We start from the raw sequence: 56,523 nt of genomic DNA, 5'->3' as shown, positions 1-56,523 counted from the left end.
GCGCTGGAGCTGGGCAAGGATGCCCTGCTGCTGGGGCAACCGCTGGATGGGGCCATTCATGTGATCCAGTCCGGGGCACTGCCCGCCGGGCGCGTGCTGACAGCGTTGGAACAACTCAAGACGACCCGGGTGCCCGTTCTGGGGGCCGTGCTGACCCAAGTGGCCGAGCGCCAGCTGGAAGGGGGCGAGAATCTGAGGCTCTGTGGTGCCCCCAGCCAGGGAGCATTATGAAACTGCTGCGCAGCATCACAACCATAGGCGGCGCTTCCGTGCTTTCCCAGCTGATCGGCGCCCTGTCGGTCTGGTATCTCTCCCACAAGTTCGACATGGCTGCGGTGGGCCTCTATGCCCTGAGTTACAGCGTGGTGCTGATTGGGGCCCAGATCGCCACCTTTGCCTCCCAACTGCTCATTCCCAAGCTGGACGAGGCCGAACTGCCTGCCAACCTGATGTTCACGCTGCTGCAGGTCTGCTTGATCCCCATCCCCTATGTGCTGGGGATAGTCTGCTTTTTTGCGCTGCCGCTGTGGCCCCTTTATCTGCTGACGGTGACGCACGGACTGATCCTGATAGCCGAGAACCTGGCGCTGCGGGCGGGTCATTACCAGCGCCTCGGCTTGCAGCGGATCTGTGCCTCTGCCGTGGTATTGCTCAGTCTGTTGTTGGCGCCAGACATGAGCCGCTTCTATCAGGCATGGGCGCTGTTGTTGCTGCTGGTGATCGGCGGCTGGCTCGGGAGCGCCTTTGACTGGCGCAATATATGGCGGGCCGCGCTGACCCCGCGCCAGCTGGTGCGTTTCTTTTCCCGGCACCGGGCCCATCTGGCCGGGGTGGGCAGCGCCGAGGTGCTGGCCATGGTCACGGCCAACCTGCCGACCCTGCTCATCAACTTCTGGTTTTCACCGCTGGTGGCCGGCTATTTTGCGGTGGTCAACCGCTTCTGTCTGGCGCCCGTGATCATAGTCGGTAACGCCATACGTCATGCCATCTTCTCCCGATGGTCGGACGATTTTCGCCAGCACCGTTTCAACGGACAGGAGTTTCGCAAGGTGAAACTCCTTCTGCTGGCGATGGGCAGTGCGGCAACGCTGGGCATTCTCATCTGCTATCCGCTGGTGATGCGCTGGTGCTTCAATGAGGAGTGGATCGCCTCCATCGACACCTCCCGTTACATGCTGCCCTATGTGTTCACCGCCGTGGCGGTCTGCCCGTTGACCGTGATCGAGCTGGTGTTTGGCTCGCCTGGCTACTTCCTGCGGATCCAGCTTGAACAACTGCTGGTGGTGTTGATCGCCTTCGTGCTGCTGCCCTGGCTGCAACAGGATTATGGCCTCTGTGTGCTGGTGTTCTCCCTGCTGACGGCGCTGCGCTATGGCTTCGTTTATCGGCGGGTAAACCGCCGGGCTGCCGAGTTGCAAGGGCGAATGGAGCCGGCCTCGTGAACAGCGCGCTCATCATGCAGGCCAACCTGCTGCTGTCGCTGGTCATTTGCGGCCTGGCGCAGTATGCCACCGGCATTACCGCCTTCCTCTGGCTGCCATTCCTGCTGGCGATCACCACCCTGTTGCTGCTGCCGCTGCAGACTCGCTATGGCCCGCTGCGGCTGGATTATCAGGAGAAAGTGCTGCTGTCGCTTTATTGCGGGCTGCTGCTGCTGGCTCTGCTCGGTACCCTGCTGCAACAAGGGGCCATGGTCACCCTCATTGGCTTCAAGAACGAGCTGGCGCTCTCTCTGCTGCTGCCCTGCCTGTTGCTCGGTTTCTGTCGCGAGTCGCAGATATATCGCATCATGCGGCTGGTGGACTGGGTCTTCTATCTGCAACTGCCAGTGGTGCTGTTCCAGGTGCTGGTCATAGTGCCGCAACGGGTTGCCCTGCACGGCGAGTTTGAGAAGTGGGATTCGGTGGTCGGCACCTTCGGTGGCGATCCCATGGGGGGCGGCAATACGGGGGCGCTCGGCTTTTTCTGCCTGCTGGTGATGCTGGTCAAGCTCTCCGAATTTCGCCACGGCCTCCTCTCCCTGCGCTCGGTCGTGCTCCACATTCTGCTGGCTTTCGCTATCTGCGTGCTGGGGGAGGTGAAGTTCATCATCCTGCTGTCGCCATTGCTGCTGGCCTGGGTCTGGCTTTCGCCCAGCTATGTCAGGGGCATGCAGAATTATGACATCAAGCGGCTGTTGCTCATTGTTCTGGCCATGGGGGGGCTGGTTGTCATCGCCATGCTCCTGCTGTCGGCATCCTATTCGTCGGCATTCGAGGGGGCTGAGCCGCAGGGGCCGCTCGATCTGTTCATCGACTCCCTCGGTTATGTGTTCGATCCCAACCATATCAATCCGGAAACCGGTGAGCTGGGGCGGGTCACCACCCTCTTCTTCTGGGCCAGCAACGGCGATCACCATGGCCTGAGCAATCTGCTGTTTGGCTATGGTCTCAACACCACCAATCACGGCAGCACCATGCCGGGGTTTCTCAACCCCCTGTTCAACGTGCTGCTGGACTCCACCTCGCTCAGCGTCTTGCTGTGGGAAATCGGCTTGGTGGGGGCTGCGCTGTTCATCGGTCTGGTGGGGTTGCTGCTCTGGTGTTGTCGTCCCCGCCCCCTGTTCGTTCGGGACCGCCTGAGCAAGGCGGATGTGCGGCTGCTCAGCTACCAGCCTGCCTTCATCGCCTTTGGCATCGGCTGCCTGCTCAGCTTGCCCTACAGCCAGCTGCTGATGCTGATCCCCGTGCTGCAGTTCATCTTCTATTTCGTGTTGGGGTCTGCCCTGGTGATCCGTTCATCGGTCCGGCAGGCCAGCTGTTCAAGTGAGGCATCATGAAGCCACAGCCATTCATTTCCGTCATCATCAAGACCTATAACGAGGCGGCAAGGATTGCCGGCACCATAGGCAGTATTCGGGCTGCTCTCGGCGATTATCCCCACAAGATCATAGTGGCGGACAGCCTGTCGACCGATGCGACCCAGACCATTGCCTGCGGGTTGGGGGTGACTGTGGTCAGCCTGACGAACCCGGCCGATCGCTGCTGCGGGGTGGGACCCCAGCTGGGTTATCTCTTCAGCGAGGGGGAGTATCTGCTGCTACTCGATGGTGACATGGCGCTGGAACCTGAATTCACGCCGGCGGCCATCGCCTACCTGCAGGCACATGCCGACTGTGGCGGGGTGGCGGGGCGAGCCGAGATGGATGAGGCCCAAAGCTACGAGTTCAAGTCACGCAAGCAGCGCATCCACAAGATCTATCCGCTCGGCCCCTCCCGCTGGTTGTGCGGTGGCGGCCTGTTCCGGCGCTGCGCCATCGAGCAGATCGGCTATCTTACCAATCGCAATCTGCATGGTTACGAAGAGGCCGAGCTCGGCATCCGGCTGCGTCAGGCGGGTTACCGCCTGGAACGGCTGAATGTGCCCTTCTTCTTTCACCGATCCCACACCCTGGACTCCCTGGCGCTTATCCGGTATCGCTGGCGCATGGGCTATCTGTTTGCCAGTGGCGAGCTGGTGCGCTCGGCCTGGCGCCAGCCCTATTGGCGTGAGGCGTTGACCGTGATCCGCTCCGAACTGCTGTTCGGGCTCTATCTGCTTGTGCTGCTGATCAGCCTGCTGTGCTGGGGTGGTGGTGCGTCTGGCTGGCTGCCCCTGCTTGCGCTGCTCCCCCTGCTCGGTTTTATCACGCTCAAGACCGCCAGGAACCGCTCCCTCGGCGATGCCCTGCGCAGCGTCATGAATCTCTCCATCTATGCGGCCGGGCTGGGGCGTGGCCTGCTGCTGCCCCAGCAGCCTCCCCGCCAGGCCCCCGCCCATCGCCTCATTCAGGAGTAATCACAGTGAAGGTTTTGTTTGCCAACAAGTTTTTTTTCATGAAGGGCGGTGCCGAGACGGTTTTCTTTCAGGAGCGGGAGATGGTGCGTCAGGCGGGTCACCAGGTGATCGAGTTTGCCATGCAGCACCCGGACAACCTGCCCTCGTGCCAGAGCGACTATTTCCCGACCAAGGTCGACTATCACGATCGCCACGGGTTGCTGGATCGATTGAAGATTGCCGCTCGCTTCATTCACCACCAGGAAGCCTGTGAACGGCTGGCCGCCCTGATCCGGGCCGAGCGGCCCGACATAGTCCACTTTCACAATATCTACCATCAGCTCACCCCGAGCATCATACGGGTGGCCAAAGAACTTGGCTGCAAGACTGTGCTGACGGCTCACGACTACAAGGTGGCCTGCCCAAACTACAGCATGCTGGTGAAGGGGGCAGCCTTCGATCTCAAGCGGATCGAGGGTTCCTGGCTCAAGCTGTTTCGCCACCAGTGGCAGGAGGGATCCTGGGGCAAGAGCCTGCTGCTCTCCGCCGAGGCGGCCTGGCAGCAGTGGCGCGGCAACTATGAGTGTGTCGATGCTTTCGTCGCGCCGAGCGCCTTCATGGGGCAGATGATCCGCACTCGGCTACCCCGGGCTCGCATCGAAGTGATCCTCAATGGTGTCGATGTGGAACAGAGCCGCGAGAGTGGGGAGGATCAGGGCTACTTCCTGTTCCTCGGTCGATTGATGACGGAGAAGGGGGTCGAGACCCTGACACGTGCCCACCAGCAGCTGCAGCACAGGGCCGGGCTCAAGATCGTCGGTGATGGGCCCCTGTTCGAACACCTCAGGAGCCATTACCCCGATGCCGAGCTGTTGGGATTCAAGCAGGGGGAGGCCTTGCTCGATCTGCTGCGCCACGCCAGGGCCGTGGTGGTGCCATCGGAATGGTACGAGAACTGCTCCATGTCGGTGCTGGAGGCCATGGCCTATGGCAAACCGGTGATCGGCGCTCGCATTGGCGGCATTCCGGAGCAGATCCGCGATGGCCAGGATGGCTTGCTGTTCGAGCCCGGCAATGCCGATGCGCTGGCCCACTGCATGGATCGGCTGACGGCCGATCCGGCGCTGACGGTGCAGATGGGACAATCGGCTCGCCAGCGGTTGATCGCGCACTACTCCCTCGCCAGCCATCAAAACGCCCTGCTGGCGCTCTATCAGTCATTGCTGGAGGGGCAATAACATGGGCTTCTGGCATGAGCTGAGGGCCGAACTGGCCCTCAATCCGAGCAAGACGGCCCGGCTGTTTCTGCTCAGTTACCGCCTGGGGCAGAGCTACTATCAGGACCGCAACCTGGCCTACCTGCCGAGCCTGCTGTTGCTCAAGGGATTCAAGCTGGTGTGCGGGCTGGATATCTCCCCCAGAGCCAGGATCGACTGGGGTCTGCGGCTCTATCATCCCCAGAATATCGTCATCAACGACGCGGTACGCATGGGGCGTGACTGTACCCTGCGTCACAACTGCACCCTGGGCAACAAGCCGGATCGACACAGCGGCCAGGCAGGTTCCCCCGTCATCGGCGACGGGGTCGAGTTTGGCACCGGCGTCATCGTCATCGGTGCCATCACCATAGGCGACCATGCCAGAGTTGGAGCGGGCGCCGTCGTTACCCGCGCCGTGCCGGCCCGGGCCGTGGCCGCAGGCAACCCCGCCAGAATCATTCGAGAAGACCATGAAGCAGACTAGTGTGACCGTACTCGGTACCCGAGGCATACCCCATGTGCTGGGTGGGGTCGAGACCCATTGCCAGGCACTCTACCCCGAACTGCATCGCCAGTTCGGGCTGGCCGCGACCGTGCTGGCGCGTGCCCCCTATGTGGAATACGACAAGGGGGAATTTGAAGGTGTGGCGCTCAAGGCATTGCCTGCCCCCAGGAGGCGATCGCTGGAGGCCATCCTTCACTCTCTGCTCGCGGCCTTTTACTGCCGCAGTCAGCCCTGCGATCTGGTGCATGTTCACGCCATCGGCCCCGGCCTGGTCGTGCCGCTGCTACGGCTGCTCGGCAAGAAGGTGGTGTTCACCCACCATGGTCCGGATTATGACCGGCAGAAGTGGGGGCGACTGGCCAAGTGGGTGTTGCGGCTCGGCGAACGCTGGGCGGTGCGTTATGCCAACGAGGTGATCGTCATCTCGGAAGTGATCAACGACGCGATCCGCCGCGAATACGATCGCCAGGATGCCCATCTGATCTACAACGGGGTGAGGCCGGCCGAGCTGCCGGGCCCGGAGGCGATCGGCATGACCCTTGGTCATTTCGGACTGGCGCCCGGCGGCTATCTGGTGGCGGTTGGCCGCTTTGTGGAAGAGAAGGGGTTGCACGATCTCATTGCCGCCTATCGCCAGCTGGATACCGAGCTGGTGCTGGTGCTGGTGGGTGATGCCGATCACCCGACCCCTTACAGCGAACGCCTGAAGGTGCTGGCAGACGAGACCCCGGGGGTGATCAGAACCGGTTTTCTCAGCGGAAATGCGCTGGTGAGCGTCTTCTCCCAGGCCGCCCTGTTTGTCATGCCCTCCTACCATGAGGGCTTGCCCATTGCCCTGCTGGAGGCCATGTCCTTCTCCCTGCCGGTGGTGGTGAGCGACATTCCGGCCAACCTGGCGGTCAAACTGCCGGCATCAGCCTATTTCTCCACCGGCGATGTGGCGGCGCTGGCGCAACGGCTGCGGGCACGGCTGACGCTGGGACCGGTGGACTACAGCGAGTATCTCAGGCTGTATGATTGGCCGCGGATTGCCGGTCAGACCATGGCGGTGTATCGCAAGGCGCTGGCTAAGGCAGAAGGAGCCAAAGGTGAATAAGCAGCAGGAACGACATGGCGTCATGGATCGCTTCTACCGGGCCCTGGCGCCCGAGGTGGCCCAGAGCCTGAGCGAGACCCAGCGCTGCGGGATCGAGCAGGCGTTGCGGGTGATGAGCAACGGCAAGTCTCATGCCATCAACGTCAACAGCGCGTTCGGGCTCGGCAACTGGCGCTGCTATCTGGTGGTGCTGGTGGGCAGGGATCGTCGCCGCTCGCAGCGAGAGAGTGGTCTGCGCTTTCAGCTCAAGGTGCTGCTGACCACCCTGTTGCTGCTGACTGGGCTCTGCGGCACAGTGTTGCTGCTCTATCTCATCAAGTCCGCCCTTGGCATCGACATCTTCAAGGACTTCTCGTTCGGGATATGGGACCTGTTCAAGCAGAGTCTGTCGTGATGAAACAGGCTCCCGAGGGAGCCTGCTTGTTCACTGGATGTCGAGCTCGGTCAGCCGATACCAGCCGTTATCCTCTCGCCCGGCGATCCCCAGCTGCAAGGCGGGTTGCTTGTCTCGGCCGATGAAGGCCAGCTCCAGATAGTAGCGGCCAGCAGCTATCCTGCCTGGCAGTGTCAGACTGTCCAGCGTGGTGAAGCCGTGGCCCGGGATCCAGCGCGTCATGTCGTTGCGCGTCACCAGCATGGCGCCGACCTGGCCCTCGTCATTGACCAGTCGGTAGGCCAGTGGCCAGTTCTGGTAGGCCGGCGCCACCCCCTCGTTGTGCCAGTTGCCATTCAGGGTCAGGGTTGTTCCCGGCTGTAGCGGTCCCTTCAGCACCAGCTGATCCAGGACGATGCGATAGCCCATCTTGCGCAGTGCATTGTCGACTATGGCTCGGTACTGGGCCGGGACCGGATCCGATTTCAGGTTGATGGTGGAGACGTGCTGGGCCAGTGCCCAGTCAAACGTCGCCTGCACATCCTCCTGGCTGTATTGCTGCTGGTTTGGCCACTCGCTTAGCTTGCCGCACACCTCGAAACTGACCGGTGCCCGCTGCCAGCTGGTGTCAAAACCGGGGACATGGGCCCGGGCACTGGCCAGCCGCTCGGGGTAGGCATCACGCATGTGGCTCCAGCTTTGGGAGAAGTGATGCCAGTCGCCAAGGCAGTCCGCTCGCCAGCCGGCGCCTTTGCCCACCGCGTATTCGAACATGGGAAGGTGATTGATCAGCATCAGCCTGGGGGTCTTGGCAAAGGCCGCCATCTGCAGATCCACATACTGCTTGAGCAGGGCGCTGGAGTAGCGTTGCTCCAGCGTCGGGCCCGGGAAATTGCTCATGTGCCATTCGCCCCATGAACCTATCATGCCGATGTCGATATGACTCAGGGCCGGGTTGCCATCGTAACGAGCCCCCAGCGCCTGAAACAGCCGCTTGCTCCGTTCGATGAACAGGGGGTCGCCATAGTCGGGCACGAAGGTCTGGTGATCATTGACCCACTCCCCCCGGATCCCCTTGTCGATGAGCCAGCCCGGGATCTTGCTGCCCGAGAAGGGTTCATCCAGCGTCATGACCCTGAGTGCCACCATCTGCCTGGGCGTCTCGTGCTGTGCCTGCGCGATCGCGGCATCGATCAGGGCAAAGTTGTATTGGCCCTCTGCGGGCTCCAGCTCGCTCCAGTAGAAACGAAAGTAGTCGACCGTGGTGGTGGGGTGCTGCTCCAGGGACAGGGTCTGGCCCCAGCTGTCGTGGAACTCCTCGAGCCCGACTCCCGGGTTGTTCAGCAGGTCATTGACCGGCTCCGGATTCAGGGTGAGCGTGCCTGCCAGAGCGCCGTGAGCCCATAGCAAACCCGAGTAGAGCAGGAGCCTGCCCTGATGCATCTTCATCTTGTTGCCTATGCGTGTGGGGTATTGAGTACATGCTAAGTAATTCTCCGGTAAAGACCCAGTCGGTTCGAGGGATTTTAAAAAGAACCAACTGGGGCTTATGTCACGTTAGTCAGGCTTTGACGGAAGGCTGAGCCGACAGGCATGGAGCAGGCTCTCCATGGTGGCCGTCGTGTCTTACCTGGCTGAGGTCTCAGACTGGCTGCCCATCACCCGATACCAGTCCAGCTTGCGGGTCAGCACCATGACCAGCGTCAGGATGGCGAACAGCAGCAGGGCGCCGAGCAGCAGAGCTATCTCCTCGGCCTGCAGCAAACCGAACAGGATGGCGTAGACCAGCCCGAGCAGGGCCGCGAAGCCGAGCCCCTGTCTGGGGCCGCCCAGCACATGGCTGAGGTAGAAGCCGTTGAGGGCCACGCTGGCCAGGGTGGCAATCAGATAGGCCCAGGCAAAGCCGAGGTGTTCGGTCAGGGCCAGCAGCACCAGATAGAAGATGGCCAGCCCCATGCCCACCAGCGCGTACTGGATCGGGTGCACCCGCAGCCCCTTGAGCAGCTCGAACATGAAGAAGCTGAGGAAGGTGAGGCCGATGAACAGCAGCGCATACTTGGCGGCCCGCTCGTTCTGCTGGTAGTGATCCACCGGCTGCACCAGGCTGACGCTGAAGGCAGGCAGATCGCCGCTGGCACCCTTCATCATCCGGTTGAAACGGCTCTCCATGTCGGTGGCAAACCAGCTGCTCTGCCAGCTGGCCTCGAAACCACTGCTGGTAAGGGTGCGGCTGCCCGGCAGAAAGTCACCGATGAAGTTGGGGTGGGGCCAGTTGCTGGCGAGGTTGAGCCTGCTGTCCTGGCCGAGCGGCACCACTTCCAGCTGGTTCATCCCCTGCAGATCCAGCTCGATGTGAAAGGCGCCGTCTGCTCCCGGCAGGGTGGCAAGCGGTGCATGGATACCGGCCAGCCCGTCACCCAGCAGGGCGCCGGGAGCAAACGGGATGCGTTGTTCCCCCAGTTGCAGCTCAGGCACCCGGTTGATGCCGCGGGCATCGGACAGCACCAGGCTCAGATAGGGTTTGCCCGCCACCAGGGCGGGATCGGCGCCATCGACGGTCAGATCCGGTTCGCCGCTGATCAGGGTCTTACCGTTCAGTTCGGCAGGCAGTCGCCCGGAGAGGGAGAGCCGGGTGTGATAGACCTGGGCCTGGTAGATACCGAGCTTGCGCGGGGTCACCTCCATGCTGGCCTGCACATCCAGCTGTTCTGGCAGCAGGTAGCGGTAGAGCTGCAGTTTGCGCTCGAAGCGCTTGCCATCCTGCTCCACCGTGACTGTGCGGGTATAAGGCTGCACCACGACTGGCCCCAGCAGTCGCTGCGGGCCGCTGCTGCTGGCCATGATGCTGTGGATGGCCTGGTTGCGATAGGCCTGGCGCTCCCGGTTCAGCTCCATGATGGATTGCACCGGCACCATCAGCAGCAGGCTGAGCAACAGCAGCAGAAAGATCTTGTGGCTGAATATCTGTTTGACCATGACACGTCTCCTTGTTGATGGCGCCGAGTGTGACGGTCGTGGGTGAAGGGGAGATGGGGCTGTGTGAAGCGGGGGTGAAGGGGGATAAAAAAACCGGCGCCTGGCGCCGGTCTGGGTATCACAGGGTTTTCAGTTTGGCCGGCAGGGCGGCCAGCACCTCTTCCTTGGCCTTGAGCGAGGCGAACTGTTTGCCGGGTTTCTGCACCACGGTATGGACGAAGATGAGCTGTTTGCCCGGCTTGCTGGCCCAGCCGACGAACCAGCCGATCTGCTGCTCCCGGTTGAGGCTGCCATCCAGCTTCTTCGGGTAGCCCATGCCGGTCTTGCCGTGGATCTGCCAGCCGTCGCTCTCGCTCACCTTGAGGATGTTGGCGGTGTACTGCAGGGTTTGCGCCGACACCGGCAGCTTGCCGCTCACCATCTTGCCGAGGAAGCGGGCCTGCTCCTGTGGACTGATGGCAAGGCTGGAACTGAGCCAGGCCTGGGTCAGACCGTCGTGCTTGCCAGGATTGCCGGAGAGATCCCGGTTGCCGTAGTCAAAACGGTCGACGTACTGCTGGAAGCGCTCCATCCCCAGCCATTCGGTGATCTGCTGGGAGAACCAGACCACCGAGTAGGTTTCCCAGCGGCGCGGGGTGGTTGTTTCCCGCCAGGCGGGCAGCCAGTCGTCGTAACCCGGCTTGAAAGGCAGTGCCGGGTGCTCTTCGTCCACCAGAAAGCCGCTGTCGTAGCCCATCAGCGCCAGCGGGATCTTGAAGGTGGACGCGGGTGGCAGCTGGCTTGAACAATCCCCTTCGCTGGAGAGGGCCTGGCCGTTGCCGTCGGCATAGAGAAAGCAGCCGGTGGCGGCGCTGGCCGGCAGCGAGAACAGCAGGCCTGCGCCGAGCAGGCCGGATAACAGAAGGCGGGACATGGGGTCTCCTTGAGCACATAGAGTTCGCTGGGAAAACATCAGCATAGCGCCGCTTTATGTGGCCAGTGTGAAGTGTCAGCCCGCCGGTAACCAGAGCTCGGCCAGTACCCCGCCGTCAGGCTGGTTGGCGAGGGTCAGCCGGCCACCGTGCTGGCGGGCCACCTCGGTGGCGAAGCTGAGCCCGAGGCCGCTGCTCTTGCCCTTGTCGGGTCTGGGCAGCGAATAGAAGCGCTCGAAGATACGCGGCAGGGCGTAGTCCGGAATGCCGGGCCCCTGATCCCGCACCCGGAAGCAGTAGCCTCCCTCCTCCATGGCCCCGCTCAGTGCCAGGGTGCCGCCGATGGGAGAGAAGTCGAGGGCGTTGTCCAGCAGGTTGCCGAGGGCCTGCTCCACCAGCAGCGAGTCCCACTTCTGTTTCTGGGCCTCGCCGAGTTCGGCCACCAGCGTCACCTGACGGCGCTGGGCCAGGATCTGGCGGGCATCGAGTACCCGTCTGCCCAGCCTGGCCGGCTCGACGGCCTGCCTGTCCAGCCCCTGCCCCGACTCCAGTTTGGCCAGCTGCAGCATCCGTTCGATCAGCTGCTGCATGCGGGCCGTCTCCAGATTGATGTTGCCGATAAAACGGGTAGCCACCTCGGGTGGCGGCGCCTCGGCCAGGATCTCCCCTGCCCCGCGAATGGCGGCCAGCGGGCTCTTGAGTTCGTGGGTCAGGCTGTGCACATAGGCTTCGATGTAGGCCTTGCCGTCCAGCTGGCGACGCATGGTTTCCAGGGAGCGGCCGAGCCGATCCAGTTCCGGGCTGTAGAGGCGCGGCAGGCTGGCGGGCTGACCCTGGCTGACCGCATCGGCGTAGTGCACCAGCTTGCCGATGGCGCGGTTGAGCCACCATACCAGCAGGGCGCCGATCAACAGCGAGATGAACAGCAGCAGCGCCGCCCCCTGCAACAGCTGGTGTTCGCTGCGCTCTATCATGGGCAGCAGGGTACGGTTGGGCTTGGCGACGGTGAGGGAGCCGAGGATATCGTCCCCCTCCCGCAGCGGTGCGGCCACGTGCATCACCGAACTGGCGGGATCGTCGGGGTCGCTGCGGGTGCTGCGGGCGCCGTATTCGCCGCGCAGGGTGCGATAGACATCGTTCCAGCGCGAGTAGTCCTTTCCCAGATCCACCCCGTCCGAGTCGTACACCACCTTGCCCCAGCGATCGACCACATAGATGCGGTACTCCGCCTGCTGTTTGAGGTGGCCGTCGATCAGGGCGTTGATGGGGCTCTGGTTGAGGCGGGCGAAGGCGCTGGCCAGCCGGCCATCCGCCATCTTGCCTTCCTGCAGGTCATCCAGCGCCAGCGGTGCCAGCATCTGGGCCATGTCCACCAAGGTATCTTCGGTGGCGCTGCGCACCCCGGGTTTGATCTCCTCGACGAAGATCTCCAGCACGAACCAGGCGGCCAGCGCGAAAATCAGCACCAGCCCGCACAGCAGTTGCAGCCCGATCCTCATGGCGTCCTCCGGCCGGTGTCAGGCCATCCTCTGTTCATGCCAGCTCCAGGCTGTAGCCGAGCCCGCGATGGGTCAGGATCAGGTTGGCGTGGGGATCCCGCTCCCGCAGCTTGGCGCGGATGGTCTTGATGTGGGTGTCCACGGTGCGATCCAGACTCTCCTCCGCCCCGCTCCACACCAGATCCATCAGCTGCTGGCGGGAGTAGACCCGGCCCGGCGCCTGCATCAGGGTCTTGAGCAGCAGGTATTCGTAACGGGTGAGCGCCAGCGGCTGGCCGTGAAAGCTGATGCGGGCCCGCTCCTCGTCCAGCGCCAGCAACTGGCTCGGTGGGGGCGTGGTTGGCTGGCTGCGGCGCAGGATGACCCGTACCCGGGCGCACACCTCCCGTGGCGAGAAGGGCTTGGCCACATAGTCGTCGGCCCCGATCTCCAGTCCGATCAGCCGGTCTATCTCCTCGCTGCGGGCGGTGAGAAACATCAGCGGGGTATCGCACAGTGCCCGCACCTGTTTGCACAATTCGAAACCGCTGATGTCCGGCAGCCCCACATCCAGGATCAGAAAGTCGGGGCGCGTCTGTTCCAGTCGCGCCAGCAGCGGTTGGCCGAGGGAAAACCACTCCACCTCGAAACCGTCGGTTTGCAGCGCGTAAATCAGGGTGTCGGCGATGCTGGCTTCATCTTCCACCAGCCAGATGGTTCGTTTTTGCATGGCATCCTCGTCGCAAATCAGCTGCCCCATTCTGGCATCGAACCAAATCGGATCCTATTTGCCGTTTGATTTTTTCAAAAAAGGTATTAATATTTCGCCATTCTTTCGAATCGAAACTTAAAGATGACCAAACGTAATACTCAGCAGCGCCGTCACACCATAGTGAGCCTGGTGCAGGAGCAGGGTGAAGTGAGCGTCGATGCCCTGGCCAAACACTTCGCCACCTCCGAAGTGACCATCCGCAAAGATCTGGCGGTGCTGGAGACCGGTGGCCTGCTGCTGCGCCGTTACGGCGGTGCCGTTCCCCTGCCCTCCGAGATGGTGGTGGAGAGCAATCCCGAGCAAGTTTCGAAACGAAAGCTGGCGATTGCCCGTGCGGCTGCCGAACGGATCCGTGATCACAATCGCGTCATCATCGACAGCGGCAGCACCACCAGCGCCATGATCCCCATGCTGGGCAACAAGCGCGGCCTCATCGTGATGACCAACTCCCTCAACGTGGCCGGCGCCCTGCGCGAGCTGGAGAACGAACCCACCCTGCTGATGACCGGTGGCACCTGGGATCCCCACTCCGAATCCTTCCAGGGGCAGGTGGCGGAGCAGGTGCTGCGCTCCTATGACTTCGACCAGCTGTTCATCGGCGCCGATGGCATCGATCCTGAACGCGGTACCACTACCTTCAACGAGCTGGTGGGCCTCTCCCGGGTCATGGCCGAAGTGTCGCGGGAGGTCATCGTCATGGTGGAGTCGGAGAAGATCGGCCGCAAGATCCCCAATCTCGAACTGCCCTGGTCCGGCATCCATACCCTGGTGACTGACGAGGGGCTGGCCAGTGCGGCCAGAGAACAGATCCAGGCCAGGGGGATCCAGCTGATTTGCGCCCCCGTGGCCGTTTGACCTGAACAAACCATTATCCAACCGAATTAACGTCTTACGTCTCAAGGAGAAGTGTATGTGTGGCATCGTCGGGGCCGTCGCCCAACGTGATGTGGCTGAAATCCTGGTAGAGGGCCTGCGCCGTCTGGAATACCGTGGCTACGATTCGGCCGGTGTCGCCGTGTTCAGCGCCAACCAGCCGCTGCAGCGGGTGCGTCGGCTGGGCAAGGTGGCCGAGCTGGCCAAGGCGCTGGAAGAGCAGTCCGTCCACGGTGGGACCGGCATTGCCCACACCCGTTGGGCTACCCATGGCGAGCCGTCCGAGCGCAACGCTCACCCCCACGTCTCCGAGCATATCGTGGTGGTGCACAACGGCATCATCGAAAACCACGAAGAGCTGCGTGAAGAGCTCAAGGCACTGGGCTATGTGTTCAGCTCCGACACCGACACCGAGGTGATCGCCCACCTGGTGCACCACGAACTGAAATCCGCCCCCAACCTGCTGGCGGCCATGCAGGTCGCGGTGAAGCAGCTGCGCGGCGCCTACGGCACCGTCGTGATGGACAGCCGTGACGACAGCCGCGTGGTGGTGGCCCGCTCCGGCTCCCCGCTGGTGATCGGTCGCGGTATCGGCGAGAACTTCATCGCCTCCGACCAGATGGCACTGCTGCCGGTGACCCGTCGCTTCATCTTCCTGGAAGAGGGTGACGTGGCCGAAGTGACCCGCCGCGACGTGCACATCTTCGATACCCACGGCGAGGCCGTGGTGCGCGAGGAGCTGGAGTCCGAGCTCTCCCACGATGCCGGTGACAAGGGTGAATACCGTCACTACATGCTGAAAGAGATCTACGAGCAGCCCAAGGCCATCACCAATACCCTGGAAGGTCGGCTGGGTTCGGATCACGTGGTGGTCGAGTCGTTCGGCAACGGCGCCCGCGCCATCTTCGACAAGGTCGAGCACGTCCAGATCGTCGCCTGCGGCACCTCCTACAACTCCGGCATGGTGGCTCGCTACTGGTTTGAAGAGATCGCCGGCGTCTCCTGCGACGTGGAGATCGCCTCCGAATTCCGCTACCGCAAGTCGGTGGTACGTCCCAACAGCCTGCTGGTGACCCTCTCCCAGAGCGGCGAGACCGCCGACACTCTGGCCGCCCTGCGACTGGCCAAGGAGTCCGGCTACATGAGCTCGCTGGCCATCTGCAACGTGCCGGGTTCCTCCCTGGTGCGTGAATCGGATCTGGCCTTTATGACCCGGGCCGGTGCCGAGATCGGGGTGGCCTCCACCAAGGCGTTCACCACTCAGCTGGCCGGTCTGCTGATGCTGGTAGCCTCGGTCGGTCACTGCCGCGGTAACCTGAGTGCCGCCGCCGAGGCCGAGCTGGTCAAGGCGCTGCAAGCCCTGCCGCTGCGCATCAAGGAGAGCCTGGCGCTGGCCAAGGATATCGAAGCCCTGGCCGAAGAGTTTGCCGACAAGCACCACAGCCTGTTCCTAGGCCGTGGCAGCCAGTACCCCATCGCCATGGAAGGGGCGCTGAAGCTCAAAGAGATCTCCTACATCCACGCCGAGGCCTATGCCGCCGGTGAGCTCAAGCACGGCCCGCTGGCGCTGATCGATGCCGAGATGCCCATCATCGTCGTGGCGCCGAACAACGATCTGCTGGAGAAGCTCAAGTCCAACGTGGAAGAGGTGCGTGCCCGTGGCGGTATCCTCTACGTGTTCGCCGATGCCGATGCCGGCTTCAAGAGCGACGAGACCATGCGGGTGATGAGCCTGAACCACGTGGAAGAGATGATCGCGCCGATCGTCTATACCGTGCCGTTGCAGCTGCTCTCCTACCACGTTGCCCTCATCAAGGGCACCGACGTGGATCAGCCGCGCAACCTGGCGAAATCCGTGACCGTGGAATAAGCCGTCGCCGGAAATGAAAAAGAGCTGTATGAGAGCAATAAAGATTCATACCAAGTAATAAAGTATCATATCAAGTAATAAAGTTGCATACCTTAGCCGCCCTAGCTAAGCTCAATCTATGAGCAATAGCGGGGCGGCTTTGTTATGGTGGGAAGAAAAAACGTTAACACGGAGTTACAGAGTCAGAAGTGGCTGCGTGAGGGCCGAGGAGGTGGTCATGGTTCCGACTACAAGCCATGGTTAACCGTCAGGGATTTACCATCTGAAGGTCGCTCGCACCGCGTTTTTGGTCATAATTCTCAACGCACCCACCACTTACTGTCGGATTTGGAACTGGCTGTATTCCTGTTATTGGAATGGAATATTTCGACTGTAGATATTCGCGAGCAATTCCCTCTTCGTTTGGAGGATACCAAGGCTCTTGCGCTGGAGTCCGAGATCGATCACCCTGCCGTTCGCGGTGTTCTGCAGGTTATGAGCTCAGACTTTCTCGTCAACACCTCTAACGCTAACCGGCCAAAATTTGCACTGCAAGCCAAGTACGCAGAGACACTGAGTAATGCGAGAACCATTGAGAAATTGGAGCTGGAACGCCGCTATTGGTTACAAAAAGGAGTGCCTTGGTGGTTGATCACAGAGAAGGACATTCCGAATGTGGTTACAAAAAACATCAGTTGGCTTTATCCGGCACAACGGGACGAGATAGCGGTTGATGTGCTGATAGAGCGCGCAGGGTTTTATCAGTACCACTTTCAGAGTGCGCCGGAGAGAAGCGTGATTGATGTAGCTAAACAGCTGGATACTGCTTATCATCAGCCGATGGGGCAATCCCTGCTGGAGATTAGGCAGCTACTGGCTCAACGCTGTTTTCTGTTCGACATATTGACGCCAATAACCAAGTTAAAAGCCGGTGATCTGCAACTGGAGAACATTGAGGCTATTTCGGAGGCGTTACATGTTTCAAATCAATGAGGTTATCAGCGTTGATGGTGTTGCCTACCGGATCTTGGCTGAGTTGCCGGATGAAATTATCTTGATAGCCTTGGACAATGAGTCTGCTTTCCCTTCGGTGGTTTCTCGTCAGGAATTGTTGGATGCCATCGATAACGAAGTGTTACAACGGATCGAAGATCCCTATGCCAGGCTTTATTACGCCAAACCGGATGATGGAACTAAGGCTAGGGAATTACGGGATAAAAATTATCAGCTTATTCAACCACTGATATCCAACCCAGAATGTATGTTCCCCCGCGCAAGAAATAGGGCTGTAAATCATATCATTGCAACACATGGATCAACCAAACAGACACTTTATCGGCTTATCCGCCGTTATTGGCAACGTGGGCAAACTCCCAATGCTCTTCTTCCTGACTATGAGAACTCCGGTGCTAAGGGAAAAAAGAGATTGTCAAAGGGCGGAAAGCTTGGTCGCCCCAGACAGACTGGCTCAGGAGTCGGCGCTGTTATTGATGAACAGATAGAGAGACTCTTTCGTAGAGCAATTGAAAAGCACTATCTTATAAAAAATGGTAAATCATTTATTGAGACTCATAACCGTTTCAAAGGGATGTATCATAACTATTATCCTGACGTTGCAGAGTCGGAGATCCCATCTATTTGGCAGATGAAGCACTTCTTCAAACGCGATTACTCTCAAGTTGAAAAACTAAAACAAAGGGTCAGCAAGATTAATTACAATAAGGATGTCAGGCCGTTGCAGGCAACAGCGAACACGCATGTTCTCGGTCCAGGCTCCCGGTTTGAGATTGATGCGACTATCGCTGATATCTACTTGGTTTCAGATAGTGATCGTAAAAATATAGTTGGCCGGCCAATAGTTTATATGGTCATTGATGTGTTTAGTCGAATGGTCGCTGGCTTTTATATAGGCTTTGAGAATCCTTCCTATGTGGCAGCTATGCAAGCCTTAGCGATTGCCATGACCGACAAGGTGAAATTATGTCAGCAACTCGATATTGATATTGACGAGTCTGATTGGCCTGTCATGGGCATCCCAGATGCTATATTGGCTGACCGTGGTGAATTGCTGGGGTGTCAGATCGAATCGTTAGAGCAGAGTTTTTCTGTTCGGATAGAAAATGCACCACCTTTTCGTGGTGATTGTAAAGGGATAGTTGAGCGTTTTTTCAGAACCATACAGGCGGTTTTCAAACCATTTGCTCCAGGTGTTGTATCTGATAATACGGTAAAAAAACGGGGAGGAAGTGATTACCGATTGGATGCGATGCTCAATATACACGAATTTACATCGATCATTCTGTCGGCCATCTTATTTCACAATCGATATCATGTGTTGGAAACCTATGATCGCGACATCGATATGCCTGCCGATTTGCCTATAACGCCATTATCGTTATGGAATTGGGGATTGCAGAATAGGTCAGGGCGGTTACGGACGGTTCCTGAAAATGCCCTGCAGGTTAGTTTGCTACCTCGAACGAAGGCTACCCTCTCCCCTCTGGGGCTCTGCGTATTTGGCGTGTATTACACTTGCCAAGAAATACTACAAATGGGGTGGTTGCACAGGGGCAAGAATGTTTCCAGGCCTGAATCATTAGAGGTTGCCTATGACCCAGCTGTTGCAGATGTTATCTATCTGCTGCCACAGCAAAACAGTGCGGAATATTGGACCTGTGGATTGACCGAGCGCTCTCGAGAGTTCCGTGGCTGTTCTTTCTGGGATGTCTGGTTGATTACGAGACAGCAAAAGGTTGTTGTGGCAGAGAGCAAGCTAGTTGCTGATCGTGAGAAGCGAAGAGTCGATGAGTTGATTAACTCAAAAATACGGCAAGCGGAAGCCCAAGTTCAAGCCGAAGATGCCCCAGTAGTGTCAGATCGCCAACGCATTGCAGGCATCAGGGGTAATCGAGCCAAGGAGAAGGACAAAGAGAGAAAACGCGCCAAATCTGTTGCGACATCTGAGCCATCAAGTGAGCCAGCAACTGTGGTACCGTTATCTAAAGGTGCGGATGACTATAAGTATCCGGATTATATCGACGAACTCTTCAAGGACGACTAGATGGTATTACCAGCTAACATGGCCAAGGCCGTCTACAACGACCCTGGCATTGAACAGTATCGTGGCAACCCCTTGATCGAGGCATTGCCACCTATCATGACTACTCAGCAGATAAAACAGGGGTTGAGCGGCGCCATCAAGTTTGATCCCAAGGATATCTATGTCGATGGCCCTTGGCGTGTTCATGTGATATCCCAGTTGCTGGATGACTTTTTTCAGCCGATAAGCCGTCATTTACAACTGGAATCAAAGTTATCCATCATGATCCGGCAGGGGTATGTTGGACGCAACCTGAGCGATGGATCTTTGAATGTGCAACTGCAAAATGGTTATGAGCGGGTTATGTCTGGTGAGTTGGATGTTTTTCGGTTCGAGCAGGTTAAATCGACAGCCCGTAGCCTGTCGTTGATTGGGTGCTCTGGGTCAGGAAAAAGTAGCACCATCAACCGGATCTTGGCAACTTATCCTCAAGTGCTCTACCACGAGCAATACAATTTTACCCAGATTGTCTACTTGAAGCTGGATTGCCCTCATGACGGCTCATTAAAAAGCCTGTGTCATCACTTTTTCAGGGCTATTGATGCCGTACTGCATACGGACTATGAACGCAAATATGCGCTTAAACGCCACAGTGTTGAGACCCTGATGGCATTGATGAGCCAAATCGCTAATGTCCACGCGATTGGCGTGCTGGTCATTGATGAGATTCAGCACCTGAGTATGAGCCGTTCCGGTGGCGTGGAGAAGATGCTAAATTTCTTCGTGACATTGGTAAATGTGATCGGCTTGCCTGTTGTCATGGTGGGGACCCCCAAGGCCAGACCCATCTTTGAGATGGACTTGAGATCGGCAAGGCGTGGAGCCGGTTTTGGCGCATTGCTTTGGGAGCCTATGCAGGCTACCAAGCCTAGCGTGGATCCTGCCACCAACCAGCCCAGGCCTACAGAGTGGATGGCCTTCACCGATAAGCTGTGGCAATACCAGTGGCTACAACAACGGGATGAAAATTTGTCCGATGAGGTTCGGGATTGCTGGTTCGAGCTGTCCCAAGGGGTGCTGGACATAGTGGTAAAACTCTTTGTTCTGGCCCAGTTGAGAGCTATTGCCACCCGCATCGAACGGATCACTCCACAGCTGTTGCGGCAGGTTTATGAGGATGAACTCAAACCGGTACACGCCATGTTGGCCGCGTTACGCTCCAAAGATCCTGAGTTAATCGCCAGATATTCGGATCTGAGCATCCCGGATATAGACAAAAAGATCCTAGTTCTCAGCACCAAGATTGATGAAGCCAGAGTTGCTCTGGATTCTCATCATAACCGATATGGTGGCAATGAGCAGGCCATCCGCTTGCATAACCTGCTCGTTGGCATGGATTGCCATTCTGAGCTGATTGTGCCGTTAATTGATCGCGCCTTCAGTACATATCCGGATCTGTCCGTCAGAGAGCTGATGCCTATCGTTCTTGATTGGTACAACTCGGACTCAAAGCCACAAGATAACGCAAAACCCAGGCCCGCTCGTCTCAAGCCAAAAGAGTGGCACACGCTGCACACCGACGATCTGCGTTTCCAGTTTTCCCAATGTGGCAAGGACAACCCTCACTATCCTGCATTCAAGAAAGCCGGGGTCACCTTCGATGTGGATACCTGGCTGAGAAGGATGGGCTAGCCATGTTGAACTTTCCGGTTCCTTATCCAGATGAGCTGATTTACAGCTTGGTGGCCAGAGCCGGAATACATTTGGGACTAACCAGCCCAAAGCAGTTGTTGGATGAGGTTTTTGCCAACCGGCATGTCATTGCAACGGTTGATCTCCCTAATCATCTGGCACCTTTGGCTCGGTTATTGCCGGATAGTATGGGCCTTGATGTTGAACGACTTGCCTATATGCATACGCTATTTCCTGTCTATGCCCCTTTTACACCAGAGGATCGCCGGAAGTTCTGCCTTGAGAAGATGGCAGGAGAATCTCAAGGAGCAATTCACCTTATCCTCGGGATAGTGGCATCCAGAGTTAAACAGTCGCTTTCATTACGCTATTGCCCGCAATGCCTGCAAAATCAGCGTTTTCATCAAGGTGAATACTACTGGCTGCGCTCATGGCAAGTGATAGGGGCTGATTGTTGCTTGTTTCATGGCACCCTAGCCGAGGCTAATCTTGAGCGGCATGCTTATCATCGCCATGAGTTTATTGCTCCCAATCCCTTGTTGTGCCCACCTGTGCCCCAGTCTGCCGGACGCGATCACGTCATCCGGGTTACTCGTCAAGTAAATGCACTGTTGCAACGTCAGGCTAAAACATCACCGTCCTTTTCCCAGTGGAGTTCATTTTACAACCAGCTAGCGAGCATGTCCGGGTGTGCCAAGGTGAAGCAGGTAAAACAGGGCGATATTCATGAGCGTGTATTATCCCGTTGGCCGGCTGATTGGTTAGTGCAACAAGGATTGGCTATTCATAACGAATCAGGTTGTTGGCTGCAGGCTATCTTCCGTAAGCACCGAAAATCCTTCAGCTATCTGGAACATATCGTTGCCCTGGATAGCCTGTTGCCTGAGTCTTGGAACATAGCGACGGTGCTGGACGAAGTGCAGAGTATTCCAACAGGAATTTACGGTCTCCATCCTGTTCCTCAGGAGGAAAAGAGCGACCAGTTGGTAGAATATCGAGCTAGCTGGCAGCAGTTGCTGGAATGTCATGGTGTTAAGCTGGCCCGCCTCTCTCATCAGGCGTTATATGCCTGGTTGTATCGGCATGATCGACGCTGGCTTCTGGAGTTTAACCGGCAACACTATCAAAGTCGTGCCAGAGAAAATCACCGGGTCGATTGGCCAAAGAGGGATCGTGTGACTTGCCGTCAGTTACTCAAGATCCTGAGTGAACAGACGTGGCGTCTTGACTCCCCTCGGCTATCGATGCGCTGGTATCTGTCGAGGTTGCCTACCGGCGCCATGGTGGAGAAAAAATTGAGCAAAATGCCGCTTACGCGCTTGTTTTTTAAACGATATTGTGAAGATATTACGGACTACCAAGTGCGTCGCTTGGCTTTTGCCTCTGGATTGTTAGTACAAAAAGAAGGCACCTTGCGACGATGGCGACTTTTGCGTGTAGCCGGCTTAAGCGATGAGCGGTTAACCTCGATGTCAGAACGGCTGTTAAGTGATGTTTTGGAGGACTAATGCAGGATATCCGCTTTGACAAGGTGTCTGATGATACAACAATCTTGGCAATCGGCTCGCTGTTCAGGCGGATTGATAATTCCCAGTGGGGCGTCAATCTTGATCTGGTGCCCAAAGCGGAAGCTGGGTCACTACGGGTGTCAAATATCCCCGTCTTGGCTCGCAAACGTGTGTTGAATCCGACCCAAGAGCACAGGCCTGCTGGTTTTCGTCTCTCTTTAACTATCGACAGCACTGAGACTTGGCAAAGAAAGAGGTTGGGAGATTACCCGGTTTCCTCTGCCATTCGCGCAATGGACAAACGCCAACACTGCTTTTGTTTTCTTGCAAATGACATACAGATATATCTTCCCCAGTTGGAGCTCGCTCGTGTACTTTTCTTGCACGACGGTTATCTATCTCGCTCAGCACTTGAGCCTGATTATCTGAAAAGTGAGTTTTCGATTGAACACGTCAGCGCCGAGGTTGTCCGGGTGAATGTATTGCCTTCCTCCAGCTACCCGCTCAAGTCTCTAGATGACTTCGAGTCGCGACGTTTGTTGAGCTGGATTTTGATCGATCCTGATGCCCGTGCTTCTTACGAAAGCATAGGCCGCAGTCAAAAGCTGAATGGCTATGAGAAGGGAGGATATCGGCAATGGGAGTTTGAGTTTACTCCTCCACCTTTACCATCGGTCTCTTTTGAAATCCGAGGGCGATTCGATAAAGAAGCCAAAAGCATGCTGGTTTACGAGGTGGCCAGTCTGCGAAATATACAGGCAGATATCCCAAGTGAAGTGGAATTTTTCCATCCCAAGTTGCGGGAGTATGTGCGAGGTGAAGGGGACGGTGCAGTACGCTTGGTCGCTGAACGCCCACCAATTCACTCGGTGCATGATGGGGCGGATGCCAATGCGGATACCACGCCTGTTTTATTGCGGGCTCCATCTGTCGTGTTTGAGTTTTCTAAGGCATTCAATACGCGTAAGGTAGCCGAGAAGAAGCAAGAAGGTGCCAATGGCAAGGCCGATGATGAGGTGGGCTCCCAAGCATCAGAGGATGTCAGCACTGAAGAGTCAGTTGCAGGAGGGATTCTGCCCAGCGCAGAGTGGACAGCTGAATCGGACGAAACCGATGATCTGCATCTCTACGCCAATAAGTTTGATTGCTTTCAATCGATGCTGGATGAGTTGGTGGCGGCCCATGGTTGCGTGATTAGATCCAAGCAACTGCGCAAGCTACCTAAGCTCTACCGTTGTAATCGCCACCTGCTTCTGGATGGCAATCCCAGATGCTTGGCCGTCGTTGAGGTTGAGTCGCACAATCGCATCTTTCATATCCTCGAAGTCGATACCTCCGATGGGATTTGCTCCCTCTCAACCCTGCTATTAAGGCTGACGTCGCAGCAGGGGTGGCAGGAGCAGCTTAAGTTATTGGAAGAAGAGTTAACCCAGAAATCATTGCATTGGCCAAGTAAGCGGCTGAAAGCGCTTTGTGGCAAGGATGGTTATTCCGGCATCCCTCATCCACAGACCAAATCTGTGGATAAGGGCAAGCTGCCTGAGAAGTCGATAGAGCACTGGGCGACAAGGTTTCATAGTTGGATGACGTCAATCTAAACCTATAGAAAGAGCTCACAACAAGATGATCTATGTCTACATTTGAGACCTGAATATCTTGATGTTGTACAAATTTCGGCACACCATGTCATCAATTTGATTATATTTATGGTGCCGTATGAGATACACAGCTAAACCTTCTTCTCTCTTGGTCGGAGCGCATGGTTAGCTCGCCCTCTCAGCGTGTCGAGGATTTGAGCCTTGCCCTGTGCTTGCTATCTGCTCTGGGCTTCGGCGATTGGGTGAACGGCGTTGCGAATCGCCCACCGCGCTAAGCAACCCCAAGATGAATGTGCTTGCCCCGATCTGCCGTGCAATCCACGCCAAAAAACCAGTTGCCATTCGCTACCACTCGATGAGCGGGGGTGAGTCCGAACGGATCATCGTGCCCTTCGTCCTGGTAGACACCGGCTTACGGTGGCATATCCGAGCCTTTGATCGGAAGAGCAGCGAGTTCCGCGACTTCGTAGTCACACGCATAGAAGCGCCAACCTTGCTCGGCGAAAGAACCCAAGGCCAACGAGAGCCAGGTCAACGACATTCAGTGGACGCGTATGGTCGAGCTGGAACTCGTTCCCCATCCACGTCTGGCTCGACCCGAGATCATCCGGATGGACTATGGGATGAATGATGGCTCAATCCGGATGCGCGTACGCGCGGCGGTGGCGGGCTATATGTTGCTGCGCTGGAGCGTGGACTGCTCGCCCGATCACAGCCTCAAAGAAGAACAGTTCCGCTTGTGGCTCAGCGAACCGCTGGCGCTGTACGGAGTAGAGAATGCGAAGCTCGCTCCGGGGTATCAAGCCCCATTAGCGAAGGTATCACCCAAAGGATAAGAACAAGATGGCACACAACGTCACCAGCAAGAACGGCAACGGTGGGAACCTCGGCTTCGAGGCTGAACTTTTCAATGTTGCGTCGATCAAAGGTGGCGACTAATGAACAACGAACGCTATCCGCTGGAATTGGCTATTTCAGTTCAGGACTTTACGGCGTCAGGCTGGAAGGATGCGATTGCCCAAGCTACCCGCGAAGGATATTCGTCGATGTGGCAGGCACTGTCGGCTGCTGCGCGCAGTACCATTGAGCAAGGGCGAATTGAACACGGCAAGGTCTTATGGCTGCTTGCAGATGCCTGTTCTATGATGCTTTCACCGTCGAGCCCGAATGAACCCTTTAAGCCTTTTGCTGTTTTCCATGACCGCCGGTCGGTCATCCCGGATGACATGCCTGATTCCGACATTCTGTTCTTTGCCGCGATCGTCGATCTGGTGAACGACGACTGGCTGAAGGCGCGACTCAGCGATTTGGTCTGGTTGAAGGGCAAGCCTCGTAACACTTCATTCGCTCTAAAGGCCATCGACGCCTACCGCTGCCTTCCACTAGACACAGATACCTGGATACATGGAGGGCGTGACTGTTGGCCACGTGCCATCAGTCTGGCGCGGATGCTCAAAAGTGGTGCTGGAGATAGGCTCCAGCAAATGGAGGCGTCAATTGTCACTGCTTTTAACGCAGCGACCCGGGACGACGGTTTCCTTGGGCTTTGGCTTGCCGACCTTCTGAAGTCGAATGGTTTGGGGCGGGCGAACCGAGCCGATGTGGCAAGGAAGCTAGAAGTTTTGGCCCGCGAATTTGATTGTGAAGGTGATCTGCATAGGGCGCGGGAGTATTTTTCTGTTGCTACCGAATGGCATAAGGCCATTCCTGACGAGGTCAAAGCGGCAGAAATGACGGTGGCGGTCGCCGAAGGTTGGGTAAAAGAAGCCGTTGCACGCTCCACATCGGAAAGCCTGAGTCACATGGTGGCCGCGAGCTTTTACGAGAATGCCATCCAGACGTACCGAACGGTTCCCAGAGCCGAGCGCTCTACGCATCAGGTTGATGAGCGAATTGCCGAGTTGCGAGCCCACTTGAACGATTCTGGAGAGAGAGCTCTGGGAGAGATGAGACTCATTCAAACGTCCGGTGTCGATATCACCCAGCTCGTCGAAAACGCGAGGAAGTCCGTCACCGGAAAATCTGCACAACATGCATTGCTCGCATTTGCGAATCTGCATCGTGGTGTCAACGCAGAAGAACTGCGCAATAGAGCGCAGGAAAGAATGCGTCAGTATCCCTTGCAATCACTGTTTTCTGCGACCGTGATGAGTCGTGATGGGCGGGTCATTGCCAAGCGCCCTGCGATGAGCCTTGGCGGAGAAGAACTGACGGCAGACGACGAAATTGCGATCCGCGCTGAGATGATCCGTGACTACGGCATCCTGGTTAGTATTGTGGTGCAAGGCGACATCTGGCCAGCCTTGGAAGTGCTTTTGCTTGAACATCGGTTGCGGGAGGCCGATTTCATCGAATTGGCCCGCCACTCACCCATCGTGCCCAAAGAGCGGGCTGGTCTTTTCGGTAAGGCACTGTTTGCCGGTTACGAGCGTGATTTCGTTACAGCGCTGCATTTGCTGATTCCGCAGATCGAGCACTTGGTGCGCGAGCATCTCAAGCAGGCAGGAGCCAAGACCACGAACCTCGACAAAGATGGTATCCAGAACGAAAACGGAATGAGCACATTGCTGGACTTGCCAGAGGCCAAACAGGTATTCGGCAAGGATCTCGCCTTTGAGCTCGAGTCGCTGTTCTGTAATGCCTTCGGCCCCAATTTGCGTAACGAGTTGGCCCATGGGCTGCTCGACGAGGATGGATGCAACTCACCCTTCGCTATTTATGCGTGGTGGCTGGCATTAAGGCTCACCTTCAATACATGGTGGAACTCAGCGAACCCTATCTCTAGGCTTCCGGAAGGCAACGATAAGCAAGCAGCAGCACCGGACGTGGAGTCCGTTGAAGAATAAGGAGTACTGTAATGGCTTTTCTGTCGGAGGACGCCGTGCACCCCCTGTTTCAACAGGCCGAGCCGAGGCGTTGTCACTTTCTATCCCATGATATTGAGCCTATCATTGGACAAAAAAATAAGAACATCAGGTACTTCCACAGCACAAGTAAAGGCGAATCAAATGGAATTGATCATCATCATCTTTGTTGTCTGGGGTTGTTACGCCTTGTTCAGTAGAGCCAACAAGAAGACGCCACCCAATAAACAGAGCCAGGAACCACGCAACGAAGAAGTGCTGAATAAAAGGGATGTGCAAGTGCGAAGCGAGCCTGATGACGATGAGTTGGCCACCTTCACTATATCTGTCTCAACGTCTTACGGCGGACAAGAAACCAAAAGCAACAACAAAACCAAAGGGTGCTGGATCACCCCTGGAGAGCTCATATCTGTGGCCGGGCATGAAATTTGCGGAGGTTTTTTTTACTTCGGCGGTCGTTTGCCGGATCTGGATGGATATGGTGTCGAAGCATCATTAGTCGATTCCAGTCTTCCGATCTACCGTGACACAGACATGCTATATCAAGATGAAACGCTGGGCTACTGGCCTTCGTTCAATCGCCTCTCTGAGTCTTCGCGGGGTGCGTATCTGACATGGTTAGCAAGCGAGCGCGAGAACCCCAATGTACCGTTAGGCTATGTATTTATCTATTTCTACGGACTAGAGCGGCGCATCCTCGTTGATTCCAAGGAAGGGGGGGTTACAGACGCAGAATTCAAATCGATATACCAGGAACTCCAGCGGCTGCGGTCAATTTATGGGTCGAACAGGTCCTTTGCCGGCTACTCGCTCCGTCTAATGGAGCTGATGGCTCTCATGCGGCCTGGCGTGGTTGCGTTTGAGGAACAGGACGAGCAGCATCATGACTCATTGCTGTTTCGCTACCAACTGGCTACTCGGGTATCCAAGGGCGAACCGATACCTGCTCATCTTGCACTGACATGGATCAAGAACAGTCAGGAGTACACGCTTCGGACACCCGCGCGCCGATGCGCTGAGCAGTTTGCCACCCTATTTAAGCTACAGTATGCCGATCAGTTTGGGGACGGCATGATTGTCAAATCGAACAAAACGCGATTGACTCTCCACTACTATCCCGCCAGCGCAAGCCTGCGCGGATTTTCGCTGGAGCAGCCAGGCCTGCCCGACCCCAGTGTTCTGAAAGCACCAGTCAAGAAAATGATCGCGATTGCAGATACGTCCACCGAATTGCTGTCTGCTTACAGTCGCTATCTCGGTAAGAAGGGAGCGTCAGCTGACGATATCGAAGCGATGCTTCTGCTGCCAGACGCCCTCCTTAGCGTCCAAACACATCCGGTCCTAAAACGGTTTAAGAGCTGGGTTGACGAACAACTCGCGGGGCCATCAAAAGGCTTGGTTCGCTTGGCTGACCTTTGGAGGCAGATAGGCTTAGAGCCGCCTGAACGTTTCAACAAAAAAGAAATGGAACTCATAACGACACTGGAAGCTAAAGCAGGCTTTGGTGTTGCCCCAGATCCTCGCTATCACCATGCAAAGCCCGCTGTTGATGGCGACATAGTGCTGTTTCCAGAGGGGCATGGGCCGAACTTTGAGCCATCCCAAGCCTTTAATGAGACGAGCATGACGCTCCGCCTTGGGGCAATGGTTGCGGCTGTCGACAGCCATGTAGATAGCGCTGAGCTAAACACGCTCCAAATTCTGATCGATCATGACACGCACTTGTCTCCAATCGAAAAACGCTCACTACACGCCTATCTGCACTGGCGCTTGAATACTCCAGCCAACATGACAGGCCTGAAGGAAAGAGTCGGCGCTCTTGGAGATGCTGAGAAAGATGTCGTGCGACACATTCTCGTGAGAGTTGCTTTTGCTGATGGCAAGGTGACTCCTGACGAGATCAAGCAGCTTGAGAAACTCTATACCGCTCTGGGCTTTGATAAAACGCAGGTTACGGCGGATGTACACAAGTTCACCTCCAGCAAGGGTGCACCTGCGTCTGCAACCCCCACCAGTAAGACGACAACACAGAAACCAGGCTTCGCTCTTAATGATGAGCTCTTGGCGCTTCATGCTTCTGAGACCGAGAGTGTGCAAAGCCTCCTAGGAACCATCTTTGTTGACGATACGCCTGAGGAGCAGCACGTCATCGCTGAGGGGGAGCCTATTGCAGCTGACACGGGCGGATTGGATCAAGCACACAATTCCTTGTTCGAGCAGCTGATCACTAAGGAGCGCTGGGATCGCAAGGATGTACTGGCTGCATGCGAGTCATTGAAGCTCATGCTAGATGGCTCAATTGAGACTATTAATGACTGGGCTTACGAGCAGGTCGACGCCCCAGTTATTGACGATGACGAAGACATCTATATCGACCTGGAAATTGCCAACGAACTAAAAGCAGGTTAGCGCCATGACAGTTAAACGCATTCGCATCAAAGAGCGAGACGCCATTATTCAATCGCTGAAATCTGGCGTTACCCCCAAGGTTGGCATTCAGCACATTCAGGTTGGGCGTTCAAACGAAATAAGAGCCCTGCTACAGGATATCGATCGTGTAGTAGAAGGGGGCTCGGCGTTTCGCCTGATAATTGGAGAGTACGGCTCGGGTAAGACCTTCTTCCTCAGCGTAGTGCGAGCTATCGCGCTGGAGAGAAAACTGGTGACCGTCAATGCCGACCTCTCCCCCGATCGTCGCATTCATGCGGTGGCCGGCCAGGCCCGTAATCTGTACTCTGAGCTGATGCGTAATCTGGCAACGCGTAACAAGCCGGACGGCAATGCGCTCACGAGCGTGGTAGAGAAGTTCATCACCCAGGCCCGCAAGGACGCCGACGCGCGTGAAGTCGGCGTGACAACGATTATTCACGACAAGCTGGCCGAGCTAACCGAGATGGTCGGAGGCTATGACTTTGCGAAGGTGATCGAAGCGTATTGGAATGGACACGAGCAAGGCAATGACGCACTGAAAAGTAACGCGATCCGTTGGTTGCGCGCTGAGTACAGCACCAAAACCGATGCCCGTCATGACCTAGGTGTGCGGACGATTATCTCGGATAGCTCGTTCTATGATGCTTTGAAGCTGATGAGCCTGTTTGTTCGTCAAGCTGGTTACAGCGGCTTGCTAGTCAACCTCGATGAGATGGTGAACCTATACAAGCTCAACAGCAGTCAGGCGCGCACCTCAAATTATGAGCAGATCCTGCGCATTCTGAACGACTGCCTGCAGGGCTCCGCCGAGCATTTAGGGTTCCTACTTGGTGGGACTCCTGAATTCTTGCTAGATCCGCGCAAGGGCCTGTATAGCTACGAAGCATTGCAATCCCGTTTGGCGGAAAACAGCTTTGCCCAGCGTACGGGCTTAGTGGATTACTCCTCGCCATCACTGCACCTGAATAACCTGACCCCCGAAGAGTTATACATATTGCTGAAGAACTTGCGGCATGTGTTTGCTAGCGGTGACCCTGAGGCTTACCTAGTGCCCGATGAGGCGCTACATGCATTCCTCCAGCATTGCAGCCTGACAATCGGCGACGCTTACTTCCGAACGCCTCGTAATACCATCAAGGCCTTTTTGGATATGCTGTCGCTGCTGGAGCAAAACCCTCAATTGGACTGGAATGGTTTGGTCGGTACCGTTGAGATCGAAAAGGACCTGCCGAGCGACTTTGAGGAAGCCGAAGAGGGTTCCGATGGGGCGGACGGTGATCTAGCTAATTTCACGCTATGAACGCGGTCTACCACCAGCTTCACCCCTTGGTTCAGAAGTGGATCTTTAAACAGGGGTGGTCGGATCTCCGCGAGATACAGAAACGGGCAATCCCGCCTATTCTTGCAGGTGATTGTGATGTGCTGATCAGTGCATCAACGGCAGCAGGTAAGACGGAGGCCTTCTTCCTGCCGGCCTGTTCAGCCATTGCCGATACCACAGGTGGTTTCGGCATCCTCTACATCAGCCCCCTCAAGGCGCTAATTAACGACCAGTATCGAAGACTCGAAGGCTTGTGCGAGATGCTGGATATGAAGCTCACACCTTGGCATGGGGATAGCGCTCAGTCGAAAAAAAAGGCCGCTCGCAAATCTCCGTCCGGCATATTGCTGATTACTCCTGAATCTCTGGAGTCGTTGCTGGTTAGAGAGCCTGGATGGGTCAAGCAGGCTTTCGGCTTGCTGCAGTACATAGTGATTGACGAGTTCCATGCGTTCATCGGTACCGAACGCGGCCAGCACCTGCTGTCACTGCTTAATCGCCTTGAGCACCTGATTGGCCGGCACGGCAATCCCATACCCCGAGCAGCATTAAGTGCTACCCTCGGCAACCTAGAAAGCGTACCCGCCTCACTGCGCCCAGATAAAGGGCTATCGTGTGCCACGATCTGCAGCACGCACTCCGAAGCTGAATTGAAAATGGTAGTTAAAGGTTACCGGGATCCTCTCATACTGGAGGCTCCGAAGCCGGGAGACGAGGTACCCTGCAGTGCCGAAGACGCGATCTGTGAGGAGCTGTATCGAGTTTGCCGTGGCGGGTCGCACTTGGTCTTTGCCAACAGTCGCAAACGCACCGAAAGCCTGGCAGCCAAACTAAGTGATCTTTGTGAGGCTCAGGCCGTGCCCAATGAGTTTTTCCCACACCACGGGTCTCTGTCCAAGGAAGCCAGAGAAACCCTCGAGGCGCGCCTACAAAAAGAGACGCTACCCACGACGGCGGTATGCACCATGACTCTGGAATTGGGGATCGATATAGGCAAGGTGAACTCTGTGGTTCAGGTCACAGCTCCGCATACGGTTTCAAGTCTGCGACAGCGTCTGGGGAGGTCAGGGCGTCGAGGAGGCCCTGCAATCCTACGCATGCTGATTGCGGAGGATGAGCTACATCCCAACTCCAGCCTTGTTGATAAGCTACGGATGGAGTTGCTGCAGTCCATAGCAATGATCCGATTGCTGGTTGCAGGAAAATGGTTTGAGCCAGCAGACACAGAGCAGTTTCATTTCTCAACCCTGTTGCATCAGGTGCTAGCGGTAACAGCTCAGTGGGGCGGCGTTCGTGCTAATCAGTTGTATCGAACGCTTTGCCAGACCGGCCCTTTTCAGCAAGTCACAGTTGATCACTTCAAACAGCTCCTGACCCAGATGGGCAAGGATGAACTCCTGACCCAGTTGTCCAGCGGCGAGTTGGTGTTAGGGCTTCAGGGGGAGCGGCTGGTGAGCCACTATACCTTTTACGCGGTATTCAAAACTCCCGAGGAATTTCGCGTTGTTGCCAGCGGTAAGACGCTGGGCACGCTGCCGATCGACACGATGATTCTGGTTGACCAACACATCGTCTTTGGCGGCAAGCGCTGGAAAGTTGTCGACATAGATACAGACAAGAAGGTGATTAACGTCGAACGAGCTAAAGGCGGCGAGCCACCCAAGTTTGGCGGTTCCGGGATGGGCATCCATGACGTGGTGCGCCAGGAGATGTTCAGTATCTACCGTGACGGCGATTATCGAATCGCCGCAGGGGGGAGCAAGATGGATTTCTTGGATGACATGGCTAGGGATCTGTTTGCCGAGGGACTGGGTTTATTCAATGACCTGAATATTGATAGCGAGCCAGTGGTTCAGCAAGGGCAGTATGTTTACGTGTTTCCATGGCTTGGCGACAAGGTGGTGAACACATTGGTGGCTCTGCTCACCCGGCAGGGCTATCAGGCCTGCGCCTTTGCTGGTGTCATTGAGATAGAAAAGGCCGATGCTAAGCAGGTGCGTAATGACTTACTGTCTTTGCTAGATGGCCAACTTCCCTCCGCGACCGAACTGGCTGCATTGGTGCCAGAAAAAGAGATCGAAAAGTATGATGAGTACCTTCCGGAAGCGCTTCTCGAGGAAGGCTACGGGCGGCGCGCCTTTGACGTCGATGCTGCCCTCTGTTGGGTCGGTAAGGTGTGCCGTGACTGGTGTGGCAATACCGGAGGTGCTGCGTGCAAGCCACGCCATGGGCCGAATGCATGACTGACGCAGAGCGGTTGGATGTGTTCCGGATTTCTGCTTAGCGCCAGCGTTGGCGAGGGTCGACTTGCAGTTCTTGGGTATTTCGCCCGGTATGAAACTGCGTTGGTTTCATAGCTGGATGTCGGTAGTGTAATGGGCATCGGATCACCGAGTGGCTGGACAGTTCCCGTCTTTGGGAAACAACCCCTTGAAGTGTTTATCTTCATCCAGCAATTGTCTGCTGTCTGCGCGGGAAAACTGCCCTTCCAGTACCTGCAGCAGCGAGGCCGGTGTCGCCAGCAAAGAGAAGGCGCAGCTTGACGGAGAGCCGCTCGAAGCCCTGTGAGCTATTCGAAAACCGGTGAACGGGCAAGATAAGGCCGGCCGTCGGCCATGACGTTTATTATTCTGGGTCTGGTGCCGGTGCCAGCCAAGCAGACTTGAAATCGAACCAACCAAGGGCGTTGAGTCTGACGCCCTGGGCCCCCAGCGGCCGTTGCAGGCGCAGCCAGTGGTGGAATAACGGCTGCAACCACCCCTGCCCGATGCGCCGGGCCAGCCAGGGCTCAAGTGGATTTGACCCCATAGGTCCAGACACTTTTTCCCGCTTAGGGTTGTGATACCCGACTGCGCAGAAATTCCCGTGGTGAACGGTATCCCAAGGCGCTGTGCGGGTGGTGCTCGTTATAATGCTCAAACGCGATAGCCAAATTGCCTACCGCTGTTCGGCTATCCGGTTTTGGCATCATCTCGATATAGTCTCGCTTCATCGTCTTCACGAAGCTCTCCGCTATACCGTTACTCTGTGGGCTTCTCACTGCTGTCGTTCTGGGCTCCAACCCGATTTCTCGTGCAAACGCGCGGGTCTCATGGGCTCGATACGCCGAGCCATTATCAGTCAGCCACTCCACCGGTGATGCCGGCAACGAATCCCCAAAGCGATGTTCGACAGACCTCAGCATGACATCTTGCACAGTGTCACTATCGTAACCCCCAGTACTGGCCGCCCAGTCCAACGCTTCCCTATCGCAGCAATCCATGGCGAACGTGACACGTAGTTTTTCACCGTTATCGCAGCGAAACTCGAAGCCATCTGAGCACCACCGTCGATTGCTCTCCTTGACGGCAACACGCCCCTTATGTGCCTGCTGGGCCAATGGTGCAGCTGGTTTTCTTTCCAGCAGCAAGCCATGTTCGCGCATGACGCGATATACCCGCTTAGCGTTTACCACAGGTTGTTCTGTTGCCTCAGACTGACGCCGTAACAGCGCCCAGACCCGGCGATAGCCATAGGAGGGAAGCTCTGCCATCGCCTCCATGATACGGCCAAGTAAGGCTGCATCATCACGCTGGCGATGATGACGACCATCTTGCCAACCCGGTTTTCGATGAACACGAACGGATAGCTGCGCACGCGATACATTAAGAGCCTGGCTCACAGCACTTAATCGTCGTCCCCCGGCAACAAGGGCGCATGCGCAATCCATTTTTTTGCTCGACCATACTCCACGGCTTCTTTGAGGATCTCGTTCTCCATGGTCTTCTTCCCGAGCAGACGCTGAAGCTCTCGGATCTGCTTGATGGCAGCAGCCAACTCGGAAGCAGGAACAACATCCTCACCGGCGGTGATCGCCGTGAGAGACCCTTCTTGGAATTGCTTACGCCATTTGAAAAGCTGGTTTGCGTTGACGTCGTGCAAGCGAGCAACATGAGAGACGGTCATCCCGGGCTCAAAGGTCTGCTGCACGATGGCGATCTTTTCTTGTGGAGTCCGGCGTCGACGGCGCTCGGCCCCTGTTAACACTTCGACCATCTTCTCGTTGTGACTAGTACTGAACATAGCTCCAAGACTACCTCTTAAGTTAAGAGGGGCGAAGTGTCTGGATCTTCAAGGGGCCAATCTATCAAGCACCCGCTCTCCCTGCCGCCAGTGCGCTTGCACCCGCAACAGCTCGTCGGCATCGTCCGCCGCCATCACCCGGCGCAGCAGCGGCAACCCCAGCAGCCAGGTCATCAGGGTGAAGTCCGCCGGCTTGCCCAGGTTCATGGATCCCAGCCACAGATCCGCCTCCACCTCGCCCCGGCACCAGTCCGCGTAGGACACACAGCGGCACTCCAGCCGTATGCACTGCTCGGCCAGCAACTCGCCCATCACCCCGGCCAGCAGCGGGTATTCCGGTTGATCGGCGTAATAGCAGAGCACCAGGGTCGTTTCCGGCAGTGGTTCGCCGGGGCTGTCATCGAGATGATGCCAGCCGGTCAGCAGGCTGGCGGCCGGACTCCAGAACCGGCTGGCCGGGCTGTCCACCCTGGCCAGGATCTGAAACGGCGAGCAACACTGCTGCAGCCAACGCCGCCGCGCCGGGTTGCCCCAGTGGCGCGAGCGGGGATCACAGAGCAGAAAGTAGCCCCCCTGCTCCAGCTCCCGCTCCCGTTCCGAGGGCTCAGCATCGGGCCTCAGCCCCTGTGCCGGCTCCAGCTTGAGGCTGCAAATCTGGAGGGAGCCCTGCGCGGTGCCCGCACCCAGCTCCGGCAACTGCCAGATCTCCACCTCATCGAGCAGGGCGCGGTAGCCGAAGTAATCGTCGAAGGCGCTGAGCTTCAGGCAGAGGGCATCCTGCCGGCTGACGCGGTACGGGCCCGTGCCCAGCGGCAGGCTGGCAAACTCGGGGCGGATGGCCTCTTCAGCCGGCAGGATCAGGGCACTGTGATGGGCCAGCAGCCAAGGCAGCCGGCAGTCCGGCTCCGTCAGGTCGATGCGAATGGTCCGCTCGCCCTGTGCCGTCACTGCGGCCAGGTGGGCAAACAGCGGCTGCTGCCGCAGCGCCAGCAGGCTGGCCACCACATCGGCGGCGACCATCAACCGGCCATGGTGAAAGCGTACCGCCGGGCGCAGGTAAAAGGTCCAGTGGGCCTGATTGTCGCTGTGCCAGTGGTGCGCCAGATCCGGCTCCAGTTCCCCATTATCCTCATTTATGCGGGTCAAGCCGTTGAAGATCTGCCGCAGCAGGTGGATTTCGGTCCGGCGGTTGGCGTGCTGGGGATGCAGATCCACCAGTGGCCGGTAATAGGGCACCCGCAGCAGCTGGCGATCATTGTGGCTGTGCTGGCCCAGCTGGGAGCGGATGAGCGCGGCCAGCTGGCGCGGATCGGCGCCCAGGGCCTGGACGGCGGCGTCCAGCTCGCCTGCCTCCAGTAGGGTGCTGGCCCGGGCCTGATCCAGCTGGGCCTCGCTGACCAGCAGCTGTAGCCGGGAATGGCGACCACGTCCCGCCTCACCCTGCCAGGCGAGCCAGCCGGCCTGGCTCATCTGGTTAAGCAGGACGCGTACATGCCGCCGGGTGCAGAACAGGGTCTCGGCCAGGCTCTGCAGGGTGGTGTCCGCCGCCTGCAGGTCGAAGCGCCTGAGCAGACGCAGGTAGTGTTGTTCCAGACGCTGTTGCATAAGGGGAGATCTTCTGGTGGATTTTAAGCAATTTTTAATATCCCTAATATTGCCCACACTATCCAGGCAATCAAGTAAACAACCAGCACGCGGAGACACCACTATGATCCATATGACACTTTCCCATTTCTATTTCATGCTGTTGCAGCGCCTGCCGCGTGGCCGCTTCCTAGATCCACACCAAGCCGAGCGACAATTGCAGTGGCTAATGCAGTGGGATCTGGGCGAGATGAGCGCCGAGAAATACCGGCATCACTGGTGAGGAAAAACGGCAGGTGGGATGGGCGTTGTTTCCTAAATCCGGGAACTATCCGGCCACTCGGTGATCTGATCTCTTAGGTCAACTGCAGGGAGCGTCAGATGGGCAAGTCCAAGCACAAGATCAGTAACTGGAAACAGTACAACCAAGCCTTGGTGCAACGCGGTTCGCTAACCATCTGGATGACTGAGCAAGCCATCAAGCACTGGCATTGCCAGACCCATCATGGCCGCCGGGGACGTGGCTTTCACTACAGCGATAGCGCCATCGAGACCGCGCTGATGCTCAAGGGCGTGTTCAAGCTGCCACTGCGCGCCTTGGAGGGGTTCATTAACTCGCTGTTCAAACTGATGCAGGTTCCCTTGCAGTCGCCGGACTACAGTTGCATCAGCAAGCGCGCCAAGACGGTAGAGATCAAGTACCGCCTGCCCAGCCAAGGCCCGGTTGCTCACTTGGTGATTGATGCCACCGGCCTCAAGGTCTACGGCGAAGGCGAATGGAAAATTCACAAGCACGGCAAGGAGAAACGGCGCCTTTGGCGCAAACTCCATCTGGCCGTGGATGCTGCCAGCCATGCCATCGTCGCGGCCGAAGTCAGCCTCGACACGGTGGCCGATAACGAGGTGCTGCCGACATTGCTCAATCCCTTGCGGCGCAAGATCGAACAAATCAGTGCCGACGGCGCTTATGACACCAAAGAGTGTCACGCCCTGCTGAAGAAGAAGGGAGCCAAGGCCACCATCCCGCCGAGAAAGAACGCCGCGCTGTGGGAGGAAGGTCATCCCCGCAACGAAGCCGTCAAAGCGCTGAAAGCCGGTGAGCTGGAACAATGGAAAAAGGACTCCGGCTATCATCAGCGTTCGAAGGCCGAAACCGCCATGTATCGCTTCAAGCAGCTCATCGGACCGAAACTGAGCCTGCGGGATTACAACGCCCAAGTGGGGGAAATCCTGGCCGGAGTCAAAGTCATGAACAAGGTCATTGGCCTTGGTATGCCTGTTCGGCAGCCCATCAATTAAGCGAGGCGAACCGCCTGGGGACAGGCTGTCCCCCCTCTGATTTGATCAACATCGCCGGTGGGATGCGCTGCTTCAAGTCGAGATTTGAGTCAATTGTGTGCAGCCAAGAGCGACCTGTGTTCGACGAGGATGAAGTAGATATCGACCTAAATCCGTAGCTAGGCACTGACTGGATGCCGCACGTCCAGGAAAAAGTATCTGGCCACAAGGCAACACAAAAGGTTGTTGCGGTGTCGACTCCAGCAAATTTGGCCGTAATGGTTTCAATGTTGTTCTGCCAATAAACCGGTTAGATGTATTGATTACCGACTGCGGGATCAGTACCCATGACCGCTAGATACTGGAAAAAGCAGGAGTTGAAGTTATCATGGTATAGGCGAGTTTCATTGTCATATGCTGCTATGCGGTAGTTCAACTTAAATTTAAACTAAGGATATTCTGTGCAGAAGAGAATTTATTTTAAAGGCTGTTTGTTTGATTTAGATGGAACACTGGTTGATTCTACGTCAGCGGTTAATCGAGCGTGGACTATGCTTGCTAAGCGTAATCAGTTGAATGTTGAGTACGTTCTTAGTGTCATTCATGGTCGTCCTGCAAGTGAATCAATTAATGAGTTACTTAGCGGCAAAACGCAGGAGCATATCGATGCGGAGATTGTGTGGTTGCAGAATGAAGAAACCAAAGATACAGATGGTGTGGTGCCGATTGATGGGGCCATTGATTTATTGAACATGCTTGATGGGTTTGGAATACCTTGGGCCATAGTTACTTCAGGTACAATACCTGTAGCAGAAGCCCGCCTGAAAGCAAGTGGTATACGGCAACCTGATATATTTATCACTGCAGAAAGAATCACCTATGGAAAGCCTAATCCTGAGCCATATTTATTGGGGGCCAATGAGCTTGGTCTTGATATCAGAGACTGTATAGTGTTTGAAGATGCGCCGGCAGGTATTAAGGCAGGATTGGCTGCAAACAGTTGCGCAACCATTGGTATATTAAGTCACGCCATGCCTGAAGATCTTCTAAATGTAGAATGTATAAAAAATTACCGTCAGATCGATATCCATCAAGGTTCAGGTTGCAGCATATTGAAAATCAATGCTAAATAGGTGTTCCGAATACTAGATCACAGAAGGCGTGAACTCAGTCCGGGAGCTGGTTCTCTGACTTAGGAAACAACGCTTGGTTTTAGGAAAAAGAGCCGCGGATGCGCTGATTAATTTACCGAGAATATGCTCGGTAAAGACCTTCAACCAAGCCAGTGGTTCATCCGATGTCGCAATGACATCGTTCAAATCGCTTACAAGACGTAAAAAAATCCGGAACCCATCACAGGTTCCAGATTTTCTTACTGTTGGGGCTCGGCCAATGGATCCAGAGCTGATCAGCCTTGTCTCCAAGGCGGGCCCGTCTGCTAGGTTAAAGGAGGTAGGTGCTTAGGCCTTCCACGCCTTCCAGGTGTTGATCAGGCTGTTTGTGGAGCTGTCGTGGCTGCTGATGGGTTCGGCAGTGTTCAGCTCCGGCAGGATCTTGTTGGCCAGCTGCTTGCCCAGCTCCACGCCCCACTGATCGAAGCTGAAGATGTTCCAGATGATGCCTTGCACGAAGATCTTGTGCTCGTACATGGCGATCAAGGCACCCAGGGTCTTGGGGGTCAGCTGTTTGAACAGGATGGAGTTGGTCGGGCGGTTGCCGTCGAACACCTTGAACGGCACCAGGTCCTTGACCTCGTCCAGGGTCTTGCCGATGGCCAGGAACTCCGCTTCCACCTGTTCCTTGCTCTTGCCGAAGGCCAGGGCCTCGGTCTGGGCGAAGTAGTTGGCCAGCAGCTTGGGATGGTGATCGCCGATGGGGTTGTGGCTGATGGCCGGGGCCAGGAAATCGCACGGGATCAGCTTGGTGCCCTGGTGCATCAGCTGGTAGAAGGCGTGCTGGCCGTTGGTGCCCGGCTCACCCCAGATGATGGGGCCGGTCTGGTAGTCGACCTTGTTGCCGTTGCGATCCACGTACTTGCCGTTGGATTCCATGTTGCCCTGCTGGAAGTAGGCGGCGAAGCGGTGCATGTACTGGTCGTAGGGCAGGATGGCCTCGGTTTCGGCGCCGTAGAAGTTGTTGTACCAGATACCGATCAGGGCCAGCAGCACGGGAACGTTCTGCTCGAAGGCGGTGGTGGCAAAGTGCATGTCCATCTCGTAGGCGCCTTGGTGCAGGGCTTCGAAGTTCTCGAAGCCCAGTGACAGGGCGATGGGTAGACCGATGGCGGACCAGGAGGAGTAACGGCCACCGACCCAGTCCCAGAACTCGAACATGTTGGCGGTGTCAATACCGAACTCGGCCACGGCCTTGCCATTGGTGGACAGGGCCGCGAAGTGCTTGGCTACATGAGCCTCGTCACCGGCGGCTTTCAGGAACCAGTCGCGGGCGCTGTGGGCGTTGGTCATGGTTTCCTGGGTGGTGAAGGTCTTGGAGGCCACCAGGAACAGGGTGGTTTCCGGGTCGACCTTTTTCAGCGTCTCGGCGATGTGGGTGCCGTCGACGTTGGAGACGAAGTGCATCTGCAGGTGGTTCTTGTAGGGGCGCAGCGCCTCGGTGATCATCACCGGGCCCAGGTCAGAGCCACCGATACCGATGTTGACCACGTGCTCGATGGCTTTGCCGGTATAACCCTTCCACTCGCCGGAGATGATCTTCTCGCAGAAGCCTTTTATCTTGGCCAGCACGGCTTTCACGTCCGGCATCACGTCCTTGCCGTCGACCTGGATGGGGCGGTCGGAACGGTTGCGCAGGGCCACGTGCAGCACGGCGCGGCCTTCAGTCCGGTTGATTTTCTCGCCGTTGAACATGGACTCGATGGCACTGGACAGGTCGGTTTCCTTGGCCAGGTCCTGCAGCAGGGCCATGGTTTCCTGGGTGATGAGGTTCTTGGAGTAGTCGACCAGCATGTCGCCACCGAAGGTGGTGGAGAATTTGTTGAAGCGTTCGGCATCGGCGGCAAACAGATCCTTCAGCTGCCGCTCCTTGTTGGCGGCGAAGTGGGCTTCCAGTGCCTTCCAGGCCTGGGTCTGGGTCGGGTTGATGTTTTTCATTATTGCATGGGTTCCTGTGTTATTTGGAGATAGGCGCGATTATCGATGTGGAAACAAGCGTCAGCCGTAGCTGGCAAATTCGGCCACGGCCTGTGCTGTCTGGGCATTGGCAAGGTATTGAGTCAGCAGGGCTGGACTGACGGTCAGATCGTGGGCGCCGGCCAGCAGGGCCTGGGTCAGCTGTTCGGGGATGGCGAACGAGGCGGCCACTATCCGAGCGGGCAGTTGCTGCCGCTCCAGCAGCTCCCGCAACCGGCCGATAACGCGCTGGAAGTCGCCGCCTTCACGGTCGATGCGGTTCACGTAGGGGGCCAGGTAGTCGGCACCTTCCCGGGCGGCCAGGAAAGCCTGCCGTTCACAGTAGATGGCTGTGGCGCAGATGGCGCCGCTGGCGTCATCGGAACGCTTCAGCTGGTGGATGGCGGTCAGGCCGGCCGGTGACACCGGGATCTTGCAGTAAACTGCGCCCCAGCGGGACCAGAGCTGTCTCGCCTGTGCCACCATGCCGGCCGTATCGGTGGCCGTCACCTGCACAAACAGTTGGTGAGGGCGATCAAAGCCCAACGCCCTGGCTTGCCCGATGAAGTCGTCGGCCTTGATCCCGGCCTGGGCCAGCAATTTGGGGTTGCAGGTGATACCGTCCAGGCTGAGCTGGTGCACCCAGGGGCGTAATTCTTCGATGTTCGCTGAATCCAGATACAACATGAGCACTCCTTCAGTGTGAAATGCGGCATCTCCGCCCTGTCGAGGGTGACCCGTAGCTCCAGGGGGCAATCATATTGCCGCTGTTCGTCTCGTCTTTGACTGCTGTCATTCCCTAGCGGGTCCATGTGGCGCGGGCGAGACCATCCCGCGCAAGCCAGAAAGAATTTTCAACTTTCCCTGTTTACAAAGAAATGAAAACCAAGATCATTGATTTTGAAAATCAGATCAACAGTTTTGTAATGACCCACTGAAATCCTGCTCAGGTCATAATGAGTGGAGATCACAGACATGAGCATCACGATGGACGAAGAAATCAAACGTTGGACGGCCAAGCGCAAGTCCGCCTTGGTCATGGAAATCATTCAGGGCAAGACCACCGTCGCCGAAGCGGCTCGAGCCTTTGATTTGCCGCCCTCCGAGATTGAAGAATGGGTAGATGACGCCAAACGGGGCATGGAAAACGCCTTACGGGCCAAGCCACTGGATATTCGCGAGCAGTACGAGAAGCAGCTCAAGGAACTCCAGGAAGCTTATGGCGAGGCCATGCTGGAGTTACGCGCCAGAAAAAAGCTGGCCTCCCTGCTGGGCGAGGACGACAGATAGTCGCCGATGTTCAGCAGGGATTACGCGCAGAAGGTATTGATGTCTCCGTCAGCAAGCTCTGCCGCTGGTTTGGCCTGCCGCGTCGTAGTTGGTACTACCGCAGCGTCAAGGCCGCGCCCAAGCTTCAGGAGCATCTGGTCACCCCGATCAAAAACATGATTGAGGAGAACCCATCGTTCGGTTACCGGACGGTTGCAGCCCTGTTGGGGTTCAACAAGAACACGGTACAGCGCATCTTCCAGCTCAAGGGCTGGCAAGTTCGCAAGCGTCCGGTTGGGTTTCGCCCCCGGATCCAGGCCCTGCCTTCGGTGGCCTCAGCGCCCAACCAACGCTGGGCGACGGACCTATGCCGGATCTGGGCTGGTCGCGATGGCTGGTGTTCCTTGGCGCTGGTGATTGATTGCCATACCCGTGAACTACTGGGATGGCATCTCTCGCGCAGTGGTAAATCGAAAACGGCCGAGGCAGCGCTGGAGCAAGCCTTAATTGCTCGCTTCGGCAGCTTGGGACGAGTTGCATCGCCGTTTTTGTTACGTAGCGACAATGGGTTGGTGTTTACCAGCCGCAACTACACAGCACTGGTGAAGAGCTATGGGTTGCAGCAGGAGTTCATCACGCCGTACACGCCGGAACAAAACGGCATGGTCGAGCGGGTGATCAGAACGCTCAAGGAGCAGTGTGCCCATCGGCAGAGGTTCGAGACCTTGCAGCATGCCAGTCGGGTGATTGGCGACTGGATCCAGTTTTACAACCAGAAGCGTCCTCACCAGGCGCTAAAGATGAAAACACCGGCGCAGGCCTATGCCGAAGCCGCTTAGTTGTGCAGGAACGGCTGGGTCATTACAGTTTTTTATACATTTCGTATCTCTGCGGTGAGGCTATTGCTGTCATTCCTGCGCTCACGGGCGGCGAACTCGCTCAGTTCGTGCCAGGTCAGAACGATCTAAACCGGATCGCGGTCCAGGCTAGGTTGCTAACGGTTATCGATATGCCGCAAAAATAAGCGTGATCTGAATCACCAATTTAAAGCGCGCACAAAATAAAGCATATATAAAACAGTAGGATATGTTTAATTGCGCCCGAGGTGCCATTGTGCGGCCGCGATGTGTGTATGGGGAGGGAGGGGCAGTTGGGGCGCCTCAGGGAGTGGGGATGTCGTTGCCCCGTTTGAAAACCAGCGAAGCAACCGTAGCGGGAACAGGCATTCTAGGCTGGACAAAAAACGCCAACTTGGTCACATTATGAAAACCAAAATTAGCAAAGTGACGTTCAGTGTGAAAATATCAACTTACCGGGTCGCCAGCCAAACACGATAAGCGAACAGCTGCAACCTGGAACCAACCGCACGTCCGGCACCTTATCAACGGCAGGACGTGTCCCCTTCACAGATGGAGTCAACTTGAGGACTACACCATGGATGTAATTATTCATGCAGCGGAATGGTTCATTGCACTATTCCAAAAAGGCGGAGACGTCTTTGTCGGCATGGTTACCGGCATACTGCCGTTGCTGATCTCGCTGATGGTGGCGATGAACGCCCTGATCCAGTTCATCGGACAGGAGCGGGTGGAGCGCCTGGCTGCCAAGAGCGCCGGCAACCCGGTGTCCCGCTACCTGATACTGCCGGTCATCGGCACCTTCGTGTTCATGAACCCCATGACACTGAGCCTGGGTCGCTTCCTGCCGGAGCGTTACAAGCCGTCCTACTACGCAGCCGCATCCTACAGCTGTCATTCCATGAATGGCCTGTTCCCGCACATCAACCCCGGTGAATTGTTCGTCTATCTGGGCATTGCCAATGGCCTGACCACGTTGGGCATGCCGCTGGCTCCCCTGGCCATCAGCTACCTGCTGGTCGGTATGGTGAGCAACTTCTTCCGCGGCTGGGTGACCGACTTCACTACCGCCATGGTGGAAAAACAGCAAGGCGTTCGCCTCAGCACTGACGTCCACATTCGCGTAGCCGAGTAAGCCAACCAGGAGCAGACATCATGGCAAATTCATTGTACATCACCAAAGGCAGCGGCGGCTGGGGTGGTCCTCTGACCATCGACATCGAGCCGGGCAAGAAGGTCCTCTACATCACCGCGGGCACCCGACCGGACATCGTGGACCGCATGGTCGAACTCTCCGGCATGGAAGCGGTGGACGGTTTCAAGACCTCCATCCCGGATGACGAGATCGCGGTCGCCGTCATCGATTGCGGTGGCACCCTGCGTTGCGGCCTCTACCCCAAGAAGCGGATCCCGACGGTGAACATTCACTCCACCGGCAAGAGCGGCCCGCTGGCCAACTTCATCGAGGAGGATATCTATGTCTCTGGCGTGCAGCCGGACAACATCCAGCTGCAAGCCCAGGCCGGGAATGCGCCTAGCCAGCCGAAACAAGCGGCGAAACAAGAAGCGCCGCAATATGACAGCAGCAAGAAGCTGAGCGAGCAGAGCGACAGCCTGCTGGCCCGCATCGGCATCGGCATGGGCGGGGTGATGTCCACCTTCTTCCAGGCCGGCCGCGAAACCATCTTAAATACGAAAGGGGACTCCCTCCGACGTAGGTGGGAGGGGAATTTCGCCGGGGCGTCAGCCCCGCTGGTTTTGAATGTATTGCTTGATCACCTCCAACGGTGCTCCGCCGCAAGAGCCCGCAAAGTAAGAGCGTGACCAGAGTACGGGTTTGCTGTAAGCACCTCTCAAGTCCAGAAATTCATTACGCAGTCGCCTTGATGTGACCGCCTTTAACGAGTTCACCAGTACCGATAGCTGTACCGTTGGCGCGTACTCTATCAGCATGTGAACATGATCAGCCTCTCCGTCACACTCTTTCAGTTCCGCACCAAAATCTCTGCAAACCTCTGCCGCACACTGACCGAAGGAAGCGTGATGCAGATCCCCCAGTATCGGCTTTCGATACTTGGTGATAAACACCAAGTGTACGTGCAAAACGTAGGCCGCATGGCGTGATTTATTAATTTTAGTGAATTGCATTCTGTCACTCAATCGGGCTTAATAGATATGGCAATAATGCTACACACTGAGCGCTAAATGCAAATTCTGAAAGCCTACAAATTCCGACTCGAACCGACCGAACAACAAGCGCAACGCCTGCGCCAGTTGGGCGGTTGTGCTCGTTATGTCTGGAATCACGGGCTGGCAGAAACCAAACGCATTCTGGATGCTGGCGAAAAACTGCCTTCTGCCTTTGAGCTGAACAGGATGCTCACCAGTTGGAAGAAAGACCCAGAAATGGCCTTTCTGGCCGAGGCATATACCGACAACCTCCAGCAGAAGCTCAAGGATTTGCATGGCGCGTGGATGCGCTGCTTTGATAAGAAACTCGCCGCCAAGGCACCCGTATTCAAGAAAAAAAGCGACAACTGCGACGCTATCCGGTTCGTCAACTTCGACAAGTATTGCCGCCTTGAAAAGGGTCGCGTGAAGCTGCCTGCCGGGCTGGCGTGGGTCAAGTTCCGTCAGTCCCAGCCAGTTGAAGGGAAAATTAAAAACGCGACCGTCAGCCAAGCAGCCGGGCACTGGTATATCTCCTTTCAGGTCGAGCAGGAGACGCTTGAGCCAATTCACCCCTCCGGCTCAATGGTCGGGCTGGATGCGGGGATCGCCAAGCTCGCAACCCTGTCAGATGGCACGGTGTTTGAGCCCGTCAACAGCTTCAAAACCAATCAGACCAAGCTGGCAAGGCTCCAACGCCAGTTGAGCAAAAAGGTAAAGTTCAGCAGCAACTGGAAGAAACAAAAAGCCAAGATCCAGCGGCTGCATTCACATATCGCTAATACCCGCCGCGATTACCTTCACAAGGTCACAACGACTATCAGCAAAAACCACGCGATGATCGTCATTGAGGATTTGAAGGTTGCCAGCATGTCAAAATCAGCAGCGGGCACGACCAGCCAGCCGGGGCGCAACGTCCGGGCAAAATCAGGGCTGAATCGTTCGATATTAGATCAGGGCTGGTTTGAGCTGCGCCGCCAGCTCGAATATAAGCAGGCATGGCGAGGCGGTCAGGTGTTGGCGATAAACCCGGCCTACACCAGCCAGCAGTGCGCCTGTTGTGGGCATACTGCGAAGGATAACCGCCAGACGCAAAGCCAGTTTAAATGCGCTGCGTGTGGTTATGAGGCGAACGCCGATGTGAACGGCGCTCGCAATATTTTAGCGGCGGGACACGCCGTTTTAGCCTGTGGAGGCGTGGTGCAATCAGGCCGCCCGATGAAGCAGGAACCCGGTACTGCGCGAGCAGCTATCACCCAGTAATGGGAATCCCCCTCCTGTGACGCGAAGCGCTAAGGTGGGGGAGGATGTCAACGATACGGTGCTGCGCTCCATCCTGCCCTTCATGGCGTTCGTGTCCATGTTGATCGGGGTCATCCTGGCCTCCGGGGTGGGTGATGTGATTGCACATGCCCTGATCCCGCTGGCCAAGAGTCCCGTTGGCCTGATGACCCTGGCGCTGATCTGTTCCTTCCCGTTCCTGTCACCCTTCCTTGGCCCGGGCGCCGTCATCGCGCAGGTCATCGGTGTGCTGGTAGGGACCCAGATCGGTCTTGGCAACATTCCGCCGCACCTGGCACTGCCGGCCCTGTTCGCCATCAATGCCCAGGCTGCCTGTGACTTCATCCCGGTAGGTCTGAGCCTGGCCGAAGCCAAGCCGAAAACAGTCCAAATCGGGGTGCCGTCCGTGCTTTACTCACGGTTCCTGACCGGAGCGCCGACCGTACTGCTGGCCTGGCTCGCCTCCTACTTCATCTACCAATAACGCTCAAACGAGGACTGAAATGACTATGTTGTACCAAACCCAAGTGACCAAGATCGGCGAGTTTGCTGCCGAAGCCCTGGATGACAACATGATGATACTGTTCGATGACAATGCCCCGGCAGACGTAGCGGACTACTGCTACATCCATCCGCACGCAGCGCTGTTGGATGACATCAAGGTGGGAGGGGATTTCGTTCTGGGTCAGACACGTTTTCCCATCACGGCGGTAGGCGACGTAGTCAACCAGAACCTCGGCGAATTGGGTCACATCACCATCCGTTTCGATGGCGCCGATGAAGCGGAATACCCAGGAACCGTGCATGTGAGCGGCACTTGCCCGACAGTCCCGGAACTGGAAATCGGCACCGAAATCACGTTTGAACTGAACTGAACAATCAAGACTCACGCTCCCCCTGCATCATTGAGTTAGCGGCTCGAAGCAGGGGGGCGCGAGATACAGCAATCGAGGAGAGTAACATGTCAAAAGTAGCACTGGTAGTTGGCGGCGGTAAAAGTCTGGGCGCCTTCCTTTGCAAGGGGCTGGCCGAGGCCGGCTATCGGGTGGCAGTCGCAGATATGGACGCCGACAGCGCCAAGCTCACCGCCAGCGAAATCGCCGAGGTGCATGGTGCTGAGAACGTGATGGCCGTGCAGGCCAATGCCACCCAGGAAGCGGATGTGCAGCGCATGGTCGGTGCCGTCGATGATCGCTTCGGGCGCATCGACCTGCTGGTCTACAATGCCGGCACGGCGACCGCGGCCAAGATCGATCAGTTCCCGTTGGATGCTTGGTACCGCTCCATCGAGGTGAACCTGACCGGTTACTTCCTGTGTGCCCGTGAGGCTTCCAAGGTGATGATCCGCCAAAATGGCGGCCGCATCATCCAGATCAACTCCAAGTCCGGCAAGGTGGGCTCCAAGCACAACTCCGGCTACTCGGCAGCCAAGTTTGGCGGTGTCGGTCTGACCCAATCGCTGGCGCTGGACCTGGCCGAGCACAACATCACCGTCCACTCCCTGATGCTGGGCAACCTGCTCAAGAGTCCCATGTTCCAGTCCCTGCTGCCGCAATACGCGAAAAAGCTGGGCATCCCCGAGGATCAGGTGGAGCAGGTCTATATCGACAAGGTGCCGCTCAAGCGTGGCTGCGATTTCCAGGACGTACTGAACGTGCTGAAGTTCTATGCCAGCGACGAGGCCAGCTACTGCACCGGCCAGTCCATCAACATTACCGGTGGTCAGGTGATGTTCTAGTGGTCAGGTGATGCTCTAGTTCCAACTGTGTGGGAAACTCCTGAGAACCTAATCTTTTGGCAGTGTGTCGTACACTGCCTTTTTTCATTGTGAGGTGCTAAATGGATGCCATTAATCTTCTGATCGTGTTTGCCCTGGTGGCCTGGGGATTGCAGATCGGCCTGGGCTTTTTTCAGGTACGGGCTTTCAATCGCATGCTGCAGGACATGAGCCTCAAAGGCTCGGTGAAGATCGGCCGCACGGCCTCCCGCTGGCGCCCGCGCACCCTGGTGGTGCTGGCCCATGATGCCAACGGCGTGATTGTCGATGCCAAAATCATGCGTGGCCTGACCATCTTCGCCAGACCCCAGACGCTGGACACTCTGGTGCATGCCCGTATCCCGCTGACCGAGCGACAACTGGCCGAACTGGCACCGCCGGTACGCGAAGCGGTAACCTGCGCGCTGTCAATAAAATGACAATTCGGTTGTCATATAATTTTCATTATGAAAATTTCAGTGTACATTCTTAGGAAATGAAGCCTATGGCTTTTTAAATTCAGCATATAGGGATTCAGGTATGTCCATTGAAACTCGTCGAGAAATGTTGGTGCGTTATCTGCGCGAACATGGCAGAACGTCAGTCAACGATTTGGCCGCCCATTTCAACATCACCGGCGCCACGGTGCGCAGCGATCTGCGGCATCTGGAGCAGGCCCAGCTGGTAGTCCGCCGCTATGGCGGCGCCGAGGCGTTCACCCAGCCGGCGCTGGAAGATCACTCCATGGACGAGAAAACCGTGCTCAATCTGAACACCAAGCAGCGCATCGGCGCCAGGGCCGCGAGCCTGGTCCGGGATGGCGAGTCCATCATTCTCGACAGTGGCAGCACCACCCTGCAGATGGTGCCCTGGCTGGCAGAGCGGGTAGCGCTGACGGTGATGACCAACAGCCTGCACATCATGAATGAAGCAGCGGCGCTGGACAGCAACGTGACGCTGCTGATGCCGGGTGGCACCTACCGCAAACGCTCCGCTTCCTTTCATGGCAGCCAGGCAGAGCAGGCCTTTCGCGTATTCACCTTCGACAAGTTGTTCATCGGCGCCGACGGCTTCGATGTCGAGCAGGGCACCACCACCTTCAACGAGGCATATCAGGTGAGCCAGGCCATGTGCCAGGCGGCACGGCAGATCATCGTGGTGACCGACTCCAGCAAATTCGGCCGCAAGACGCCCAACGTGGTGGTGCCCATCGACAAGATCGACATCATCATCACCGACAAGGGCATCAGCGATGCTGACCGGCAGGCGCTGGAGCAGCATGGCATCCAGGTGGTGCTGGTCTGAACTCCCCCCAATCCCCAGAGGTTCCCTTCGTCATGCGTGAACAGATCCAGCGCTACGCTCATGAAACCCTGAGTATCGAACTGGCCGAGGCACAAAGGCTGTGCTCTCGGCTCAATGATTCCTTCGTCTCGGCCTGCGAGGCCATCCTTGCTTGTACGGGCAAGATAGTGGTCACCGGCATCGGCAAGTCCGGCCATATCGGCAAGAAGATTGCCGCGACCCTGGCCTCGACCGGCTCGCCCGCCTTTTTCGTCCATCCCGCCGAGGCGCTGCATGGCGATTTGGGCATGATCACCAAGGGGGATCTGGTCATCATGATCTCCAACTCCGGCGAGGCCGGCGAGTTCAAGACCATGCTGCCGCTGCTCAAGCACAAGGGTCTGGTGGTGATCGGTTTCACCGGCAAGCTCGACTCCTATCTGGCGCGACAGGCCGATCACGTCATCGACATCAGCGTCCAGCAGGAGGCCTGTCCTCTCGGTCTGGCGCCGACTTCCAGTGCCATCAACACCCTGATGATGGGCGATGCCCTTGCCATCAGTGCTATGCGCATTCGCGATTTCAACGAGCAGGACTATGCAGTTTCTCACCCGGGCGGTAGCCTGGGTGCCCGATTGTTGCTACGCAACAAGGATATATTAGACCCTGAGCTACCAATACCAGTTTGTTCTGCAGACACATCCTTGAGGGATGCCATTGTGGCTTTGAGTCGTGGTGGATTTGGGCTAGTAGTGATTAGTAGTGATCAGGGCAGCATCTTGGGAGTTTTCACGGATGGTGATTTGCGGCGCTCTTTGGAAAAAACATTGCCCCTGGATACCTGTGTCACCGAGCTGATGACCCGAACACCGGTGGTGGTCCAAGCGGACGGTCTGGCGGCTGCCACACTGGAACTTATGCACGAACATCGCATCAATGCTGTCCCCGTGGTGTCTGATGAGGCTCGATTGTTGGGGGTGATCAGTATTCATCAGATATATAAAGCTGGTATTCGTTGATGGAGCGAAAGGCGCGAGCCATCATTTTGCTGTAGTTTTCCTGCTAGAGGCTGTCGTCATAAGATGGCAGCCCATAATGCCACGCAGCGGATCCGGACAGCCGCCACGAACGAAGCGGTGTTTTTCGCATACCGCGTGGCTATCCCTCGCCATTGTTTCAGGTGGAGAAAGGCAATTTCTACCAGATGCCTTACCTTATACATTTCCCTGTCGTGCTCTCGCTTTTCCTTACGATTCCGCTTCGACGGGATCACCACCTCCATCCCCTGAGACGCGGCCTGGGCTACCAAAGCGTGGCAAGGATGGTTATTCCGGCATACCTCATCCGCAGACCAAATCTGTGGATAAGGGCAAGCTGCCTGAGAAGTCCAGCGTTGGCGGGGAGCGACTTGCAGTTCTTGGGTATTTCGCACGGTATGAAACTGCGTTGGGTTAATGTTCTGCATCAGCCGAATCTTGCGATTCACCGTGCACGAGTGTTCTGAACTTCGTTAGAGAAAACGGCAAAATCTTCAAACATTGGTATGATGCTTTATTGCTCTGCTTTTTCTCATCGTTAGCGCTAAATTCTTAAGCTGGTATGATACTTTATTTTTTAGTGTCCGATTTTTCATGTGGTGAAATGCGGCTTACAGGGTGATTTGGTATGAATTTTTATTACTCGCATACAAGAGCCGCATTGCGGCTCTTTTTGTTTGTCTGGCTCGGTGGCCGTTATGACAGCCGCAGGTTGGTGATGGTCACGTCGTCCAGCGAGGGCACTATGATGCCGCTGGAGATGCTCTTGGCGATCGCCTGGTTGCGGTTTTTCGAGTCGGTCTTGTTGGTGACCTGATTGAGGTGGAAGTTCACGGTCCGCTCGCTGATGCCGAGGATGGTGGCGATCTCCCAGGAGGTCTTGCCCTCGCTGGCCCAGAACAGGCACTCCTTCTCCCGATCCGACAGCTCGGTCAGGTACTTCATCAGATCCGGCCTGCTCTTTATCAGCTGAAGTGCCGAGTTGAAGATGTAGCTGGCGCAGAACGACAGCAAGGGAACGTTTTCAAACATCAGATCGGAATTGGACTTCTCCTTGCTGATGAAGGAGAGGATGCCGTGTTCCCCCTGCGGCGTGTGCAGCGGGAAGGAGACGCCGTTTCTCACCCCGAAGTCGGCGGCCAGGTTCATCACCTCCCGGCTGGCGCTGGGCAGCCACGGAGAGTCGCAGTCGAGCTTGTTCCAGAAGATGGGCTGGGTCTGCTTCAGCCCCAGGAAGACGACCGGGTCCTGGGTCAGGTAGTGCCGCTCCGAATAGGCATCAAACCAGCTGGTGGGGCAGTTGTTGAACAACGCCACATGGGATTTCTGCATGCTGATGGGGAAAATAATCAGCAAACGGAAGTAATCAAAGCCCATCTGATGACTGAAGCGCTCCAGCTGCTGCTGGATGTCGCTGGTCTTCTTGGCCTTGGTGAACCGATCGATGTGTTCCCAGATCGCATCGTTGAACATGAACTTCTCCTTTTTCGATCTCTATCACATTGATCGAAAAGATATTTTTTATTTATTAATTTGGTGTGGTGAGAACCAACGCCAGTGACTCCCGTGCTTGCTTAAAAATTATCCTGTTTTTTCGGCCGAAGGCCAACAAAATCATCTGATTGCCACTGCCCCCACTCTTTGAGACAATGAGAATAGTTATCATTGTTAAGATTTATATCATGAATAAGTTTTGGGGTTTGGCCTTGTTGCCACTGTCAGTCCACTTCGCTGCTGGCGCCGACGAGCTGGTCGCACCGGCACTGAAAAACAGCATCGCCGCCGGGAAAGCTTCCCAGCAGCGCGTGGAAAAAGCCGCCGATGCGGCCGTTGCCGCCCGGCTGGAGCTGCAAAATGCCCAGCTGCAACTGCGTGATCTGGAAGCCTACAACCGCTACATGCAGTCTCTGGTGGCCGATCAGCAAAATGAGCTGGGCAAACTGAGTCAGCAGCTGGAGGCGGTACAGGAGACCCGGCAGGGCCTGATCCCGCTGATGCTGCAGATGCAGGCCGATCTGGAGCTGCTGGTGCAAAACGACATGCCGCTGCGCAAGGAAGATCGCCTGGCGCGGGTTGAACAGTTGAAGGCCACCCTGGCCCGCGCCGATGTGAGCGAGGCGGAGAAGTTCCGCCAGCTGCTGCAGGCCTACCAGATCGAAGCCGAATATGGCAGCCGGTTGGATAGCTACTCTGCCGAGCTGGAGCTGGACGGCGCATCGCGCCGAGTCGACGTGCTGGCGGTGGGCCGGGTCTCCCTGCTGGCGATGACCGCCGATCGCTCCCAGGCGTGGCGCTGGTCTGCGCAGAGCAAGCAATGGCAGGCTCTCGACAGCCAGTGGCTCTCTCCCATCGCCGAGGCGCTGGAGATGGCTGCCGACAAGAAGGTTCCCCAGTTGTTGAATGTCCCCCTTTCCGTCAGCCGTGGTCAGGAGGCCCAATCATGAGCATCACCATGAAGTGGTTCCCCCTCGCCATCGCCCTCTCTCTGGGCACCACCACTGCCGTTGCCGATGAAGCCTGGCAGCAGCAGGAGCAGGCTCGTGAGCAGCAGGCCCAGCAGGATCTGGCATCCGTTTCCAAGGAGCTGAACAGTGCCCGTGCCAAACTGGCAGCGGCCCAGAGCCTTAGCAAACATCTGGCGGCCGAGTTTGCCGGCAACGAGAAGCAGCTGGTGGAGCTCAATGCCCAGTGGGAGCAGGCCTCCGGCGACATGAACGAGATCTTCGCGGTGACCCGTCAGGGGGCCAGCGATGCGGTCAAGCTGCTGAGCGAATCCGCCGTCGAGGGCCAGTACCCAGATCGCCTCGCCCCGCTCAAGGCCATGGCGCAGGAGAAGCAGGTGCCGGATCGCGCCGCCCTCGCCCTGTTGCCCGCCACCCTGCTGCAAGAGATCCGTGAATCGGGCCGGGTTGCCCAGTTCGACGGCAAGGTGCTCGATGCCCAGGGGGCTGCCAGCGAGCAGCCGCTGACCCGTGTCGGCAGCTTCGCCCTGCTGGGGAGCGCAGGCTTCCTGCAACCCACTGCCGAAGGCCTGAGCCCGGTGCTGGGTCTGCCCGGCAGCGTGCTCTCCGCCACGGCCGCCTATCAGGGGCAGGAGGGGGAAGCGCTGCCGCTGGACCCCTCCCACGGCACCCTGCTGGAGATGTTGGCGCAAGCCCCCACCTTCTGGCAGCAAGTCCAGCAGGGCGGCCAGGTTGGCGCCATTATCGTGCTGCTGGCCGCCATCGGCCTGGGGATCGCCGGAGTGAGGCTGTGGAGCCTCTCCCGCGAACTGGGTCGGGTTCGTCGCCAACTCAAGAGCGGTGAATATCATGCCGACAACGCCCTCGGTCGGGTGCTGACGGTAGCTGACAAGCATCCCGAGCTGAGCATGGAGACCCTCGAGCTGCGTCTCGACGAGGCGATTCTGCAGGAGACCCCTCGCATGGAGCGCGGCATCGGCATGGTCAAGGTGATCGCGGCCATCGCCCCCATGCTGGGCCTGCTCGGCACCGTGACCGGGATGATCGGCACCTTCCAGGCCATCACCCAGTTCGGCACCGGCGATCCCAAGATCATGGCAGGCGGTATCTCCATGGCGCTGGTCACCACGGTACAGGGTCTGGTGGCGGCCATTCCGCTGATCCTGGCCCACAGCCTGCTGCAATCCCGCTTCACCGAACTCTCCAACGTGCTGGAGCAGCAGGTGGCCGGCATTCTGGCCGAGCGGGCCGAAAGCAACCGTGACGGGATGGAGCGGGCGGCATGATGCTCGACATCTGGCAACAGCTGCAGAGCTTCATGGGCCGTGGCGGCCCGGTGCTCTGGGTCATTCTGGCTCTGCTGGTGCTGATGTGGATTCTGATGATCGAGCGGCTGCTCTACCTCAACCTGGGGTTTGCCCCGCTGCAGCGCCAGCTGCTTGGCCGCTGGCAGGCCCGTAGCGAGCGCCACAGCTGGCACGCTCGGGCGATCCGCGGGCGCTGGCTGGCCGAGGCCGAGCTTGAGCTCAATCGTCATCTGATCTTCATCCGCACCCTGGTGGTGCTCTGCCCCATGCTGGGGTTGCTGGGTACCGTGACCGGCATGATAGGCGTATTCGATGCGTTGGCCGCGGCCAACCGCTTTAACCCGGAGAGCATGGCGGGCGGGATCTCCCGCGCCACCATCCCCACCATGGCTGGCATGGTGGTCGCGCTCTCCGGCGTGTTGTTACTCAGCCGGCTCGAGAGCCAGGCCAAGCGTGCGCTGGCCAAGACCCGGGACGGCCTGCGAGAAGAGAAGGTAATGCAATGAGACGGCAATCCAAACGCCAGCGTGACGAAGTGCAGATCGACATGACCCCCATGCTGGATATCGTGTTCATCATGCTGATCTTCTTTATTGTCACCACCTCCTTCGTGCGCGAAGCCGGGCTCGAGGTGCACAGGCCCCAGGCCAGTCAGGCCAAGGCGCAGAAGTCCTCCAGCATCATGCTGGCGATCGGCGCCCAGGGGCAGATCTTCCTCGACCGCAAGCAGATCGACGTGGAGCGGGTGCAGGCCAGCGTCGCCCGCCTGCTGGCGGAACAGCCCGATGCCAGCCTGGTGATCCAGGCCGACGAGCGGGTACCCCACGGCAAGGTGGTGCGGGTGATGGATGAAGCCAAGGCGGCAGGCATCGCCAACATCGCCGTGGCGGTGGCACCGAAATGAAATACAAGCTGATGAGCCTGGGACTGGGGATTGCCCTCAGTCTGGGGATCCTGCTGTTCATGGCCACCCTGGTGGAGCCGCCCAGAGGGGAGAAGGCGAGCGCCGAGCAGAAATCCATCGTCATCAACATGCAGAGCGAGGTGACCGAGGTACAGGTGCGCGAGCGCCCGGTACCCCAGGAGCCGGAACCCTTGCCGGAGCCGCCTGCCGCGCTGGCCTCGACGCCGTTGCCTATGCCTGCGGCGGCCCCGCTGCCCTCGGTGCAGCCGAGCCTGGATCTGGTCTCCAGCCTCAGCGCGGTGCAGGTCTATGCCCCTGGCGTTGCGACCAGCCCTAGCCCGGTCGCGAGCGGCAACTTCCATGGTCAGCAACAGGGGGCCGGGATCGGCGCCGGTGACATGTTGATGCCGCTGCAACGGATCGAGCCTGTCTATCCCTATCGGGCCCAGCAGGCCGGCATCGAAGGGTCGGTGACCTTGCGTTTCAGCGTCGATGCCGACGGCCGGGTACAGGATGTGGAAGTGGTCGAGGCCAAGCCGAAGCGTCAGTTCGAGCGGGCAGCCATTCAGGCGATCAACAAGTGGCGCTACCAGCCGAGACCGGGCGCCACCGACAAGCTGGTGCAAGTCATCACGCTCAAATTCAAACTGGAGTCATAACTATGTTGCGGATCTGGATCTGTGTGCTGGCCCTGGTCAGCCAAGCCTGTCTGGCGATGGAGGTGAGCCCTCATTTCTCCCGCCAGCTGGAGCCCGTGATGAAGCTCTATCAATCCGGCCAGTGGCAACAGGCCCAGAGCAAGGCATCCGGCCTCAAACCAAATAGCGAGGCGGAGCGTGCCTGGCTGGCTCAGTTGCAGGCATCCCTGGCCGCCAACCTGCAGCAGACCGCGCAGGCCAGCCGCTACGTGGAACAGGCGCTGGCCTATAAAGAGTGGCCCGAGCAGCAACAGCTGCAACTGTTGCGGCTGCGCGGTGACATCCAGGCCCAGCAATCCAACTGGGCCGGTGCCATCGCCAGCTACAAGGCCGCATTGGCCATCAAGGCTGACGATGCCTTGCGCCTGCGCCTGGCCGGCCTCTATTACCACAACAAGCAGTACGGTGAGGCGGCCAGCCAGAGTGAACAGCTGTTGAAGAAGAGCTGGCAGAAGCAGGCTGCGATCATCCGCCTCTCGGCCCTCACCGCATTGCAGCGCTACGGTGTGGCGGCCGATCAGGCCGCAGAGCTGATCCGCCACGAGCCGACAGAGAGCAAGTGGTGGCAGCAGGCGGTGTCGCTCAACCTCTCCGCCAAGCGCGGCGATCAGGCGCTGGCACTGCTGCAAACCGCCATCGACAGGAAGTTGATGGATGATGCCGCCACCCGCAACCAGCTGATCCGTCTTTATGCCTGGCAGGGACTGCCCTATCGCGGTGCCCGTCTGCTGGAAACGGCCATGGCGAAGGGACAGATGAAACAGAGCGCCGAGAATCAGCAACTGCTGGCTCAATTGTGGGAAGGGGCGCGCGAGTGGCCGAAGGCCGTTGACAGCTGGCAGCTGCTCGCCCGCGAGCATGCCCAACCCAAGGCGGCCATGCGCGCCGCCGAGCTGCTGTTGCAACAAGGCAGAACGGATGCGGCCATGACCCAGCTCGCGGCTATCAAGTCGGTGAAAGGCGAGCAAGGTAATCGCGCCAAGGCACTGCTGGTGCAGGCACATCTCAATAAAGAGCAGTATGCACAGGCGCTGGAGCTGGCCCGTGAACTGCAGCAGCAGGATAACTGGCAGCAGCGAGCGACCAGCTGGGTCAACTATATCCAGG

The 56,523-nt window shown here is 57.4% G+C and carries 53 protein-coding genes and 1 pseudogene (2 of these 54 only partly in view); 41 read left to right on the top strand and 13 right to left on the bottom strand.

Annotated elements, in window-relative coordinates; all coding sequences use genetic code 11:
* The 8 genes in view from ACPW75_RS20565 to ACPW75_RS20530 are tightly spaced (at most 5 nt apart) and all read left to right on the top strand, a layout consistent with a single transcriptional unit that may run on beyond the window.
* A protein-coding gene (locus ACPW75_RS20565; protein ID WP_081398600.1) for a GumC family protein crosses the window boundary here: on the top strand, window positions 1–231 show its 3' end. It extends 1,914 nt beyond the left edge of the window; 231 of the gene's 2,145 nt are visible here — the last part of the coding sequence; its start codon lies off the left edge, out of view; it ends in the stop codon at window positions 229–231.
* Entirely contained in the window at window positions 228–1,442 is a 1,215-nt protein-coding gene (locus tag ACPW75_RS20560; RefSeq protein WP_077096327.1) for a lipopolysaccharide biosynthesis protein, read from the top strand. Before ACPW75_RS20565 ends, ACPW75_RS20560 begins: the two co-directional genes overlap by 4 nt.
* The gene (locus ACPW75_RS20555) at window positions 1,439–2,818 is read left to right on the top strand and encodes a capsular biosynthesis protein (RefSeq protein ID WP_232105275.1); all 1,380 of its coding nucleotides are present in this window, start codon (window positions 1,439–1,441) and stop codon (window positions 2,816–2,818) included. The genes ACPW75_RS20560 and ACPW75_RS20555 overlap by 4 nt, the downstream gene beginning before the upstream one ends.
* Complete coding sequence (locus ACPW75_RS20550) at window positions 2,815–3,816, top strand: glycosyltransferase family 2 protein (protein ID WP_077096326.1); 1,002 nt, start codon at window positions 2,815–2,817, stop codon at window positions 3,814–3,816. The genes ACPW75_RS20555 and ACPW75_RS20550 overlap by 4 nt, the downstream gene beginning before the upstream one ends.
* A gap of 5 nt (window positions 3,817–3,821) precedes the next feature.
* Window positions 3,822–5,033: a glycosyltransferase family 4 protein gene (locus ACPW75_RS20545; protein WP_077096325.1), complete on the top strand. Its 1,212-nt coding sequence runs from the start codon at window positions 3,822–3,824 to the stop codon at window positions 5,031–5,033.
* Between the two features lies 1 nt (window position 5,034).
* Entirely contained in the window at window positions 5,035–5,538 is a 504-nt protein-coding gene (locus tag ACPW75_RS20540; RefSeq protein ID WP_077096324.1) for a serine acetyltransferase, read from the top strand.
* Complete coding sequence (locus ACPW75_RS20535; RefSeq protein WP_077096323.1) at window positions 5,525–6,655, top strand: glycosyltransferase family 4 protein; 1,131 nt, start codon at window positions 5,525–5,527, stop codon at window positions 6,653–6,655. The genes ACPW75_RS20540 and ACPW75_RS20535 overlap by 14 nt, the downstream gene beginning before the upstream one ends.
* A complete protein-coding gene (locus ACPW75_RS20530; protein ID WP_197984393.1) occupies window positions 6,648–7,049 on the top strand; it encodes a hypothetical protein in 402 nt (133 codons plus the stop codon). Before ACPW75_RS20535 ends, ACPW75_RS20530 begins: the two co-directional genes overlap by 8 nt.
* A gap of 30 nt (window positions 7,050–7,079) precedes the next feature.
* Here ACPW75_RS20530 and ACPW75_RS20525 read toward each other — a convergent pair whose 3' ends face one another.
* The 5 genes from ACPW75_RS20525 to blrA form a co-directional block, all read right to left on the bottom strand.
* The gene (locus ACPW75_RS20525; protein WP_197984392.1) at window positions 7,080–8,477 is read right to left on the bottom strand and encodes a DUF4832 domain-containing protein; all 1,398 of its coding nucleotides are present in this window, start codon (window positions 8,475–8,477) and stop codon (window positions 7,080–7,082) included.
* A 177-nt stretch (window positions 8,478–8,654) separates the two neighbouring features.
* The gene (gene creD, locus ACPW75_RS20520) at window positions 8,655–10,004 is read right to left on the bottom strand and encodes a cell envelope integrity protein CreD (RefSeq protein WP_077096320.1); all 1,350 of its coding nucleotides are present in this window, start codon (window positions 10,002–10,004) and stop codon (window positions 8,655–8,657) included.
* Window positions 10,005–10,122: 118 nt separating this feature from the next.
* Window positions 10,123–10,917 (bottom strand): OXA-12 family class D beta-lactamase AmpH/OXA-724, encoded by a 795-nt coding sequence (locus ACPW75_RS20515; RefSeq protein WP_077096319.1) that lies wholly within the window; start codon window positions 10,915–10,917, stop codon window positions 10,123–10,125.
* A gap of 75 nt (window positions 10,918–10,992) precedes the next feature.
* On the bottom strand, window positions 10,993–12,414 hold the full coding sequence (gene blrB / locus ACPW75_RS20510) for a beta-lactam sensor histidine kinase BlrB (protein WP_077096318.1): 1,422 nt from the start codon (window positions 12,412–12,414) through the stop codon (window positions 10,993–10,995).
* Between the two features lie 34 nt (window positions 12,415–12,448).
* A complete protein-coding gene (blrA, locus tag ACPW75_RS20505) occupies window positions 12,449–13,123 on the bottom strand; it encodes a beta-lactam response regulator transcription factor BlrA (RefSeq protein WP_077096349.1) in 675 nt (224 codons plus the stop codon).
* Window positions 13,124–13,246: 123 nt separating this feature from the next.
* Between blrA and ACPW75_RS20500 the strand changes: the two genes are divergently transcribed.
* The 13 genes from ACPW75_RS20500 (at window position 13,247) to ACPW75_RS20440 (ending at window position 32,583) form a co-directional block, all read left to right on the top strand.
* On the top strand, window positions 13,247–14,020 hold the full coding sequence (locus tag ACPW75_RS20500) for a DeoR/GlpR family DNA-binding transcription regulator (protein WP_017410463.1): 774 nt from the start codon (window positions 13,247–13,249) through the stop codon (window positions 14,018–14,020).
* A 55-nt stretch (window positions 14,021–14,075) separates the two neighbouring features.
* Window positions 14,076–15,908: a glutamine--fructose-6-phosphate transaminase (isomerizing) gene (gene glmS / locus ACPW75_RS20495; protein WP_077096317.1), complete on the top strand. Its 1,833-nt coding sequence runs from the start codon at window positions 14,076–14,078 to the stop codon at window positions 15,906–15,908.
* A gap of 144 nt (window positions 15,909–16,052) precedes the next feature.
* On the top strand, window positions 16,053–16,880 hold the full coding sequence (locus ACPW75_RS20490) for a TnsA endonuclease C-terminal domain-containing protein (protein WP_162847502.1): 828 nt from the start codon (window positions 16,053–16,055) through the stop codon (window positions 16,878–16,880).
* The gene (locus ACPW75_RS20485) at window positions 16,864–18,948 is read left to right on the top strand and encodes a DDE-type integrase/transposase/recombinase (protein ID WP_104452068.1); all 2,085 of its coding nucleotides are present in this window, start codon (window positions 16,864–16,866) and stop codon (window positions 18,946–18,948) included. Before ACPW75_RS20490 ends, ACPW75_RS20485 begins: the two co-directional genes overlap by 17 nt.
* Window positions 18,949–20,619 (top strand): AAA family ATPase, encoded by a 1,671-nt coding sequence (locus tag ACPW75_RS20480; protein WP_104452069.1) that lies wholly within the window; start codon window positions 18,949–18,951, stop codon window positions 20,617–20,619.
* A 2-nt stretch (window positions 20,620–20,621) separates the two neighbouring features.
* Window positions 20,622–22,127, top strand: a complete 1,506-nt coding sequence (locus ACPW75_RS20475; RefSeq protein WP_158656236.1) for a TnsD family Tn7-like transposition protein — start codon at window positions 20,622–20,624, stop codon at window positions 22,125–22,127.
* Window positions 22,127–23,725: a Tn7-like element transposition protein TnsE gene (locus ACPW75_RS20470; protein ID WP_104452070.1), complete on the top strand. Its 1,599-nt coding sequence runs from the start codon at window positions 22,127–22,129 to the stop codon at window positions 23,723–23,725. Before ACPW75_RS20475 ends, ACPW75_RS20470 begins: the two co-directional genes overlap by 1 nt.
* Before the next feature lie 286 nt (window positions 23,726–24,011).
* Window positions 24,012–24,356: a helix-turn-helix transcriptional regulator gene (locus ACPW75_RS20465; protein WP_223915250.1), complete on the top strand. Its 345-nt coding sequence runs from the start codon at window positions 24,012–24,014 to the stop codon at window positions 24,354–24,356.
* Complete coding sequence (locus tag ACPW75_RS20460; RefSeq protein WP_223915294.1) at window positions 24,280–24,561, top strand: hypothetical protein; 282 nt, start codon at window positions 24,280–24,282, stop codon at window positions 24,559–24,561. Before ACPW75_RS20465 ends, ACPW75_RS20460 begins: the two co-directional genes overlap by 77 nt.
* 102 nt (window positions 24,562–24,663) lie before the next feature.
* Window positions 24,664–26,571, top strand: a complete 1,908-nt coding sequence (locus ACPW75_RS20455; protein WP_104452071.1) for a DUF4209 domain-containing protein — start codon at window positions 24,664–24,666, stop codon at window positions 26,569–26,571.
* Window positions 26,572–26,733: 162 nt separating this feature from the next.
* Window positions 26,734–28,998: a TerB N-terminal domain-containing protein gene (locus ACPW75_RS20450; RefSeq protein WP_158656237.1), complete on the top strand. Its 2,265-nt coding sequence runs from the start codon at window positions 26,734–26,736 to the stop codon at window positions 28,996–28,998.
* Window positions 28,999–29,002: 4 nt separating this feature from the next.
* A complete protein-coding gene (locus tag ACPW75_RS20445; RefSeq protein WP_104452073.1) occupies window positions 29,003–30,319 on the top strand; it encodes an ATP-binding protein in 1,317 nt (438 codons plus the stop codon).
* Complete coding sequence (locus ACPW75_RS20440; RefSeq protein ID WP_199770517.1) at window positions 30,316–32,583, top strand: DEAD/DEAH box helicase; 2,268 nt, start codon at window positions 30,316–30,318, stop codon at window positions 32,581–32,583. Before ACPW75_RS20445 ends, ACPW75_RS20440 begins: the two co-directional genes overlap by 4 nt.
* A 382-nt stretch (window positions 32,584–32,965) precedes the next feature.
* Here the strand turns inward: ACPW75_RS20440 and ACPW75_RS20435 are convergent, their stop codons facing one another.
* From ACPW75_RS20435 to sgrR, 3 genes are all read right to left on the bottom strand, one after another.
* Window positions 32,966–33,148, bottom strand: a complete 183-nt coding sequence (locus tag ACPW75_RS20435; RefSeq protein ID WP_425904476.1) for a hypothetical protein — start codon at window positions 33,146–33,148, stop codon at window positions 32,966–32,968.
* 22 nt (window positions 33,149–33,170) lie between these two features.
* Window positions 33,171–34,375, bottom strand: a protein-coding gene (locus ACPW75_RS20430; RefSeq protein WP_102948393.1) for an IS3 family transposase whose coding sequence is annotated in 2 segments (ribosomal slippage) — window positions 33,171–34,057 and window positions 34,057–34,375 — 1,206 coding nt in all. Because the reading frame shifts where the segments join, the coding sequence is not laid out codon by codon here.
* 75 nt (window positions 34,376–34,450) lie between these two features.
* Window positions 34,451–36,007 carry an HTH-type transcriptional regulator SgrR gene (gene sgrR / locus ACPW75_RS20425; RefSeq protein ID WP_425904345.1) on the bottom strand — a complete coding sequence of 519 codons (1,557 nt, stop codon included), beginning with the start codon at window positions 36,005–36,007 and terminating at the stop codon, window positions 34,451–34,453.
* Between the two features lie 103 nt (window positions 36,008–36,110).
* Here sgrR and ACPW75_RS20420 point away from each other — a divergent pair, with 103 nt between their 5' ends.
* From ACPW75_RS20420 to ACPW75_RS20410, 3 genes are all read left to right on the top strand, one after another.
* Window positions 36,111–36,269 (top strand): hypothetical protein, encoded by a 159-nt coding sequence (locus ACPW75_RS20420; protein ID WP_158656238.1) that lies wholly within the window; start codon window positions 36,111–36,113, stop codon window positions 36,267–36,269.
* Window positions 36,270–36,367: 98 nt separating this feature from the next.
* Complete coding sequence (locus ACPW75_RS20415; protein ID WP_104451977.1) at window positions 36,368–37,285, top strand: IS5 family transposase; 918 nt, start codon at window positions 36,368–36,370, stop codon at window positions 37,283–37,285.
* 440 nt (window positions 37,286–37,725) lie between these two features.
* On the top strand, window positions 37,726–38,397 hold the full coding sequence (locus ACPW75_RS20410) for an HAD-IA family hydrolase (RefSeq protein ID WP_101618269.1): 672 nt from the start codon (window positions 37,726–37,728) through the stop codon (window positions 38,395–38,397).
* Window positions 38,398–38,724: 327 nt separating this feature from the next.
* On the opposite strand, the gene pgi is transcribed toward ACPW75_RS20410, so the two are convergent.
* Both pgi and ACPW75_RS20400 read right to left on the bottom strand, forming a co-directional pair.
* Window positions 38,725–40,374 (bottom strand): glucose-6-phosphate isomerase, encoded by a 1,650-nt coding sequence (gene pgi / locus ACPW75_RS20405; RefSeq protein ID WP_101618231.1) that lies wholly within the window; start codon window positions 40,372–40,374, stop codon window positions 38,725–38,727.
* Window positions 40,375–40,434: 60 nt separating this feature from the next.
* Complete coding sequence (locus ACPW75_RS20400) at window positions 40,435–41,079, bottom strand: transaldolase family protein (RefSeq protein WP_101618233.1); 645 nt, start codon at window positions 41,077–41,079, stop codon at window positions 40,435–40,437.
* Window positions 41,080–41,367: 288 nt separating this feature from the next.
* Here ACPW75_RS20400 and ACPW75_RS20395 point away from each other — a divergent pair, with 288 nt between their 5' ends.
* The 4 genes from ACPW75_RS20395 (at window position 41,368) to ACPW75_RS20380 (ending at window position 44,342) form a co-directional block, all read left to right on the top strand.
* The gene (locus tag ACPW75_RS20395; protein ID WP_039026396.1) at window positions 41,368–41,682 is read left to right on the top strand and encodes a transposase; all 315 of its coding nucleotides are present in this window, start codon (window positions 41,368–41,370) and stop codon (window positions 41,680–41,682) included.
* Window positions 41,679–42,500, top strand: a complete 822-nt coding sequence (locus tag ACPW75_RS20390; RefSeq protein ID WP_039026397.1) for an IS3 family transposase — start codon at window positions 41,679–41,681, stop codon at window positions 42,498–42,500. Before ACPW75_RS20395 ends, ACPW75_RS20390 begins: the two co-directional genes overlap by 4 nt.
* A 595-nt stretch (window positions 42,501–43,095) precedes the next feature.
* Entirely contained in the window at window positions 43,096–43,653 is a 558-nt protein-coding gene (gene srlA / locus ACPW75_RS20385) for a PTS glucitol/sorbitol transporter subunit IIC (RefSeq protein ID WP_043133530.1), read from the top strand.
* A gap of 20 nt (window positions 43,654–43,673) precedes the next feature.
* Window positions 43,674–44,342 (top strand): hypothetical protein, encoded by a 669-nt coding sequence (locus tag ACPW75_RS20380; protein ID WP_425904344.1) that lies wholly within the window; start codon window positions 43,674–43,676, stop codon window positions 44,340–44,342.
* Here ACPW75_RS20380 and tnpA read toward each other — a convergent pair.
* A complete protein-coding gene (tnpA, locus tag ACPW75_RS20375) occupies window positions 44,262–44,666 on the bottom strand; it encodes an IS200/IS605-like element ISAs26 family transposase (RefSeq protein ID WP_010674034.1) in 405 nt (134 codons plus the stop codon). The two genes, ACPW75_RS20380 and tnpA, sit on opposite strands and share 81 nt — an antisense overlap.
* 57 nt (window positions 44,667–44,723) lie before the next feature.
* Between tnpA and ACPW75_RS20370 the strand changes: the two genes are divergently transcribed.
* The 7 genes from ACPW75_RS20370 (at window position 44,724) to ACPW75_RS20340 (ending at window position 50,027) form a co-directional block, all read left to right on the top strand.
* A complete protein-coding gene (locus tag ACPW75_RS20370; protein WP_331403107.1) occupies window positions 44,724–45,950 on the top strand; it encodes an RNA-guided endonuclease InsQ/TnpB family protein in 1,227 nt (408 codons plus the stop codon).
* A 16-nt stretch (window positions 45,951–45,966) separates the two neighbouring features.
* Entirely contained in the window at window positions 45,967–46,452 is a 486-nt protein-coding gene (locus ACPW75_RS20365; RefSeq protein ID WP_425904343.1) for a hypothetical protein, read from the top strand.
* A gap of 19 nt (window positions 46,453–46,471) precedes the next feature.
* The gene (locus ACPW75_RS20360; RefSeq protein ID WP_043133535.1) at window positions 46,472–46,843 is read left to right on the top strand and encodes a PTS glucitol/sorbitol transporter subunit IIA; all 372 of its coding nucleotides are present in this window, start codon (window positions 46,472–46,474) and stop codon (window positions 46,841–46,843) included.
* A gap of 86 nt (window positions 46,844–46,929) precedes the next feature.
* Window positions 46,930–47,706: a sorbitol-6-phosphate dehydrogenase gene (srlD, locus tag ACPW75_RS20355; protein WP_043133536.1), complete on the top strand. Its 777-nt coding sequence runs from the start codon at window positions 46,930–46,932 to the stop codon at window positions 47,704–47,706.
* A 101-nt stretch (window positions 47,707–47,807) separates the two neighbouring features.
* A complete protein-coding gene (locus ACPW75_RS20350; RefSeq protein ID WP_043133537.1) occupies window positions 47,808–48,164 on the top strand; it encodes a transcriptional regulator GutM in 357 nt (118 codons plus the stop codon).
* A 100-nt stretch (window positions 48,165–48,264) separates the two neighbouring features.
* Window positions 48,265–49,029 (top strand): glucitol operon DNA-binding transcriptional repressor SrlR, encoded by a 765-nt coding sequence (gene srlR, locus ACPW75_RS20345; protein ID WP_043133538.1) that lies wholly within the window; start codon window positions 48,265–48,267, stop codon window positions 49,027–49,029.
* Window positions 49,030–49,061: 32 nt separating this feature from the next.
* Window positions 49,062–50,027: a KpsF/GutQ family sugar-phosphate isomerase gene (locus ACPW75_RS20340; RefSeq protein WP_043133539.1), complete on the top strand. Its 966-nt coding sequence runs from the start codon at window positions 49,062–49,064 to the stop codon at window positions 50,025–50,027.
* A 56-nt stretch (window positions 50,028–50,083) separates the two neighbouring features.
* Here ACPW75_RS20340 and ACPW75_RS20335 read toward each other — a convergent pair.
* Both ACPW75_RS20335 and ACPW75_RS20330 read right to left on the bottom strand, forming a co-directional pair.
* Window positions 50,084–50,320: pseudogene (locus tag ACPW75_RS20335) on the bottom strand (IS5/IS1182 family transposase); the annotation flags it as partial.
* A 421-nt stretch (window positions 50,321–50,741) separates the two neighbouring features.
* A complete protein-coding gene (locus ACPW75_RS20330) occupies window positions 50,742–51,518 on the bottom strand; it encodes a helix-turn-helix transcriptional regulator (protein WP_016352388.1) in 777 nt (258 codons plus the stop codon).
* Between the two features lie 209 nt (window positions 51,519–51,727).
* On the opposite strand from ACPW75_RS20330, the gene ACPW75_RS20325 reads away from it, so the two are divergent.
* The 6 genes in view from ACPW75_RS20325 to ACPW75_RS20300 are tightly spaced (at most 2 nt apart) and all read left to right on the top strand, a layout consistent with a single transcriptional unit that may run on beyond the window.
* Window positions 51,728–52,489, top strand: coding sequence for a DUF3450 domain-containing protein (locus tag ACPW75_RS20325; RefSeq protein ID WP_179101425.1), 762 nt, complete (start codon window positions 51,728–51,730; stop codon window positions 52,487–52,489).
* A complete protein-coding gene (locus ACPW75_RS20320; protein ID WP_077096316.1) occupies window positions 52,486–53,793 on the top strand; it encodes a MotA/TolQ/ExbB proton channel family protein in 1,308 nt (435 codons plus the stop codon). The genes ACPW75_RS20325 and ACPW75_RS20320 overlap by 4 nt, the downstream gene beginning before the upstream one ends.
* The gene (locus ACPW75_RS20315; protein ID WP_005307253.1) at window positions 53,790–54,320 is read left to right on the top strand and encodes a MotA/TolQ/ExbB proton channel family protein; all 531 of its coding nucleotides are present in this window, start codon (window positions 53,790–53,792) and stop codon (window positions 54,318–54,320) included. The genes ACPW75_RS20320 and ACPW75_RS20315 overlap by 4 nt, the downstream gene beginning before the upstream one ends.
* Window positions 54,317–54,718, top strand: coding sequence for an ExbD/TolR family protein (locus ACPW75_RS20310; protein ID WP_011707897.1), 402 nt, complete (start codon window positions 54,317–54,319; stop codon window positions 54,716–54,718). Before ACPW75_RS20315 ends, ACPW75_RS20310 begins: the two co-directional genes overlap by 4 nt.
* The gene (locus tag ACPW75_RS20305) at window positions 54,715–55,377 is read left to right on the top strand and encodes an energy transducer TonB (protein ID WP_077096315.1); all 663 of its coding nucleotides are present in this window, start codon (window positions 54,715–54,717) and stop codon (window positions 55,375–55,377) included. Before ACPW75_RS20310 ends, ACPW75_RS20305 begins: the two co-directional genes overlap by 4 nt.
* Window positions 55,378–55,379: 2 nt before the next feature.
* A protein-coding gene (locus ACPW75_RS20300) for a tetratricopeptide repeat protein (RefSeq protein WP_179101424.1) crosses the window boundary here: on the top strand, window positions 55,380–56,523 show its 5' portion. It continues 35 nt past the right edge of the window; 1,144 of the gene's 1,179 nt are visible here — the first part of the coding sequence; it begins with the start codon at window positions 55,380–55,382; the stop codon falls past the right edge of the window.

It is taken from the genome of Aeromonas sp. FL131, assembly GCF_049860615.1.
In the GTDB taxonomy this organism is placed as follows: Bacteria; Pseudomonadota; Gammaproteobacteria; order Enterobacterales; family Aeromonadaceae; genus Aeromonas; species Aeromonas hydrophila.
The sequence above is the reverse complement of the archived record's forward strand: the minus strand, read 5'-3'. Positions and strand labels throughout refer to the sequence as shown.

Excerpts from the sequence above, each read along its gene's own strand:
- creD (WP_077096320.1), bottom strand. The coding sequence starts at position 10,004 with ATGGTCAAACAGATATTCAGCCACAAGATCTTTCTGCTGCTGTTGCTC.
- ACPW75_RS20310 (WP_011707897.1), top strand. The coding sequence starts at position 54,317 with ATGAGACGGCAATCCAAACGCCAGCGTGACGAAGTGCAGATCGACATG.
- glmS (WP_077096317.1), top strand. The coding sequence starts at position 14,076 with ATGTGTGGCATCGTCGGGGCCGTCGCCCAACGTGATGTGGCTGAAATC.
- ACPW75_RS20470 (WP_104452070.1), top strand. The coding sequence starts at position 22,127 with ATGCAGGATATCCGCTTTGACAAGGTGTCTGATGATACAACAATCTTG.
- ACPW75_RS20395 (WP_039026396.1), top strand. The coding sequence starts at position 41,368 with ATGAGCATCACGATGGACGAAGAAATCAAACGTTGGACGGCCAAGCGC.
- sgrR (WP_425904345.1), bottom strand. The coding sequence starts at position 36,007 with ATGCAACAGCGTCTGGAACAACACTACCTGCGTCTGCTCAGGCGCTTC.
- ACPW75_RS20305 (WP_077096315.1), top strand. The coding sequence starts at position 54,715 with ATGAAATACAAGCTGATGAGCCTGGGACTGGGGATTGCCCTCAGTCTG.
- ACPW75_RS20435 (WP_425904476.1), bottom strand. The coding sequence starts at position 33,148 with ATGGGGTCAAATCCACTTGAGCCCTGGCTGGCCCGGCGCATCGGGCAG.
- ACPW75_RS20325 (WP_179101425.1), top strand. The coding sequence starts at position 51,728 with ATGAATAAGTTTTGGGGTTTGGCCTTGTTGCCACTGTCAGTCCACTTC.
- ACPW75_RS20315 (WP_005307253.1), top strand. The coding sequence starts at position 53,790 with ATGATGCTCGACATCTGGCAACAGCTGCAGAGCTTCATGGGCCGTGGC.
- tnpA (WP_010674034.1), bottom strand. The coding sequence starts at position 44,666 with ATGCAATTCACTAAAATTAATAAATCACGCCATGCGGCCTACGTTTTG.
- ACPW75_RS20515 (WP_077096319.1), bottom strand. The coding sequence starts at position 10,917 with ATGTCCCGCCTTCTGTTATCCGGCCTGCTCGGCGCAGGCCTGCTGTTC.
- srlA (WP_043133530.1), top strand. The coding sequence starts at position 43,096 with ATGGATGTAATTATTCATGCAGCGGAATGGTTCATTGCACTATTCCAA.
- ACPW75_RS20560 (WP_077096327.1), top strand. The coding sequence starts at position 228 with ATGAAACTGCTGCGCAGCATCACAACCATAGGCGGCGCTTCCGTGCTT.
- ACPW75_RS20460 (WP_223915294.1), top strand. The coding sequence starts at position 24,280 with ATGGTCGAGCTGGAACTCGTTCCCCATCCACGTCTGGCTCGACCCGAG.
- srlD (WP_043133536.1), top strand. The coding sequence starts at position 46,930 with ATGTCAAAAGTAGCACTGGTAGTTGGCGGCGGTAAAAGTCTGGGCGCC.
- ACPW75_RS20500 (WP_017410463.1), top strand. The coding sequence starts at position 13,247 with ATGACCAAACGTAATACTCAGCAGCGCCGTCACACCATAGTGAGCCTG.
- ACPW75_RS20475 (WP_158656236.1), top strand. The coding sequence starts at position 20,622 with ATGTTGAACTTTCCGGTTCCTTATCCAGATGAGCTGATTTACAGCTTG.
- ACPW75_RS20440 (WP_199770517.1), top strand. The coding sequence starts at position 30,316 with ATGAACGCGGTCTACCACCAGCTTCACCCCTTGGTTCAGAAGTGGATC.
- ACPW75_RS20550 (WP_077096326.1), top strand. The coding sequence starts at position 2,815 with ATGAAGCCACAGCCATTCATTTCCGTCATCATCAAGACCTATAACGAG.
- blrB (WP_077096318.1), bottom strand. The coding sequence starts at position 12,414 with ATGAGGATCGGGCTGCAACTGCTGTGCGGGCTGGTGCTGATTTTCGCG.
- ACPW75_RS20420 (WP_158656238.1), top strand. The coding sequence starts at position 36,111 with ATGATCCATATGACACTTTCCCATTTCTATTTCATGCTGTTGCAGCGC.
- ACPW75_RS20340 (WP_043133539.1), top strand. The coding sequence starts at position 49,062 with ATGCGTGAACAGATCCAGCGCTACGCTCATGAAACCCTGAGTATCGAA.
- ACPW75_RS20330 (WP_016352388.1), bottom strand. The coding sequence starts at position 51,518 with ATGTTCAACGATGCGATCTGGGAACACATCGATCGGTTCACCAAGGCC.
- ACPW75_RS20450 (WP_158656237.1), top strand. The coding sequence starts at position 26,734 with ATGGAATTGATCATCATCATCTTTGTTGTCTGGGGTTGTTACGCCTTG.
- ACPW75_RS20415 (WP_104451977.1), top strand. The coding sequence starts at position 36,368 with ATGGGCAAGTCCAAGCACAAGATCAGTAACTGGAAACAGTACAACCAA.
- ACPW75_RS20485 (WP_104452068.1), top strand. The coding sequence starts at position 16,864 with ATGTTTCAAATCAATGAGGTTATCAGCGTTGATGGTGTTGCCTACCGG.
- ACPW75_RS20480 (WP_104452069.1), top strand. The coding sequence starts at position 18,949 with ATGGTATTACCAGCTAACATGGCCAAGGCCGTCTACAACGACCCTGGC.
- pgi (WP_101618231.1), bottom strand. The coding sequence starts at position 40,374 with ATGAAAAACATCAACCCGACCCAGACCCAGGCCTGGAAGGCACTGGAA.
- ACPW75_RS20400 (WP_101618233.1), bottom strand. The coding sequence starts at position 41,079 with ATGTTGTATCTGGATTCAGCGAACATCGAAGAATTACGCCCCTGGGTG.
- ACPW75_RS20540 (WP_077096324.1), top strand. The coding sequence starts at position 5,035 with ATGGGCTTCTGGCATGAGCTGAGGGCCGAACTGGCCCTCAATCCGAGC.
- ACPW75_RS20525 (WP_197984392.1), bottom strand. The coding sequence starts at position 8,477 with ATGAAGATGCATCAGGGCAGGCTCCTGCTCTACTCGGGTTTGCTATGG.
- ACPW75_RS20455 (WP_104452071.1), top strand. The coding sequence starts at position 24,664 with ATGAACAACGAACGCTATCCGCTGGAATTGGCTATTTCAGTTCAGGAC.
- ACPW75_RS20350 (WP_043133537.1), top strand. The coding sequence starts at position 47,808 with ATGGATGCCATTAATCTTCTGATCGTGTTTGCCCTGGTGGCCTGGGGA.
- srlR (WP_043133538.1), top strand. The coding sequence starts at position 48,265 with ATGTCCATTGAAACTCGTCGAGAAATGTTGGTGCGTTATCTGCGCGAA.
- ACPW75_RS20370 (WP_331403107.1), top strand. The coding sequence starts at position 44,724 with ATGCAAATTCTGAAAGCCTACAAATTCCGACTCGAACCGACCGAACAA.
- ACPW75_RS20535 (WP_077096323.1), top strand. The coding sequence starts at position 5,525 with ATGAAGCAGACTAGTGTGACCGTACTCGGTACCCGAGGCATACCCCAT.
- ACPW75_RS20320 (WP_077096316.1), top strand. The coding sequence starts at position 52,486 with ATGAGCATCACCATGAAGTGGTTCCCCCTCGCCATCGCCCTCTCTCTG.
- blrA (WP_077096349.1), bottom strand. The coding sequence starts at position 13,123 with ATGCAAAAACGAACCATCTGGCTGGTGGAAGATGAAGCCAGCATCGCC.
- ACPW75_RS20360 (WP_043133535.1), top strand. The coding sequence starts at position 46,472 with ATGACTATGTTGTACCAAACCCAAGTGACCAAGATCGGCGAGTTTGCT.
- ACPW75_RS20445 (WP_104452073.1), top strand. The coding sequence starts at position 29,003 with ATGACAGTTAAACGCATTCGCATCAAAGAGCGAGACGCCATTATTCAA.
- ACPW75_RS20465 (WP_223915250.1), top strand. The coding sequence starts at position 24,012 with ATGAATGTGCTTGCCCCGATCTGCCGTGCAATCCACGCCAAAAAACCA.
- ACPW75_RS20490 (WP_162847502.1), top strand. The coding sequence starts at position 16,053 with ATGGTGGGAAGAAAAAACGTTAACACGGAGTTACAGAGTCAGAAGTGG.
- ACPW75_RS20380 (WP_425904344.1), top strand. The coding sequence starts at position 43,674 with ATGGCAAATTCATTGTACATCACCAAAGGCAGCGGCGGCTGGGGTGGT.